Genomic DNA, 57,150 nt, shown 5'->3' with positions numbered 1-57,150 from the left:
TACATCAAGTGCGGTAGTCGGTTCATCGGCGATGAGAAGCTTAGGGTTACAAGCCAGTGCAATCGCCACCACGACACGCTGACGCTGTCCGCCAGAGAATTGATGCGGATATTGATCGACACGGTTAGCTGCATCTGGAAGGCCTACCAGTTCCATCAATTCAATCGCACGCTTTTTCGCCTGGGCCCGGCCCATCTTCTGGTGCTTGATGAGACCTTCCATAATTTGATTTCCGATCTTCATGGTTGGATTCAATGACGTCATTGGATCCTGGAAGATCATTGAAATATCCTTACCTCGGATTTTCTCCATTTGTTTTTCACTTAGTTTAGCTAAATCTTTATCTTCGAAAAGGATTTCCCCTTCTTTGATACGACCCGGAGGCTGAGGAATCAGACGCATCAATGCTTTCGTCGTCACCGACTTGCCTGAACCAGATTCTCCGACAATCGCCAGGGTTTCTCCTTTGTGTACATCAAAACTTACACCTCTGACAGCCTGGACTTCTCCTCCGTAGGTGTCAAAGGATACACTTAAGTTGTTTACCTGTAGAAGTTTTTCCATTTGGTATTCCTTCCTCCTATTCACGCATCTTCGGATCAAACGCATCCCGCAGTCCATCGGCCAATATGTTGAAGGCAACCATAATCATGGAAATGATGATTGCAGGGAATATCAGCACGTGTGGGTTGGTCTGCAATGACTTAAACCCGTCATCGATCAATGTTCCCAAGGATGCGACCGGGGTTGGAAGCCCTAACCCGATGAAGCTTAAGAATGCTTCAAAGAATATAGCACTTGGAATCGTAAACATCGTATTGATGACGATCAAACCAGTAACATTCGGTACAAGGTGTTTTTTCAATATTCTGCTGTCTGGTGATCCGAGTGTTCTGGAGGCAAGTACAAATTCCTGATTCTTCAATTTCAACACTTGTCCCCGTATGATCCGTGCCATCGATATCCACCCGGTAATAGTCAGGGCAATGGTGATTGACAGGATTCCCGGTTCTAATATCAAAATCATCAGGATTACAATGACCAGGTTAGGTATCCCAACTAAGACTTCGATAATCCGTTGCATGATGTTGTCGACACGTCCGCCATAATATGCGGAGACTCCGCCATAAATGACACCAATCACCATATCAATAGCGGCTGCTAAAAAGGCGATATATAGAGAGATCCGGGTTCCATGCCACGTACGTGTCCATAAATCACGTCCAAGGCTATCCGTTCCAAACCAGAAATTATTTTCCAGTCCCTTAGCTTCATAAACATCAAGAGATGCTTCAACTTTTGCTTTTTCTCCATTTCCACCTTCATCGAGAACTTTGTATTCTATAAAATCAGCGTTTGCTGCCCCAAGCTTCAATTTTGCGACATTTTTCGCGGCATCGACAGACTCTCCCTCTATTACGGTCGACTCCATGCCATCAACACCAAGCCAGCTGATGTTTTCAAGCACAGGAATTTTAGGGGGTATATAGGAGCGACCTAAGTCCTGTTCATAAGGAGTGAATTGGTTCATATAAGGTCCCAATATCGCCATGATCACTAAGATAATCAGTGTTACAACTCCTGCCATCGCTCCAAGGTTCTTACGAAGCCGATTAAAGGAGTCCTGCCAGAAAGACAAACTTGGGCGAGTAATTTTCTCGCTTTCCTCTCCCCTACGATCGGCAGGGACAAAAAGATCTTTTGATGGTTTTGTGTTATCCATAATTTATTTCTCTCCTTCGGCAAGTCTAATTCTAGGATCGATGAGACCATAGAGGAGGTCGATGACTAAAATGATGAAAATGAAAAAGAAAGAGAAGAATAGCGTTGTACCCATAATGATCGGAAAGTCATTAGTCGTTATTGAGGTAACGAACTGCTCACCAATTCCAGGTACTGCGAAAATCTTCTCAATAACCAAGGTCCCAGTCATTAAAGCTACTGCCAGAGGACCCATTACGGTTACCAAAGGAATCAACGCATTACGTACCCCGTGCTTAAAGACGACCCCAAATTTGTTCACACCTTTTGCACGCGCAGTCTGTATAAAATCAGATCCCAAAACTTCTAACATTTCTGTCCGCATAAAACGGGCTGCAATTGCAATCGGGAACATCGCCAAAGCTACGGTCGGCAGTACCGTGTGTTGCCATGTACCCCAAAGCGCTACCGGGAACCAGCCTAATTTAAGAGCAATGAAATATTGCAATAGACCTGCGAAAATAAATGATGGAATCGATTTTCCAATAACAGCCACAAATGTGGACGAATAATCAAGAAAGCCATTATGATAGATAGCCGCTACTAATCCAAGCAGCATACCTATGATAGTCCCAATAATCAGAGCCTGTGCTCCTAGTTGCATGGAAGGACCGATACGATCCATAATGATGTCTGTAACTTCCCTGTTATCAAACTGGAATGAAATCCCTAAATCTCCTACAGCTAAACCACCCATATATTTCAAATACTGGATTGGTACTGGGTCATTCAAACCGTACTTTTCAAGAATGATCTCTTTTTGTGCTTCAGACAATTTATCTTCCATGGTCAGTGGTGTACCAGGCAGCATTTTCATTAAGAAAAATGAAAAAGTCGCGATTATAATCAGCGTCAACAACATGTAGATTAGTCGTTTGGTGATATAACGAGCCATTCTTGCCCACCTCCTATATTTATAAGTGTTTTCTTATTATTATAAATAACTGAATATTGATTATTATCAGTTATATTTGATGGCAGGGAAAAAGAGAGCATATGCCAACAACATGGTCATATACTCTCTCCCCTCCGAGTCAGCTATATTCGATTATGAAAAGCTATTACTCTTTATCAATATAAGCATACTTGTAAGTGTAGTCAGGTCCCATTGGGTTAGTGATTACACCCTTAACGTAAGGTTTCCAAAGCTTCGCAACAGCACGTTGATATAGAGGAGCTAGTACTGCATCTTCTTTGATCAACATTTTTTCAGCTTCCAGGAATGTTTCGAAACGCTTAACCGGCTCAAGAGCAAGCTCGTTGTTAGCTTTTTCGATAAGCGCGTCATACTCTTCGTTGGAGTAACCAGTCTTGTTGTTTCCGCCATCTGTTACCCACATGTTCAGGAAGGTGTTCGGATCAATATAGTCAGGGCCCCAACCGGAGTTTTGCAATTCATATTCCATTTCAGTGTCCAGACGCAGACGCTCTTTAAATGGAACCGGCTTAACATTTACAGTCAAACCTTCAAGCTGCTCCAATTGGTTCTTCAAGTAAGCATCCATCTCTTTAGCAACTTCAGAGTCACCGCCAAGAAGTTCAAGTTCTACTTTATCTTTTCCAAGCTCTTCTAGAGCTTTCTTCCAGTGTTCCTGTGCTTTCTCTACATTATGCTCAACAAGTGGACCGTTGATTTCACGGAAGTCTTTTCCACTTTCAGGATGTTTAGCAAAGTTTTGAGGAATGTCACCTACAGCTGGAAGGGATCCGTTAGCAAGGATGACATTAACCAGGTCTTCACGGTTGATTACAGATTGAATCGCTTTACGTGCATTAACATTGCCAAGCACTTCATGTTGCTGGTTCATCTTCAGGTAGAAAAGTACTGGTTCTTCTTCTGTCTTCAATTCTTCGCTGCCAGCTTTTTGCTGTACGAATTCACCACTAAGGGCAGCAGCATCGATCTCGCCAGAATCATAAAGGTTTACACGTGTAGAAGTTTCTTTAACTACTTTTACATTAATCTTTTCAAGGTTTACATTTTCTGCATCCCAGTAGTCCTTGTTCTTTTCAAGAGTCCAGCCTTCTTCGTGCTTCCATTCAGTCATTTTGAATGGTCCGTTGGCTAGGATTGTGTCAGCTTCAAGAGCAAACTTATCGCCTTGCTTTTCAACAAAGTCCTGGTTCAACGGCAGGAAAGTACCGAAAGCAGTCAAGGACAAGAAATAAGGGATCGGCTTTTCAAGTTCTACTTTCAATGTGTAATCATCTTCTGCAGTTACACCAAGCTTATCCACTGGCATCTCGCCTTTAGAGATAGCTTCAGCGTTTTTGATAACGCCGTTCATCATGTATGGACCATACTCGGAACCAGTGTCCGGGTTAACAGCACGCTGCCATGCATATACGAAATCATGTGCTGTTACAGGGTCACCGTTTTCCCAAGTTGCATCTTCACGTAATTTGAAAGTCCAGGTCAAAGCATCTTCACTTTGTTCATGGCTTTTTGCGATAGCTGGTTCCAGTTTAGCATTTTCACCCAGGCGATAAAGCCCGTCCATTGTAGAACCTAACCATTGGAATGCAACGGCATCAGTTGCCATGGAAGGATCCATTGTTGGAATCTCGGCAGAGTCAGTGATGTTCAATACTTGTTCTCCGCTAGGCTCGCCTTCTGCACCTTCGCTTCCTTCATTACCTTCACTTTCATTTTTTTCTTCTGTATTCCCTTCGCTGTTGCCACCGTCGGCGTTATTATCGCCGCCGCCTGAGCAAGCTACCAGGAACATGCTTAGAACTAATGCTAGTCCAAGCAATAACCAATTTGTCTTTCTCATGAAAGAATGACCTCCCCAAAAATATAATTTTCTAAATATTAACGCAGATGATTAATCTACAATACGAATTATACAAGTTTTCTAACTATTTTGCATTAATATTTTTTTGATAAAATTGTAAGAACCTTGTCATTATTACATTCTTGTGGCATAAAATAGGCTAAATTGCCTATTTTATTTTACGAAGGTCCTACATGAAGACGGTGTATTTTTACATATGAAATAGTATTTTTACAATTCATGCGGCAATAATTACTTTTAATTTCATACTTGTTATATTCCTGGTTGAAATTTACTTTTTTCTCAAGTGCCTGCAGATTCAAAAAAACATGCTATAATAAAAGAAGTATTTTTAAAGAAAGGATGTGCCTACTTCTAATGGTATTAAAAAATAAGTGGGTGTTCTTATTCATTAATTTTTCAGTGGTGACACTACTATTTTTTATGCGGGCACCTGTGTACGACTTGTTCCATTATATTAACCAGACCTTCTATATCGCCTTCTTCTACCTTTTTGGCGGACTTCTTTTGTGGGTGATCCGAGGGGGCTTTTTCGATTCCATAACGTATAGTTTTCGCAGATTCTACCATAGAGTAGCAAAGACAGCAGATTATATGGAAGATTGGAAAAAGAAGCCGCTTCCTTCTCAAACCGTCGACGGTAGAGTTTTAAAGTTCTTTTTGTTTCAGGGAATTTTAATGAACCTTGGAATGTTTGGTATGCTTATTTATTACTATCAGCTTTGAACAACTGATTGTTGCAACCTGGAAAAAGTTTATTTATAATTTGTTCCATAGGAATATTTACACGCGATGAAAAAGTATAGTACCGGACTTCACTGTTTTTCAGAGAGGCTGTGGTTGGTGGAAACAGCTGACAAAGGTTACCGGGAATTGGGCTTTGGAGCTTCGTCTCAGACGACGTACCCCTGCGTTAAAGGGCAAGTGATTCCGCATAGTGCGGAGTAACAAGGGTGGTACCACGGTTCATTCGTCCCTTCTATTATAGAGGGAGAATGGCCTTTTTTTATTGGTATAACACTGCTGCTTCCAATCAATGAAATAACTTTATCAAAAACAAAGAATAAATTAAATGAGGTGTAGACAATGAAGACAATTTTTTCAGGAATTCAGCCAAGTGGAACATTGACACTCGGCAACTACCTGGGAGCGATGAAACATTTCGTCGAACTCCAGAAAGACAACCATTGTTACTTCTGTGTGGTCGATGAGCATGCCATCACTGTCCCTCAGGACCGTTTGAAGCTGCGTGACAATATCCGTTCATTGGCAGCTTTATACCTTGCGTCCGGTATCGATCCGGACAAATCCACGCTATTCATCCAGTCGGAAGTTTCTGCTCACACCCAGCTTGGCTGGATGCTCCAATGTGTCAGCTATATCGGTGAATTGGAGCGAATGACGCAATTCAAAGACAAGTCTCAAGGAAAAGAAGCAGTTTCCTCTGGACTGTTGACCTATCCGCCATTGATGGCTGCCGATATTCTTCTATATAAAACAGACATTGTGCCAGTAGGTGAAGATCAGAAACAGCATTTGGAGCTCACCCGTAATCTGGCGGAGCGCTTCAATAATAAATATAACGATATATTCACCGTCCCGGAAGTAAGCATTCCGAAGGTTGGTGCCAGAATTATGTCACTTCAGGATCCAACCAAAAAGATGAGTAAATCTGATGAAAACCAAAAAGCTTATATTTCTATGCTCGATGAGCCAAAAAAAATCGAGAAAAAGATCAAGAGTGCTGTCACTGATTCGGAAGGCATTGTAAAATATGATAAAGAAAATAAAGCGGGGATTTCCAACCTGCTTACCATCTATTCTACCTGTACCGGAGAAAGTGTGGAAGCATTGGAAGCGAAATACGAAGGTAAAGGCTATGGGGAATTCAAGCAGGACGTTGCAAATGCCGTGATTCTGACACTTTCCCCTATCCAGGAGCGTTACCATGAACTGATTGAATCTAAAGAGCTGGACGATGTACTTGATAACGGAGCAGATCGTGCTAATCATGCCGCAGAAAAAATGCTGCAAAAAGCGAAAAAAGCGATGGGACTGGGTCGCGTCAAAAAGAAGAAATAGAAAAGTAAAACCAGAATTGAAGGCGAACTTCAATTCTGGTTTTTAATTCCAGCTTCCGCTTTATGATTTTCTAATTCCCAAATTTTTTCAAAGAATGGCTGCCCCTTGATGATTTTTCCGCATAACTCCTCGTGAGCACGGCTCCACCCCGGCGTCGTTCCTTCATATAGTTTTTGCCAGGCTTGTTCGATCGTATATTCTTTTACCATCGGATAATGGCTTGGTTCCCACTCAGTGAGCCAATAACGTATTTCTTCCGGGTTATCGGTATGCTGCAATTGATCCAGCGCCATCATCAGCAATTGTTTCAATTGTCTTTCCTTCCTCGTAAGCCCAAGCATATATTCTGGAGACAAGGATAATATGTGATGTTCCTTTTTCGCCAAGGAAGAGTCCCAGTCATATTTATTCGGTTTTTGTCCTTCAATCATTTCAAGCGCTAATCTTTCCTGGCGTGGAATCAGCCTGCTCTTACGGACTGGCAGTGTATAGCCCAGCGTATCGAATGCAAGTACAGAGTGTCCATTGGTAACGATAGCGGCATAATCGAGCGACTTACGCTCCTGATTTTTTCTCAAGTAAGCTCTTCTATGGATGGATTCTAACAAACTGATCGGCAAATCCTGTAAATCATTCTCAATAAACTGGTACAAATCATTAGTTATATACAATAGCGGAGCCTGATCCAGGAGTTCTATCCCATCTTCTTTCCGCCACTCATGAAATGGAGAAACGTTGTATCCGTTCTCCTCCCCTTCGAACCAGTTCACCCAAACATCATGTAAATATAACATACCCGGTACTCACCTTCCATCCCTTAGTTTCGTTTGCCATCAGTATGACCAAATCTGGAAGTTTTATTCTCCTTTTGGAATTATTAACAAGGGGATTGTCCAATTTTCAATGTCGTAAGCAGCATAAGAATAATACCGATAGGAAATAACCAGCACTCACTGCGTGTCTGGACAAACTGAAGGTACTCAATCCAGGTGAAGCCCGCTGGAAGCAGATTCATATACGAAATCAATGATATTCCACCACTTACAGTGAAACCGAAGCCTACTAAAAAAACGAACCAATAAAAGATATCCATCCCTCCAGCCTGTCCATTTTTTGTTAAATATATGAGCCAAACGCTATTAACATGACATGAAAACGATATCATCCGTAAAAACTATTTACTATCTAGGCTATACGCGGTAAATTAATAGATAGTGGTTTTTTAAAATGAGGTGATACTTTGGTGACCACTCGTAAAGAATTTAAACAACGCAACCGGAAGAAGAGAAGGAAACGGAAAGCTTTCATTGCTGTGTTCCTGCTTTTCTTAATAATAGGAATCGGAATAAGCAGCTATGAATATATGGCAGGTAAACGGGATGCAATGGGCGAGACTGAAGGAGAACTTGAGAACAATGAATTCAAACATGAATTCCAGGGCGTTGATAATAAAGATGGAAAAACTACCGTGCTGATGCTTGGGGTCGATAAGCGCAGCAATAAAGAAACGATGCGTACAGATACCATTATGATTGCACAATATGACCCTGAAGAGAATGAAGCAAAACTGGCATCTCTGATGCGGGACACTTATGTGGATATCCCGGGTTATGGTTACAATAAGTTGAATGCCGCATTTGCTTTTGGTGGACCGGAGCTGCTTAGACAAACGATCAAAAAGAACTTTGGTATTGAAACAGAATACTATTCGATCGTCGACTTTGATGGATTTAAACAAATTGTTGATACCGTAGCTCCAGAAGGTATTGAAGTGGATGTTGAAAAGAAGATGTATCATAAGGATAATACTGGCACTATCAACCTTGAACCAGGCACTCAAAAGCTGAACGGCGAAGAACTATTAGGCTATGCCCGTTACCGTGGAGATGCTTCCAGTGACTTCGGCCGTGTCAAACGACAACAGGAAGTGATCCAGTTGATGAAAGATAAGCTTGTCTCCGCCAAGGGACTGCTTAAGGTACCAAGACTAATCGGTACGATCCAGCCCTATGTCGATACGAATATCGATTCCGGCAAAATGGTTGGACTCGCCAAAGACTTCATCTTTAATGCTCCTGATAATATCGAGACATTACGTATTCCGGTGGAGGGCTCTTACTGGAATGAAAGATACAGTCATGCCGGAGCGGTACTTGCCCACGATGAACAAAAGAACCGTGAAGCCTTACAGAAGTTTTTCGAAGTAGAAGATAGTTCTAAAGAATAGTAAAAAATGGTGCGCTCCTGTTAAGGAACGCACCATTTTTATTTATTATTCATATTTTTTGAAAACGAGGCTGGCATTATGACCGCCAAATCCAAGTGAATTACTCATTACAGCATCCACTTGCTGTTTACGGGCTTCATTCGGAACATAATCCAAATCACAATCCGGGTCTGGTGTTTCATAATTGATCGTTGGAGGCAAAATCCCATCCTCGATCGCCTTCAAGGAAATGATTGCCTCGATCGCTCCGGCCGCACCAAGCAGATGACCAGTCATCGACTTAGTGGATGACATCGCTATTTTACGGGCATGTTCGCCGAATACCTGTTTGGCTGCCATCGTTTCGAATTTGTCGTTCAATTCCGTTGATGTACCGTGGGCATTGATGTAAGAAATTGCTTCCGGACTCATACCTGCATCTTCAAGGGCCTGTTTCATCGCACGGACCGCACCTTCTCCTTCTGGTGCCGGTGCCGTAATGTGGTGAGCGTCTCCGGTCGAACCGTAGCCGACTATTTCACCATAAATATGGGCACCACGCTTCTGAGCAGATTCCAATGTTTCCATCACGAGAATTCCGGCACCTTCACCCATAACGAACCCATCGCGGTTTTTATCGAATGGACGGCTTGCTGTCTTCGGATCTTCATTAAAGGATAAGGCTTTTGCAGAAGAGAAGCCCGCAAACGACATCTTATTCATTGGTGATTCTGTACCACCAGTGATCATGATATCTGCATCCCCACGCTGGATAACTTTAAACGCATCCCCGATCGAGTTTGCACCGGATGCACATGCAGTTACGGTACAAGAGTTCATGGCTTTTGCTCCCAAAGTGATCGAAACCTGTCCGGCTGCCATATCGGGAATCATCATCGGAATGAAAAACGGGCTTACTCTCCGGTATCCTTTTTTCTGAAACTTTTCGAACTGTTCCTCATAAGTTCCCATACCACCGATACCTGAACCAATCCAGACACCTGTACGATAAGCGTTCTCTTCTGTGATTTCGAGGTCGGCGTCTTTGACAGCCATCAACGAAGCAGCTACCGCATACTGGGTAAAAGGATCCATCTTACGCGCTTCTTTTTTTTCGATGAAATCAGTCGGATCAAAATCCTTCACTTCCGCTGCCACTTTAGCAGGGTATTCATCTTTATTGATCTTGGTCATCGTATCAATTCCGGAACGGCCGGAAGTGATGCTGTCCCACATATCTTTGACATTGTTTCCTACAGGGGAAATAGCTCCGAGTCCTGTAATGACAACACGTTTATTTTCCATACCTGCTTCCTCCTTTTACTACTTGCCCCAACGCAGGGCGACTGCTCCCCAGGTCAATCCGCCGCCGAAACCGACAAGGACGACCAGGTCATCTTCTTTTATTTTACCTTCTTCTACTGCTTCAGACAAAGCGATCGGAATGGAAGCCGCTGAATTATTCCCATACTTATTTACTTTGATCGCCATTTTTTCTTCGGATATACCCAGGCGTTCCCGTGCTGCTTCCATAATGCGTATGTTTGCCTGGTGAGGGATCAGATAATCCACATCCTCTTTATTGTATCCGGCTTTTTCTACCACGTTGACCGATGCTTCCGGCATCCGTCGCACAGCAAACTTGAACACTTCACGTCCATTCATATACAGATGGTCTTCTTCATCCTGATACAAATGCTCGCCACCGGCACCATCCGCTCCCAGTTCATAAGAAAGGATGCCCTTCCCTTCACTGACAGGACCGACGACAGCCGCTCCTGCTCCGTCTCCAAATAAGACAGCTGTATTGCGGTCATCCCAATCGACGATTTTCGATAGTTTTTCCACACCTACGACTAATATATTTTTATAATCTCCAGATTCGATGAATTGCTTTGCTGTCGCTAAGCCGTACATAAAACCGGTACAAGCGGCACTGACATCCATTGCTGCAGCTCCCTTTGCTCCAAGGCGGTCCTGAATCATACAGGAAACCGAAGGGAAAGGCGTATCCGGTGTCACGGTTGCGACAAGGATCATATCCAGGTCTTCCGCCTTGACTCCGGCGTTTTCCAGCGCCCGCAAGGATGCCCGGAACGCCATATCTGATGAGTCCATATCATCGTCCGCAATCCGGCGCTCTTCTATACCTGTTCTCGTCTTGATCCATTCATCGCTCGTATCGACCATTTTCTCTAAATCTTTATTCGTGAGGACTTTTTCCGGTACAAAATGACCTGTACCTAAAATTCCAGCTTTCATATACCCATCCCCTTATGGTAGTGTCTAATACTAATTATTATGACTTGGTCCTAATTTTAATGTATAACCTATATTTTAGCAAGTATTCAAAAGTCCTGCGCCCACAAGCATCACCTCTATTTACATAGGATAATGCAGGAGGTGTCAGCTATGCCGGATAACGAAAAGAAACAGCACCCATTTGATGCTTTCATGTTTGGTAACCGCACCCGTACACGCGATACCACTACCAGTGAAAAACAAGAGGAAAGCAATTCTTTTGATTGGATGGAATTGATGAAAAACATGTCCGATACCTACCACGCCTTCAATCCCTACATCAAAAACCTATCCAAAGCGATCGATAAATTCAAAAGTGGAAGCGACAAGTAAGTGCACTTTCCAGCAGCACCTTCAACCATGGAGGTGTTGTTTTAATAGAAAAAACTGCTATTGTACGAACTCATAGACATGGATGAATGGCATCAAAAAAGAGCCGCTGCCAATTAATTAGCAGCGGCTCTTTTTTGTATTATTTCTCAGTCGGGAGCTCTCCTGTCTCGACATAATTATCTACCATGTTATTGACCTGATCCTTTACCTCTTCAGGAACATTAGGGCTGAACTTACCCATGGAAATGGCACCATCCTGAAAATCAAAAGTCAAAACCTCACCTGGAAGATTCCCTTTCATTAAACGTTCCATTGCAATCTTATATAATTTCTCCACGTGCTGGACTGTACTGGTCAACACGGTACCTTTACCGAGCGAAGACTGATCAGATACATATCCAATGGCATAATGTCCATCATTTTGTATCTGCTGGATCATTGGCGGATTGAAACCGTCGCCGGCTGGATAAAAGACATCTGTTCCTTGTTTTGCCATCCGGTCGTATAACTTCATTGCCCGTTCCGTATCATCCCAGCCACCTACAAACGAAAAGTTCACCTTCGCCTCCGGGTTGATATATTTGACACCTTCGTAAAACCCTTCCACTTCCGGCTGCCATTCATGGGCGGCAATCAACCCGACCTGATTAGATTTCGTCATACTGCCCGCTACTACTCCCCCGAAAAATCCCATCGCATCCGCGCTGAAATTCAGACTCGTGACATTTTCAGCAGAATACCCGCCATTGAAATAAACAAAATGAACTTCCGGAAAATCTTCATGTATCGATTTGAAATACTCTCCATAAATACTGCTGTGCCCGAAGATGACATTGACCCCTTTATTAACAAGCTCATCGACAGCTTTGTTTACATCGGATTGATTTTTGATGCCTTCTTTAAAGTAGACATCGACATCATACTCTTCCTTTATTTTCAACAACCCTTTATATCCTTTCTGTCCCCATGCCTGATCATGGATCGTCGTTTCCACCAGCATCCCGACAGAGCGAACTTCCCCTTCACTGAAACCAACATTGCAACCAGTCAATAGCATAATAGCAAGTAAGTTTAATACGATGGTTTTTTTCACTATAAGCACTCCTACAGCTTCACTTATCTCTTTGTTATTCTTATTTTAACTATATTTACTATTATAAGTAAATGAATTAGTAGGAATATTAACCTAATCTTCATAAATACGACGGTATTGCCGGTAATGTTCCTGTAACTGTTCTTTCAACCCTTCAATATTTTTTGTCTGCTCCGGCAAGAAAGAGCGGAAGTCACCTGCTGTTCCTTTTCTTCCTTTTTCCGAAAAGTTCTTAAAGAAAGATACAATAAAGTCTTCTATATAGATGGCATCTTCCCTATCAATCAGTTCGGAAAGCAAGAATGGGTCTGTCTGACTTATATAAATAGTCTGTTCATCCCGCGGCATCCATTCCCCGTAAAGTGGCGGAAGTTCAACCTCTGTCCCTTCCTTATTCCTGAAATCTTCCACACTATCACAAACAAACAATTCACCATAACAGCTTCTGCTGAATGCTGGCCTGACAACACTTATCACGGCTTCAATCGTTTCATTATGACAATGCCGCTCCATTTCTTCGATGGAGTGAAAATGTTGAAACCGGCTGTTACGGCCAATAAAAAAATACAAGTTCTCCTGCTTTGTATCTTCAATCGGATCAATCCCAATCACTTCATGACCTTCCGTCAGCAAATGCTGCGTTAAATGAAACCCTATCCAATGGAAGCATGCATCGATGATATACACCATGTTCGCGTCCCCCTTCGTTATTCCATATTTATTCATACCAAGGGGCAGGTTATTCAATTATTCATCGACTAAAGCGATTTCATATTTATTTTTTTTACGGGGTTTGATAAACTAATGGGAGAATGTTAAATGAGGTGAACAGATATGCGTTTCTTTTGGACTATCTTTTGGGCTTTCTTATTAAGCTCCATGATTACTTATGTAATCAGCAATATGCAAAGTTCCACTTTCAGTTTCGTCCAAGTCATTATTTTAACCGTTCTATTCTCTGGAGCTGCGATTGTGCTTGCTGAGGGGTTAATCAAGGACGAGGCTTAGTCATCCTTTTAGAAAACTAATACAAAACAGGGCTGTCTCCTGATGGTGGGAATTTCACCATTTATGGAGACAGCCTTTTGTATTCATGGTATATTAAGGTTTGCGTTTATATGTCCAAATCCGGTCCTGGTTTTTTGTTTCAGGGAAACGGTCGCCAGCCTTCAAATGGATTTGCTGCGGCTCTGTCACCATGCTCCCTGTCTCACCGATTTCCACATATACTCCATTATTCGGTGCATGATCTCCAGCGCGAAATTGGTGTCTTTGACCCATTGTGCACACTCCTTTTTATTCTATATAGTTTTATCATGTGCATCTGCCATTCTTTCATACACGTGGATAGTCATTCTCTACGTGTACAAACATAGGCTAATAATGAATTTTATCAGTAAGAAGAACATCATTGTAATTTAACCAGGAGGTTATAGATATGGAAGCAACTACGGAATTTTGGTTATTAATTAAATACATATTTTTAGGGTTGTTCCAGGGAATAACGGAGCCTATCCCAATCTCATCCAGCGGTCACTTGTCCCTATTACAGTCTGTTTTCGGGATGAACTTAGAGGGGCTACAGCTCGAAGTGCTGCTCAATTTTGGCTCATTGATCGCGGTATTGATCGTTTACCGGAAAGATATTATCCGGCTGGCACAAAACGGGATAAGCTATGCTGTCCATAAAGATGAGAAAAATAAATCGGAATTCATGTTTATTGTCTACTTGATCATCGGGACCATCCCTGCAGGAGTACTCGGACTTCTTTTAGAGGATTGGATCGGTAAAACATTCAAAGCGCCTCAATTGGTCGGGGTTACGTTGATCATTACAGGTATCGCGCTTTGGATCATCCGTAATATCCGGGGAACAAAAGGGGAAGGCGGACTTAACTGGAAAGATGCTTTAATTGTCGGGCTTGCCCAGTCCGTAGCATTGATCCCTGGGATCAGCCGCTCGGGAGCTACCATAGTGGCAGCGATGCTGCTCGGCATGAAACAGGAAACTGCCCTGCGCTTTTCTTTCTTATTATACGTGCCGGTCAGTCTGGGAACGATGGTTCTGTCAGTCGGAGATTTGCTTGAAGAAAACATTTCGCAGATGTGGGTTTTATGGACACTCGCAGTCATCGCTTCGGTCATCGCCACGTATTTCGCCTTATTATGGTTCATGAATATTATGGCAAAAGGAAATTTAAAATATTTCGCTTTCTATTGCTTTATCGTCGGTGCGATCGCGATCATGATTTTATAATGGTGTGATAAAAGTCACACCGTCACAAAAGAAAACCCTATAAGCTAAAAGAGGATGGTGGAAACCATCCTCTTTCTTTCTATCATATCTTGACGTACTTTAGGATATGATTTTAAATGAGTAATAACAACTTGCTAAAAATAACCATGCCCGACATGAATAGATAAAGGTGGGATTGTGCATATGGTAAAGCAATTGAGCAAACATTCAATATCTGAAGAGTTGAAAGAATTGCTTTCGTCCGTAGATCATGTACAAAAAATCGAAAAAAATCGATTCTTGTTCCAGGAAGGTGAAGACGCTGACCAGATGTATATTATTCAATCTGGAAGAATCCAGATCAGCAAAATTTCGCCGGATGGCAGGGAGCTCTCCCTCCGTATCTGCCAAAAAGGCGACATCATCGGGGAACTTACCCTGTTTACAGACGATGCTACTTACCTATTGAATGCAAAAGTGCTGGAAGATGCCGAAGTGGCAGTAATAAAAAAAGATTACTTAGAACGGGAATTGCTGACAAATACGGAACTAGCATTTGAATACATGAAGTGGATGAGCGAGCATTTTCGAAAGACACAAACAAAGTTCCGCGATCTTGTTTTACATGGTAAAAAAGGTGCACTATATTCCACGTTGATCCGTCTTACTAACAGCTATGGCATTAAACGCCCCGATGATATTCTTATTGATATCGCATTGACCAATCAGGAACTGGCCAATTTCTGCGGAACCTCAAGGGAAAGCGTCAACCGGATGCTCAGTGATTTGAAACGAAAAGAAGTCCTTGAGTTGGATAAAAATAAAAATAAAATCATCATCAAGGACCTTCAATATTTAAAAGATGAAATCAATTGTGAAAATTGTCCGATTGTCCTATGCAGCATCGATTAAAAGAAACCGACAGATAGAATGATAAAGAAAAACAAGGAGTTTCCTATTTCCAGAATACCGATCTGCATCGGCTTCCATTGCTTTCCATACAAATAGATGGCCCTGGCAAGGCTTGGAATGAAAGCGAACATTACCACCCATGCACCTGTAGCCAGGAACAATCCGACCACAATTACATGATAGCCCCAGGAAATCCAGCGGAATGCTGGATTTTTCTTTTCTCTGATCATGGTTTTGACAAAAAAAGCACTGCCATAGAAAAACAATATCGCAAGTAAGAATACTGACCAGGCAAGCTCGTCAATATACCCTGCCCCCAAATAGTAAGAGGCGAGCCCACTAATAGCGAAAGCGGTGATCGCTGAGAAATCATTTAAGAGGGAACGATCTTTGTTTCTCTTCCCAAACCATAAATTGATCATAAAGAAGGGGACCATCATCAATGCAATTACAAACAAGAAAGGTTCGACGATCAATACTGGTAAAGCAAAAATCACTGCGACGATAAAATATCGGAGAAACCAGCTCATGTGAAAACGGATTTTCCTTTTTTTCATCGCCAGAATCAATGGGTAAGTTGCTAAATACAAAGCAACCCATCCGATGAGCAAAGGTAGCTGAAGCCAGTTGAAGCCCCCTGCCACCATCCCTAATAAGAATGGTACTGTCAACATAGCCCAGGCACCGTGCTGTTTAGGCAAAAACAACTTCATCCCAGTCACCTCGTTCTAATTGGAATAACCTTCATCCATCATCAGATAGTTCCGGCTTTCTTTTTACCACGCAATGCTTTCGGAATGTAAACACAATATGGCTCACTTTCCATATAGTCCCCTGTCATCGCATAAGCACGGGACCTTGACCCGCCGCATACATGCCGGAATTCACATACACCGCATTTCCCTTTATAGGCATCCGGATTACGGAGGTTTTTGAATACTTCAGACTCCCGATAAATCTTTGGAAGTGGTGTCTCTTTCACATTTCCCGCCTTGATTGGCAGCAGCCCGCTTGGATAGACATCACCAATATGCGAGATGAAAACAAAACCATTCCCATCATTCACCCCTTTAGGAGCCCGTCCGAGTCCATCAATCTGCCCGGTCGTCCCATTCATCAGGGCATCCTGATAATTGATTTCCTTATCTGCTGCCGTTTGACTGTTTTCTCTCATCTTGTTCTGGATGACAACTCTGCGGTAATGCTGAGCCGCTGTCGTTTTAATATCGAATGGAACACGCTTAGAGAGTTCATATAACCACTTGAATGTTTTTTCATGTTCTACTGGTGTAATCATATCTTTTTCCTGCCCCCGTCCAGTAGGTACCAGGAAAAACACACTCCACAATACACAGTCCAGTTCTTCGATTAATGCTGCCATATCATCCAGATGGTCGTAGTTATATCGGGAAATCACGGTATTGATTTGGATTGGCATATCCAGTTCATGGAGATATTTTATTGCATTCATCGTCAGGTCAAACGATCCTGAGGTCCCACGAAAATGGTCATGGATTGCTGCATTCGGTCCATCGAGACTGAACGCCCACCGTGACAAGCCTACCTCCTTTGCTTTTTCCATCGCTTCTTTCGTGACATTAGGAGTAGCGGAAGGTGTCATGGAAACACGAACTCCCTTTTGGACGGCATATTCCGCAATCTCGAATACGTCCGGACGCATCAATGGATCTCCTCCAGTGAAGACCAGCATGGGGTTTTCCATTTCATATATGTCATCTATCAGTTTTTTACCATCTTCAAAAGATAACTCTCGGGGATCTCTCCTATATTGAGCTTCTGCCCGGCAATGGAGACATTTCAATTCACATGCCCTTGTGAGTTCCCAAATCACAATAAAAGGATTTTCATTATAGTCACGGTTGAACATGACGTTCCCTCCTTCGTGCTACCCTATACTCGGTTAACACTATTTTCATGGTTCAATTGTAGCGAAGAATGTGACGTATAGTTGTGATTTACATCACATTTCAGAGACTCTCCTCTTCTTTATTCAAAAAGTTTTCATAAAGAAGCTGATAGGCGGCCAGATAACTGCAGGAAGGACAGGCTACGTACAGTAAAAGGCTGCGGCATGAAAGGTTCACGCCGCAGTCTCTCTCCTAATTATTTTTTAGAGATGGCCACTCTCCATTGCTCCGGGCCTTCTTCTAGATATTCCCATTCGAACTGATTTTCCCGCTCTACCATGAACTGGTATCGCAATGGACGAGGGTCATGATCATTAATCAGTTCCATCACTTGTCCGCTCGCGAGCTCATCGAAGGTATCCAAAATCCTTGGATGACGTATTTTCGGCTCAATTTCCGGGGCATAAATTTTGGCAGCAAATTCTTGATTTTTCATTTGAATCTCCTCCTATAAATGATTATTAATCTTCTTCTGACTCATCAATTGGCAGCGCTTCTCCTTCTTTATGGGTAGCGGGACGCAAGTGGAACATGGACTTAACTGCGAAGACCGCTAAAATCACAACACCGATGATGAAAATTACGTCTGGAATCGCACGGATGGTCAATAGTTCCTGGATGATATCCTGTTGCAGGAAGGATGCATCCCGGGATGCCCAGTAGCCATTGTTGAATGCTTCTTTTAATTGCAGGAATCCGACAGGCAGTAAAGAAATCAGAATCATTCCCGCAAGCCCGATGTTCAATGTCCAACAGGATATTTTCAGCCACTTGTCATTCCATTTATCCGGCCGGACGATATTACGCAGGGAGTAAAGCAATACGGCAATGGCAAACATTCCATAAACCCCCATCATCGCTCCGTGTCCATGAGCAGGTGTGAGGAACTGCCCATGCTCAAAGTAGCTTACAGCTGGCAGGTTGATAAGGAATCCTAACACACCAGCTCCGACCAGGTTCCAGATCGCTGTGGAAATAAGGAACCAGAATGTGGCTTTGTAAGGGAAATCGACTCCCCCCGCACGCATCATCTTATATTGGTCATATGCTTCCAGTACCAGCAAAGTCAACGGAATAACTTCCAGTGCACTGAATACAGATCCGAGTGCAATCCAGGCTTCAGCTGAACCATTATAGTAGTAATGATGACCGATACCGATAACACCGCTTCCCAGCAGGATGATCAGCTGGAAGTACAGTGCTTTTACCGTAGAACTCTTGGTAACCAGTTTCATCCGTACTAACAGGAACCCGATGACGACTACCGCAAATACTTCAAAAATACCTTCTACCCAGAGATGGATGATCCACCAGCGCCAGTAGTCAGACATCGTGAAATTAGCACCTGGGTTAATGAAGAATGCAAAGATATAAAATGCTGGAACTGCTATCGATGCATAGAACAGTAAGTGGACAAGACCACCTTTATCACGTTCTTTTTTCAAACCGTTCCGGATACCCCGATAAACGATGAACAGCCAAATCAGCATTCCGACAACAAGAATCACTTGCCAGATCCGTCCAAGCTCTAAATATTCCCAGCCCTGGTGGCCAAGCAGGAACCACAGGTTGCCAAGATAGCCGTTGACCCCAAGCCATTGACCGATCATTGAGCCACCTACTAAGACTACTAATGCCCAGAATAAAATATCGACAAGCAGACCTTGACGTTTTGGCTCATGTCCACCTACAACCGGCGCAATAAAGATTCCCATTCCGAGCCATGCAGTCGCTATCCAGAAGATTGCAAGCTGCAGATGATAGCCTTTGGCGATACCGAATGGTAAAAGTTCAAAGATCCAATCCATTCCGAAGAACGAATCCGGTTCGACGTAATAGTGTGCCATCAAGGCCCCGAACATGACCTGCACCAGGAATAGTAAGGCGACAACCATAAAGTACTTGGCTGATTTTACCTGGGAGGAAGTAAGACTCTGCCTGGCAAGATTGAAGGTTGGATAGTTATCCTTCGTGTAAGCCTCCTGCATGCCAAGATGATAACGATAGAATACGAACAAAATCAGTCCGACGAACAAAATCAGGACAGTGACACTGGCACCGCTCCACCAGACCGCTGAGAAAGCCATCGTATTGCCGGCATCTTCAAAATAAGGCCAGTTGTTTGTATAAGTTATATCATCATTCGGCCGCTCTGTACTGGAAAGCCATGCGGTCCAGAAAAAGAAATGGGAAATCTGCTTGATCTGGTCGCTATCCGCAACGTATAGACGCTCTCCTTCCCCCGGCACGTGAGATTCCTGGATTAACCCGGCTTTTAACCCCCAGCCATCACCGTTTTTAAATATTTCTTCGTAGTAAGCCTCCACCCGCTCCAGACCAAATACCTGGGCATCGGTCAACGGCAATTCATTGGTTTCTTCATTAAAGCGATTGACCCGCATTTCTGCAATGACTTTTTCTTTGATTACCGTCTGCTGCTCTTGAGTCAAGTCAGCATAGGGCTGATCATGTTCTTGCAAAGCGTAATAATCCTGCATCCCGACGGTGTAGACTTTGAGTGCTTCCGCCGTATAGTCAGGACCCATATAGGATCCGTGTCCTAAGACTGTTCCATAATCCATCAGGCCATATTTTTGGAACACAGCCTGACCGCCAATGATGGAATCCTGCGTCATGACGACTTCACCGTCTGAGCTGGTCGCTTCCATCGGACGAGGGGCCATATTTTCGAATATCCAAAATCCCCCGACGATTAAAACTGTGAAACTTGCTAATAGTGTAACGATTAAAACAGATTTAAGTAATCCGTTTTTAGTGGTAGGTTTGGCTTCTTTATGCTTCCATTCCTCCAGCTTGCGAACACCCATCACGTTCACACCCTTTCGTTTGTATGCCTTCATGTTACTCCTGTTTTTTTTATCCGGGTGTGAGAAGAAGCAACAGGCCCCTATGATTTTCATCACAGCCAACGTACAAAGATAGTTATAAATTGTTCAAAAAGAAGTATCAAAAATACCACTTTTAAATGCTACACTATATAGTAGAAATTGGATAAGAAAGGATGTTTAATGTGAAATTCCATTCCACACAGCAATTGTTACAGAATGTTCCTATATTCAAAGATTTGACCGATATAGAAATGGAACCCGTCCTTGAACTGGCTAAATCCCGCCGCTACCGGGCCGGTACCCATGTATTCATGCAGGGGGATCCCCTGCAGAATGTCTACTTCATCAATCAAGGAAGGGTGAAGATATATAAAACAGATTTTCATGGAAAAGAACAGATCGTCAATGTCCTTCAGCCGGGTGACATGTTCCCCCACCAGGGTTTCTTCCGGAAAGATGAATGCCCGGCTCATGCAGAAATATTAGATGAGGCAATACTGGTTCACATTCCGATACCTTCTTTTGAACAAACGCTGATCAACCATCCCGAAATTTCCGTCAAGCTGTTCAAAGTGCTCGGAGATAAAATCGTTGACCTGCAAAACCGGCTGGAAGAACAGATACTTCATAATACTTATGAGCAGATTATCATGCTGCTGATCCGGCTTGGCAAATTATACGGCAAAGATGATAAAGATGGCTGGGTAAAACTACATTCCCATTTTACTAACCGGGAACTTGCGAACATGATTGGATCGAGCAGGGAAACGGTCAGCCGCACGTTGACTCAGCTCAAGAAAAATAATCTCGTGTTCACGGACTTTGACGGCTATTTCAAATTACATCCGGAATCTTTGGAGGAAGAACTCTTTTAAGCCTGTGATAAGCATCACTACCTGATTAATTGAAAATGATTATCATAAGGGTATAAACCGATGATGAGGTGATGAATATGGCAGAACAAGCTGCTATCGTAGAGTTGGATGTCAGGGAAGATTTGAAACTGAAGAATGATCCGTTCCATAAAATCATGAATGCTGTTAAAAGTTTAAAGGAGGACGAAGCTCTCCTGCTGCATGCCCCATTCAAACCAATCCCCCTGCTGAAGGTGTTGGACAAAAAAGGGTTTGACCATCAATTGGAACATGTGGAGCCAAAACACTGGAAGGTTACTTTTTATAAACGGGGCGGTGAAGTGCAATGATCCTTGATAACCGTGGATTAGAACCGCCACAGCCGATGATGCGGACACTGACAGCACTTGAAGAAATGACCGATAAGGAAGCACTTGTCATCATCAATGACCGGCGCCCGATGTTTTTATTCGCTGAACTTGATGAACTTGGCCATCATTATGAAACGGAGGAACAAGAAGACGGGAGCTTCCGCATAACGATAACGAAATCTGGTGATTAATATGATACCGCAGTTGCAGACAAAAACAGAAACAAATATCAAACTTCCGCTCGCCTTCATCCTTTTTGGCCTAATATCCTTTGTCACTGCCCAGTCACTTTTATGGATGAACACTGCTGCTTTGAGCAACGGCACATTCCGTATGCCCGACTTATGGATGGCCGCCCACTTTCTTTTACTCGGTTGGGCAGTAATGGTTGTCATGGGAGCGATGTACCAGCTTGTTCCTGTCGCTTTTTTGACACCGATTTGGAATGAAAGATTCGGCTTCATACAATTTTTTATAACCGCTGCCGGGGTTGCTGGTTTATCGATTGCGCTTTCCTTGAAACCGGACGCAGCAATCTTTGCAGGGAGCCTGGCAGTTATCGGTATTTTAATGTTCCTGTTCCAAATCGCAATGACATTGCTGAAGCAGAAAAAAGCAAATATCATGAGCTGGTTTGTCGGTGGAGCACTCGTGTTCTTACTGCTTACAATCATGGCTGGAATTTTCTTGACCTGGAACCTGGCGTTTGGAGCAATTGTCGATTATGATGCTTTGTTCAAGTCTCATTTGATTTTCGGACTTACCGGCTGGTTTACCTTATTGATTTTCGGCTTTTCTTATAAAATGGTGCCCATGTTCAGTCTTTCACACGGTTTTGCTATGAAATGGGCTAAGGGTGCGTTTATCAGTTATATTGCAGGACTCATTTTGATGATTGCTGCTGTATGGAGTAGTGCTTCCTGGCTGCTGACAATCGGGTGGGGTTTCCTATGGATCGGGTTTACAGGTTACGTTATCGACATGAGAGAAATAGTTAAGAAGCGGATCAAAAAAAAGCTCGATCAGCCGTTTGTTTTCTCCTTAATCTCTATTATTTTCGGATGGATGATTCATACATCTGCCCTGCTGATGAGTATCGTTGGTGTCACAGCTGTTACAGCCTGGAGCTGGATGATCTATCTTTACATCATGATGTGGATTATCTTCAGCATCATGGGATACCTTTACAAGATAGTTCCATTTTTATGGTGGACTCATAAGTATTCCGGGAGTGTGGGTAAAAAGAATGTACCAACACTGAAAGAAATGATACAGGAAAAATGGGGAACCATCCTTTTTGCGGCCATGACTGCAGGAGTGGTGATGCTGGCTGTAACCGCCATGCTGGAAATGCCGGGATTAGTTTTTACAGCACAGGCGTTTTTAACGATTACATCGTCGTTATATGTAAGCTCAATCGTGCGTGTTTTAACCAGATAACTAAGGAGTGGATTATCATGGAATTAACGAAACAAGTCGAAGAAGCACTATATCAAGTGATTGACCCGGAACTCGGAATTAATATTGTCGATCTCGGACTTGTCTATAAAATTGATGTCAACGAAACCAATGATGTCCATGTGCAGATGACATTGACCACCCCTGGCTGTCCACTTCATGACAGTATCGTCAGTGGTGCCGAAACTATGATCTATGGAGTCGATGATGTTAATGATGTCCATGTTGAGCTCGTCTGGCACCCTGCCTGGTCACCAGAAAAAATGAGCAGCCGCGCCAAAGAAATGTTGATGTAGAGAAAATGCTCAGCTCCCTGACATGGATGCTGAGCATTTTTGTATGGGGAGTATCTCCTAAGAAATATCTTACTTTCTGTCATCTGATCAGCCACCGCTGACCGGCGGGATGAAGGCGATTGTATCTCCTTCTTTCACGACCACATCACTATTGGCGTATTCTTCATTGACTGCCACCATGGATGTATCGATTTCCTCCATCTGGTAGTTTTCTTTCAACAGGGCTTTTACTTCTGCGATACTTTTATTAACGGCATCGAGTTCCACTTCCGCCTGCCCTGCTTTTTCCTGCAGTCTGGCAAATAATAAGATTTTATTCATGTCAGATCCTCCTCTTCCGGATGTCCAGTCGGGTAAGCTTTTTGTTCCTTTTGGTCACCAATCCACTCTTCCCCATTTTCCCAATGTTCCTTTTTCCAGATAGGAACAATTTCTTTGATACGTTCGATGGCATAACGGCTTGCATCATAGGAATCGGCCCGGTGTGGGGTAGATACAGCAATCACAACCGCTATATCGGTAATATCCAGACGCCCGATCCGGTGGGCGATCGCTGTCTCGGCGTCAGGCCATTTTTCATTGATTTCTTCCCCTATTTGGGCAAGTTTTTTTTCAGCCATCGGTACATAAGACTGGTATTCCAAATATAGCGTCCGTTTTCCTTTAGTGAACTCACGGACCGTACCGATGAACGTATTGATGGCACCTGCTTCCCTACGGGTAACGAGATCGACAACTTCCTGTATGTTCAAAGGTTGTTCAGAAATCCAAAATTTATCATTCATTGCTTACACCTCTTTACACAAATATATCAATTCCGCCAAATGATCATCAATATTTTCCAGTTCAAACACCGGAATACCTTCGTAAGGGCACTCCAATTGGGCATCCCATCGGATGATCGCTTTAACATTAGAGACCGTCGTAAGCAACTCGAGACCCTCTTGTTCCCGGACCATGACAATTTTGGGGTGTATTTCCTGTTTATATCCTTCCACGACCAGCAACCCTGGTGAAAAGCCAGCATAAATTTGGATGAGCTGATCGAGGGAAACCTCGACATCCTCGCCGAATTCCAGCTGCAGTGAACCGCCGCCTTCTACTCCGGTCAGAAAAGCCCCTGATTGTTTATGCCTATAACTATCTGTTCCCGCGTGAATCGGTGTCAAACTATCCTGGTGGCCATGATGCTTCAGCGAAGCAGTTTTAATGTTATGTTGCGAAGCGTAACGGATCAGGCGATTCACCATCGTTGTTTTTCCGCTGTTTTTATACCCTATCACCTGAATGATCGGAAAAGAGCCGGCTTTCGGCATGTGCGCTCCCCCCTCTATGCTCTATGTACAGTCTATAGCTATTTCATAAAAAAAGCTGTGACAATTCCAGTAAAGATTCCAGGTAAGATCAAAAGCACAAGCATCCTGGATAATCAAAAGGCTCTGCCGCTGCGGGCAGAGCCTCTCTTTAAAATCAATCTGGAATTCCTAGCGCGATTTTCGCATAGCGACTCATCTTGTCCTTTGTCCAAGGCGGGTTCCATACAATATTCACGACTACATCATCTACTTCCGGAATGTCAGCAAGCGCACGTTTTACATCCTGTTCAATCACACCTGCCAGTGGGCAACCCATTGCAGTCAAGGTCATTGTCACCGTGCAGGTTTTGTTTTCGTCCACCTCTACACCGTAAACAAGTCCCAGGTTAACAATATCTATCCCAAGTTCAGGGTCAATGACGTTTTCTAGTGCGCCCATTAGATTTTCTTCCAATGCTTTATCTTCCACGAATCGTTCCCCCTTCCTGAATGTTCATTCTTATTATAAACAAAATTTCTCCATGATTAAAATGATTACCATCACTTAATAAGTATTAAATTGATTGTCCATCCAATTGACCATTTCAAGAATAGCGAACCTGGTCACTTTGTGGTCTTTTCCAATTTCCCGTAAAAAACGGATATTTTCGGGATTTTTATAATGGTGGATCGCTTCATTATAAAAATCGTAGGAATGCTCAAATGGAACGACAGGATCTGCATCCCCGTGCCAGAAGAAAATAGGACGGCCATGAAGCTTTTCCACCTGACGGGACAGGTCGATTTCATCCAAAGCTTTCATCAATCCATCCAGTTGCTCTTCTGTGATCGGCATTTCTACGCCCATATTTCGAATATCTCCAATCATCTTTTGCGCAAACTCCACTGGTTTAGGAGATCCCATCATAACCGCGGCACCATCTACCCATGGATATTGCGTAAGAGCCGCTGATGTGGTAACGCCTCCCATACTGGTCCCGGCCACAATAAACCGCTGCCCCTGGGTCCAGCCTCTATCATCGATTGCTGCCTTAATTTTTTTCAGCTCTTCTAAGTTGGCCAGGACTATGTCCCAGAACTTGAACTGCAGTTCCTCCTGAGTCTGGTCCACTTCCCTTTCTCCGTGATCCATACTGTCCGGCAGCAGTACCCGGAAACCTTTCTGTGCTAAAAGGTAGGCCTGTGCCAGATTATGTTCCTTTGCTGAGGTGAACCCATGAAAATATGTAACGACAGGGAGCGGCTGATCATAATTTTCTGCTTTTACAATTACTAAAACTGGAATTCCTTCGATTATTTCCCGATTGACCGTTACCATAATAGCTATTTCCCTTCTTTTCAAAAACTTTACTTACCGTTAAATTCATCCTAATATTGACATTATATAATCAAATCGTAACATGGGCATACACATAATTAAAGCAGAATCACTTTGCAAACAGATGTAAAACCGCTACACTATAGAGCAACGAGGTGAAAAATATGAATAGAAAACAGCATTTAATCGCATTAGATTTAGATGGCACATTATTGACAGATGAAAAGACAATCAGTGAGCGTACGAAACATACCGTATTGAAAGCGAAAGAGGAAGGTCATATAGTTGTCATCGCCACCGGACGTCCTCACCGGGCCAGCATCGACTATTACCATGAACTCGGACTCGACACACCGATGGTGAATTTCAACGGCGCCTTAATTCATCACCCGACTGACCATAAATGGGATGCACTTCATTCTCCGCTTCCGATCCGGACTGCGAAAAGCATCATTCATGACTGCTATGAGATGGAAGTAAAAAACCTGTTAGCTGAAATTAAAGATGATGTCTTTCTGGATCAGCACGATGAGGAAGTAATGGAACTCTTTCATGCAACCGGAGATACGAACCCAGTGACTGTAGGAAACTTGAAACATCAACTGAAAGAAGATCCTACTTCATTACTTATTTATCCCCATGAACACCAAATTCCATCCTTAAGGCAAAGGCTGGAAGAGAATCATGCCGAACTCATTGAGCATCGAAAATGGGGAGCACCTTATCACGTAATTGAAATTGTCCGTAAAGGCTTGAATAAAGCTGTTGGATTAGATAAAATATCCCGTTATTACCACATTCCTAAAGAGCGTATCATCGCATTCGGTGATGAAGATAATGACCTGGAAATGATCGATTACGCAGGTGTTGGCGTGGCCATGAAAAATGGCATCAATGAATTGAAAGGAATTGCAAAACATATCACACATTCGAACATGGAAGATGGCATCGGACGCTTCCTCGAAGAGTATTTGCATTTGAATAGAAAAGTTATTTAACCCAAATTTTGATAACGAATAAGATAATGGTTCCGAGTCATAATAAGCTTGAGCGTTTTGAAAAAAACGTTCAGGCTTTTTTTAATTCGGGAGGGTCTTGTTATGGCTAAGAACAACAAATCCAAACGTTTCGTACAACAGGGTTCAGACGCAGTCAAAAAGCATGATGAACGGTTCCCCTACCGGGAGCGCTTTTCAGACGTCGAGCGAAAACGTGAAGAAGCTGACCGTCATACTGTAGGAGGTTTTTAGGATGGACAACAAGCAAAATAACAATAACATGATGCAAAATGCCATGAATACTGCCAATCAAGGCGGCAACAACCTAATGCAGACTGCCAGAAATGCCGTCAACCGTATCACCAACGCAGGTCGTGGACAGTTCAACGAACAGGAAAAACAAGCGGCTCAACAGGCCATTCAGTCCGCTTATGCCAATAGCTCTCCTGAAGAAAAGCAGCAGCTACAGCAGCTGGAACAGCAATTAAAGCGCCATAACGAAATGTAAATTATCACCCGCAAAAAAAGGCTGGTTCAGAAATTCTGAACCAGCCTTTGTCTTTGTTCAATTTATTACTCTAATGATTTCAAGGCGTCTTCGATTTGTGTATCGCCTTCTACCATTTCGAAAGTTTTTCTATAGGCATTCGGTTCTTCAAGCGCCGCAATCATAGTTTTGGCTACATCTGACCGGGATATAGAGCCGCGATCCACCGATTTTCCCACTTTAATTTTACTTGTACCTTCTTCATGGGTCAGTGCACCAGGTCGTACAATGGTATAATCAAGCTCCGAATTTCGAAGGTATTCATCAGCTTCGCCTTTCATTTCTAAATAGTATTTCAATTTATCAGGACCTTCCTCCGGGTTATCTGCTTTCATGGCGCTTAACATGATAAATTTAGGTGCTCTGCCCAATTTTTCTGTCTCCTTAATCAAATTGATGGCACCGTCCCTGTCAACATCCTTCGTTTTTTCTGGTGGTGTGCTGGAACCGGAACCAGCTGCAAAAATGACTGCGTCCATGCCCTTAACTGCATGCCCGAGGTCGCTTTCCAAGTCAGCCAGTACTGGAATACCTCCTAAGCCCTCCATGTCTTCTTTCTGCTCTTCTTTACGAACCATAGCATAGGCTTCATGTCCTGCCGCATCTAAATTTTGCACTAATAATCGACCTGTATGACCGTTTGCTCCAGCTACTAGTACTTTCATTATATCCGCTCCTTAACAACAAAATTTTCTCCATAATTCCTGTAACCTGTGCCGGGCTGGTTCAAACCTGTATTTCAATTTAGTCGATAAGTAAGCTTCATGACCACTGCGTATAATCCATGTCCTGCTGACCAGATGGCTAGAGCTGCAATATTATCAATAGCCGGGGTTTCCTTGATAGCCAACGCGGTCAGCGGAAAGTACGTCAGACCAGCCAGTGTAGCAAGCGTTAACGCAAGTGACCATTGATGGATCGGGGCATCACTCACCGAATTATGCAATAAAAAGACATAAATCACGCCTATTCCCCAGGAAATAATCATATGGAAAAACCACTCCATATAAACAGGCCAGTCGATCTGTCCTATACCTGGGATGAAATCCAAATTCATTAAAAGGGTATATACTTTGATTCCAGTTACCGCTTCGGCAGACCAGAGAATTACCGCCAGTGCCAGCCCGGCAATCGTCCCCACCAATAAACCAGTCCGGTACATCGGCCTCTTCCTTTCCTGCTCATTTTGATATGTAAAACATTTTACCATCGAAGTAATTCGGTAAACCCCCGAAAAAAGTAATCTTTTGTGAATCCGTAAATGTTTGGTAAAATGATAACAGATGTATGGAGGAGGTTTTAAAAGATGAGTGTAAAAGTAGAAGCAACACCAAACCCGAATGCAATGAAATTCACTACGGATTCCATGATTTTCAGCGGTGACGGAAGTGTATCGGTCATGGCGGGTCAGACGAGTGAACATGAAATATTGAACGACTTGATGTCAGTAGAAGGCGTGGATAATGTTTTCGGTTTCCAGAACTTCATCACTGTCAATAAAAAATTCGATGCGGAGTGGGACAACCTCACACCAAAAATTGAAGATGTATTTGAAAAACATAATTATTGATTCTCATTAGACTTTACGAAGTAGTCCAATTGCAGATAAAAGCTTTATACTCATAATTGGACTGCTTTTATTCATGCTCTTAATAGGTACTTCAGCAACAGGGCCAGGTCATTCGTAAAGAGTGTAATTTCCCTATTATTATAATGGAGCATCAGATCAGCCTCTGATGCTCCATTGTTTTACCCTTGGAATTGTTCTAATGGAATATAGTTGACGTTAGTCGGGTTACCTGTTTTCGGATCGATCTCGAACAAAGTCAACGTCAGTGAACCAGACTCGGGAATTTCGTCTTTATTGAGCTCTATTTCTAGTTTGAACGAAGACCAGGATGGAGCACCTTCCTCCACTTGGTGGGTTGTATTTTCAATCAGCATATTATGCCCATCTTCCACATTATAAACGAAAGAGCCCTCAAAAACTCTTGCTTCTCCTGTCACAACATAGGATCCGTTTTCTCCTGAGACCTCCAGGTTACGGAACGCTTCTCCATCCATAATGAAATCTTCAGGATTTTTACCCTGTTGTTCGGTGGTCTGTTTACCTTCCACGGTAAATGCTTTGGTCACTTTGAATGGCTTTGCTTCCAATGATTTCCCGTTGATTGAATGCACTTCGATGGAAATAGCCACATCATAATCACCTGGTTTAACGCCCTTGGACCAGACTTCTTCAAAGCTGATACTTTCTCCTGGTGCGATAGTTTTTGTTTCTAACGCCTGTGTGAACATTTGTCCCTTGGAGTAGCGGTATACTTCCTCTCCCTCACCATTCTTTACAACGATTTCGTATTTTTGACCGGAAGAAAATCCAAGATCATACCTTTTGTCCCCTTGATTTTCCATAGAGAAACTGAATGTGACCTTATCACTTTCAGGTGTGACCGTAGCATCTACAGCCAACTTACCAACTGCCTCCTGTACAGCGTCTTGACCTTCGTTACTGCTTGTCTCTTCCTCATTCATCACCTTTTCTGCTCCTTCATCTCCAGAGTTCCCTTGACTTTCTTCGGCTCCACAGGCTGCTACAAATAACATGACTATCAGCCCAGTCAGAAGTATCCATCCCCTTTTCATTGTGTCCGTCACTTCCTTCTTCTTTTTATATGGTTTCATTGATATAGACGTATGAACTTTCCAAAGGTTACATTATTTGTCGTCTTTTCGGAAAAATCCGAAGATTCCTGTCGTTTGTACAATATTGGTGAACGCCTGTGGATCGACTTCATTGATGATCCCTTGCAGGTCATAAAGTTCGTACCTGGTGATGACCATAACAAGCATGTTTTTATCCTGCTGTGTAAACGCGCCACGGGCGGGCAAGGTAGTGATTCCACGTACCATTTTGGAATGGATGGCCTTTTCCAGCTCTGCTGCCTTTGTGGTGATGATCATAGCAGTCAGTTTCTCGTGACGGGTATGGATAGCGTCAATGACACGGGTCGTAACATATAAAGTCAATAAAGTGTATAACGCGTTTTCCGGTTCATATAATAGCCCAGCAAGGGCAATAATTCCACTGTTTAAAATTAAAAAATAGATGCCAATCGGACGGTCTTTCATCCGTGATAATACCATTGCTACGATATCGAGCCCCCCGGTCGAAGCACCCCACTTAAGTGTCAGGCCGACACCAGCTCCACCGAGCACTCCACCAAATACAGCATTAAGTATGATATCCTCAGAGAGCTGTTTTACCGGAATGAATCCCAGAAATATAGTTGTAAAAGCTACGGATAGTGCACTGTAGACTGTGAATCCTTTCCCGACTTTATACCAGCCTAATATGGCAACCGGAATATTCAATACGAATAAGAGCAAACCTGTACTGATGCCAGGAACCCCTAAGAAATCCTTGAAAATACTTGCTGTCAGCTGAGCGACACCTGTAAAACCGCTCGCATATACATTCGCTTCAATTAAAAACATATTTAGAGCAAGCGCATTTAAGATGGCGCCGAATATGACAACGACAATTCGTTTGGCTTCAAATGAAAACATAATTGCCTCCTTTAAAAAGAACTTATACTAGCGAAAAGCACTATTCTTTTTTATCACCCCGGCGAACGAAAATCAAGCATCATTTCCCCATTCCCCTCCCTAGGAAAAAATAATCACTGACACCCTGTTTAAGTCGGGAAATGTTTTGACAGTTTCCTTTTATAGGCATAAACTTGAATCAAACCAGTTTGACTTATTCCTTATTAATAAGAAGGTGAACGATAATGGAAGTTAAAATCATTTGTGACTCTGCAAGCGATTTATCGCAAGAGCATTTCGATCGGCATAACATCGATATGGTACCTTTGAAAGTCACACTGAACGAAGAAGAATACCTTGATGGTAAAACCATTACACCCAAAAAGGTTTACGAGGCGATGCGCGGGGGGGCTGCTCCAAAAACCTCGCAAGTATCTCCGCAATCGTTCAAGGAAGTATTTACCCGCTATGCGGAAGCGGGACAACCCTGTATTTACTTCGCCCTCTCTTCCGAACTATCCGGTACATATCAGACAGCGAAAATGATGGAAGATGAAGTGAAAACAAAGTACCCTGATTTTAACCTGCAGGTAGTCGATACTAAATGCGCATCGTTAGGATACGGACTCGTCGTCCTTCGTGCAGCAGAATTGGCTGCTGGCGGTGCATCCGTTCAGGAAATTCTCGATGTAGGAACCTATCACGCAGAACATATGGAACATATTTTCACCGTCGATGACCTGGAATACTTGTACCGCGGAGGACGGGTAAGTAAAACAGCAGCATTTGTAGGTACCTTATTGAAAATCAAGCCACTCTTACATGTCGAAGATGGCAAATTGATTCCGCTGGAAAAAGTACGCGGTGCCAAAAAAGTATTGAAACGTATGCTCGACATTATGAAGGAACGCGGCGAAGATCTTTCCAATCAACCCATCGCAATCAGCCATGCAGACGACTTAGAAACCGCAGAACAGCTCGCCAGCATGATAAGAGACGAATTCGGCACCCGACAAATCCACATAGAAATGGTAGGCTCCGCTATCGGTGCGCATGCCGGCCCGGGTACCATCGCCCTTTTCTTCCTCAATAAGCCTTATAAATAATGTCCTGGTTGCCGGTTTGTGTACGGTAACTCCTGTAATCACAATCAAAATAAGAGCTGATCAATAAAACTATTTATTTACAAGCTATTCAGGCTGCCTTTTCACCTAAAAGAGGCAGCTTTTTTCATCTCTCCTTAGTCATGCCCAAGTTTTTCAATATTACCAAAAACTTTCCAATGTTCACCCATTCACAATTTTGTAACATAAGCTGCTTGTTTACCTGTTGTAATTACCCCCTCCCCCGTTATATCATACGGTTAGGGGTATTAATACATTGGTTAGGGAGGAAAACAACATGTCTAAAAAGATTGTGATTGTTGGAGGAGTTGCCGGTGGTGCCACAGCCGCTGCCAGATTGAGAAGATTAGATGAAGAAAGCCAAATCATACTGATTGAGCGTGGAGAATACATTTCATTCGCAAACTGTGGGCTGCCTTACTATATTGGAGGTACAATCGAAGACCGAAGCAAACTGCTTGTTCAGACAGTCGATCGAATGGAAGCCCGTTTCAATATGGATATCCGCACTTCTGCGGAAGTGGTAAAAATCAACCGGGAAGACAAACAAATTGAAATCAAAGATTTGAAGACCGGGGAAGTTTACCATCAAAGCTATGATGACTTAATTCTTTCACCAGGAGCTAAACCTATCGTACCTCCACTTCCTGGTTTGAAAGAAAGCACATACTTCACACTAAGAAACATTCCGGATACCGATCAGATTAAAGCTTATGTCGATGAAAAACAGCCGAAGCACGTAACAGTCATCGGCGGAGGATTCATCGGTCTGGAAATGGCTGAGAACCTAGCTGATCGCGGTGCTAAAGTAACTGTCGTGGAAAAAGGACCACAAGTCATGGCGCCAATCGATCCTGAAATGGCAGCAATCGTCCATGAGCATCTTCGGGCAAAAGGCGTAGAACTGATTCTTGGAGATGGCATTGCTTCTGTCAACGAAGGAGATATCGTAGCATTAGAAAGCGGAAAGATGATCGATACGGATATGATCGTCCTTTCTATCGGGGTGCAGCCGGAAAGCACGCTCGCCTATGAAGCAGGTTTAGAACTTGGTGCCCGAAGGGGTATCGTTGTCAACCAATATATGCAAACAAGTGATCCATCTATCTATGCAATTGGAGATGCAATTGAGGTCCAGGACTATATTACAAAAGAACCTGTCATGGTACCACTTGCATGGCCTGCGAACCGCCAGGGGCGAATCGTAGCAAACAACATCTATGGCAGAAATGAAGCTTATCCTGGTACATTGGGTACTTCCATTGTGAAAGTATTCGATTATATAGTTGCTGCCACCGGTGTCAACGAGAAGCGTCTGAAGAATCTTGGCTGGAAGTATGAAGCGATCCATATCCACCCTGTTTCCCATGCCGGCTACTATCCTGGCGCTGAATCATTAGCAATGAAAATGCTGTTTAATCCGGAAAACGGAAAAATCTATGGGGCCCAAATCGTTGGAAAAGATGGAGTAGACAAACGGATCGATGTCCTTGCAACAGCGATTAAAGGCGATTTAAAAGTCCATGACCTGCCTGACTTAGAGCTTGCTTATGCACCACCTTTCTCTTCTGCAAAAGATCCGGTCAACATGCTGGGATATGTCGCAGAAAACATTATCGATGGGGCGGTCGAAATCACCCACTGGGATGAAATCGACGAAAAAGTAAGTCAGGGTGCTCTCGTTCTTGACGTCCGTGATGAAAAAGAATTGGAACAGGGCTATATCCCTGGAGCAATCAACATTCCGCTTCACGACCTGCGTCATCGTATGGATGAGCTGCCAAAAGGTAAACCAATCCATGTAAACTGCCAGGTTGGCCTGCGCGGCTATCTTGCCACTAAGCTGCTCCGTCTTAACGGTTATGATGCTCGTAATCTGGATGGCGGCTGGACAACATACTCCATCGCTAATAGGGTCAAAAAAACACAGTTGGTATAACAGTAAACCTGCAGCAGGCTTTCTTAAAAGAGAGCCTGTTTTTTTGTAACATTTTTGTTACATAGAACGACTAACTTATTATAAGGGGGCCGTAAAGATGAAAAAGATAATTGGTTTCACCCTGCTGCTTTCTCTGCTTTTGTTAGGAGCCTGCAGCAGTAATGATGAAGCTGGCGAATCCAGCGAAAGTATGGACATGGCGACTGAACAGGAAATGTCTGAATCGAAGATTGCGAAGGAGGGCGACAGCCTTTCAGAAGACAAAACAAATTCCAATACGGGGAACATGATGGACAATGTACAAAACCAAATGATGATATACAACGCGGATATCTCCCTCCGCACAAATGATTATGATAAGTTTTACCAGCAGTTGGAGCAGCATATGGAGGAAAAGAAAGCGTACATCGTCGAAGCAAACGTCAACCGACAGGAACATGGACAACGGAATGCCCATATCCGCCTACGGGTTCCGCAAAAGAATTTCCAAGCATTCATCGATGAGCTTGGCAGTTACAGCGATAATATTGATTCCAGGAACATTTCAGGTCGGGATGTCACTGAAGAATATGTCGATTTAGAATCCCGTCTGGCCGCTAAAGAAAAAATTGAAGAACGGCTCCTGGCCTTCATGGATGAAGCAGAAAAAACCGAGGATCTGATTAAGATTTCTCAGGATCTCGAACGTGTTCAGGAAGAAATCGAAGTTATCCAGGGAAAAATGAAATACTTAGAAAATCAAAGTGACTTTTCTACGATAACCTTGAATATTACTGAGACTAAGGTAAACGTACCTGGCTTGAATGAAGAAGAACTGAATACATGGGAAAAAACGAAGCAGGCATTTGTGCAATCGTTGAATGGGCTGACTCAGTTTGCCTCGTGGATCATGGTCGTTTTGCTCGGTTACTCTCCAGTTATTCTTTTGGTTGCAATCCCTGTGGTTTGGTTACTGATCCGCCAGAAAAGCAAACGTAAACGTGAAAACAACTAAACAAAACAGGTGCAGCCCCTTAGGACTGCACCTGTTTCAATATTGTAAGGTTTTATAAATCGTTTACTCAAGTATATGGCCGTATTATGGAAGACTCAATTTCGAGATGTTTGGTAGAGTTTAGGAGCGTTGGGGAAGGATTCGCTTTCCGCGGGGAAGCCGGCAAGCCTCCTCGAGCTAAAGCTCTGCGGGGTCTTGCCAGTCTATCCTTTCCCGCAGGAGTCTCAACCTTCCCCCACGCCCCTTGCCATATAAGATACTCGAAATCCTGCTTGGAAAGTCCAACCCTAATTTGTAAAGAAAACCCTATTATAGTGCTGATTTGAATGTGTTTTCTGTGCTATAAGCACGCTATTCCTGATAAAGTTTCGAGACACTAATAAATGTATGGCGGCCGGGAAAACGGTGAGACTCCTGTGGGATGAACATGAGCGGTAAGATCCCGCAAGGCGGAGCCTGAGGAAGCTCACCACATGCCCACGGAAAGCGATCCGTTTTCCCAGCCGCCATAATCGCTACCAATAATCTCGAAACTGAGTCTTCAATTATGGGAGCTTATCTGTAAAATCAACAACGGGATTTAACAGAGACTATTGCTGAAGTGCTTTTTGATAGTAACCGGTCGATTTCGTTGCCACAAACCCAAGCTTCCTGTACATCTGATAAGCCCGCTCGTTCTTACTATCTACTTCAAGCGTAACTTTTTTATTAGACAGGCGTGTTGCTTCCTTAATCAAATGCACCATTATTTCTTTTCCATACCCAAACCCTTGATGTTCAGGTAACACGCATACGCCATAAATAGAGGAAGCTTCCTCATCAACGGCAATCGCGCCCATGCCAATTGGACTGCCCTGGTAATAGGAAAGGAACATATGGTGATTGGACTTTTTTAAAGCAGCCGAGATGAATGTACGGGCATCTTCTCCTGGCAGACCGAATGCCCGCTCCTGAATGTTTGCCAAAGTATCCACCTGATCTGCTTTTGCCTTCATGATTTCTAGTTTTCCATTGACCTCCAGGAAATTTTGTCCACGAAGCTCCATCAGGTATTCGGTATATTGATAGGATGCTCCCCTTCTCTGTGCTACTGCCTTACCTGTCTCAGAATCTTCATTCAGGACATAAAGCAGAGAAGGGATTTTGTGCTTCTCCCATGTTTCACATAACCGATTTTCCAACATAGAAAAATATCCTTTTCGCCGGTAGTCCGGATGGGTGACGGCCATCAATTCAATTTCTTTTTTTGCAGGTATGAAGGACACAACAGCAGCAATCAACTCCTCATCCTTATGCATTGTGAACACCCATGGCAAAGTGGTATCAAAATTCAAATTGTCGGCGATATACATCTCACTGTCGATGCCATCATGGGTTTTCAGTTTACTCTCTAACGCACGTATATCCTTGGCTAATCGTGGTTCTACTTGGGTATGGGACGTAATTTTCAATGGGCACTCCTCCACCTGATAGGATTCTTTCTTATTATAACTGATGGAAATGCTGGAAGGCCGCGCATAGAAAAATTATTTTTCCTGGTTGATTGTTTTTTCCAAATCCTGTTCCTGCCTGCCAAATATGTTTCAATCATAAGATGCAAGCTTTTCTTCTAAGCTACGATTTCGCTGCGGAATTGGAGCAAAAAATTTTCAGCTATTTTACAAATCAAAAAGGCCGGTCCATTTTGGAACAGCCTTCTTGATTCGACTATTTATATAGTAATTTCCCCTTCAGCTGGCAGCTGTTTTTCTTCGCCATTGATAAAAATTGCGAAGTCACTACCTTCTTCCTGTGTAATCACGACTTGCTGATGATCGACGCTTACTTTGATCAAGTGGCCGCGGAAGTTAATTTTAAAGGAATAATCTTCCCAGGCTTTTGGAATGAACGGTTTGAAGTGTAATCCCCCTTTTTCTACCCGCATGCCAGCGAAGCCATGAACGATAGACAACCAGGATCCAGCCATACTTGTGATATGGAGGCCGTCTTCCGTATCGTTATTATAGTTGTCGAGATCGAGTCTTGCTGTCCGCAGGTACATTTCATATGCTTTTTCTTCGTAACCGATTTCTGCTGCAATGATCGAGTGGACACATGGTGATAAGGATGATTCATGAACCGTCATCGGCTCATAGAAGTCGAAGTTGCGTTTCTTCTCCTCCAATGAGAAGCGATGGTTCAGGAAGTACATGCTTTGCAAAACATCCGCCTGTTTGATGAAGCAGGAACGCAGGATCCGATCCCACGACCAGTTTTGATTAAGCGGCAAATGTTGTTCATCAAGATCTGCTACACGGATCAAATCCTTATCGAGGAAACCGTCCTGTTGTAAATAGACACCAAGCTGCTCATCCACTGGATAGTACATGTGTTGAATGATGTCTTTCCAGTGGTCGAAGTCGTCCTCAGTCAAGCCTAATTGATTTTTTAATTCTACGAATCGCTTTTGATGGTTCCGTTCCAGGAACAAGGTGACAGACAACGTGTATTCCAATGTCCATGAAGCCATACGGTTCGTATGCCAGTTGTTATTTACGTTGTTTTCGTATTCATTCGGCCCGGTGACGCCAAGAATCATATATTTGCCTTTACGTGGATTGTAGTTGACCCGGCTTGCCCAATAACGGCTGATTTCTGCCAGCACTTCAAAACCGTATTCCGGAAGATAGGAGGTATCACCGGTATAGTTCACGTAATTCCAAATCGCATGTGCGATCGCACCGTTGCGGTGTATTTCTTCAAAAGTTATTTCCCATTCGTTATGTGATTCTTCTCCATTCATCGTCACCATCGGATAAAGGGCGCCTTCCATGCCGAGCTTCGTCGCATTTTCTTTCGCTTTTTCTAAATGTCGATAACGATAGATTAATAGATTGCGGGCGATGGATGAATCAGCTGTACCAAGGTAAAATGGCAGGCAGTAAGCTTCGGTATCCCAGTAGGTGCTTCCCCCATACTTCTCGCCCGTAAAGCCTTTAGGACCGATATTCAAAAGCGCGTCCTCACCTGTATACGTGTTATAAAGCTGGAAAATATTATAGCGGATCCCCTGCTGGGCTGACGTATCTCCCCCGATAGTCACATCAGCATGATTCCAACGGCGTTCCCATGCTTCCATTTGCTGCTTGAACAGGGAAGTGAAACCTGTATCCGCTGCTTTTGTTACCTGCTTTTTTGCTTTATCCGCAAGCTCGTCTTTATGGAAATGCCTGCTTGTTGTAACAGCTACATATTTATAAAAGCTTACCTTTCCCCCAGGTTTGATGCTGGCTGTATGTTTTTGATCCACATATTCTTTTTCATTCGCAACATCTTCTACTTTCGTCTCCTGACCGACAAGCTGATTTGCCATCGCTGCAGAAACATCGAATTCCGTCTTGCGGGTACGCATCGTCAAAACGGCCTGTTCCTTGTCAGCTTCATGATGGACAGGCATCCAGAAGTCTTCATCATAATTGGCATCTTCATTTCTGACGTCGCCATCCATATAGGGCTGGAAGGTGATTTCCCCTTCAAAGTCTTCGGAAGTAACCTCGTACTTGATAGCAATAATCGATGCATTGACGATAGAAAAGAAACGGGTGACCTTTCCCTTGATATGTTTCCCTTCTGGGCTTGTCACATCAAATTCACGGTAGAGGTATCCGTGTTTCATATTCAATTCCCTTTTGAAATCGTGCACTTTCCATGTATGAAGATCCAATTCCTCGTCATCAGCAAACACACGGATGCCGGTTACATTCGGAGCATTCAATACTTTAGCGAAATATTCCGGGTAGCCGTTTTTCCACCAGCCGACCCTGGTCTTATCCGGATAATAGATTCCTCCTATATAAGTGCCTTGATGAGTATCGCCGGAATAGGTTTCTTCAAAAATTCCACGCATCCCCATCTGGCCATTTCCGATACTCATCAAGCTTTCGGCCAGGCGGTTGTCTTCAGGATGCAAATGGTCTTCAATGACTTTCCATTCATCAATTTTGCAAATCTGTTTCATCTTTATCACCTCTTATTTAGAATAGGCAAACGTTTGCATCTTTGCAGGAAAAAGAGAGAACCGCATCAGGCTCTCTTACTTGTTTCCTCCTTCAAATGTTGCGTAGACATACGGTGTTTGATTTCAAACGGCACGATGATCCGCTTGGCAGGTTCATTTTTATTCTGTATTTTTTCAACCAGACATTTGCATGCCTGGGCGCCAAGTTCGTAAATATTAATATCCACGGTAGTCAATGGCGGACGGGTGACCTCAGCCATATAAACATTGTTAAAGCTGACGATCGACACGTCCTCCGGTACATACAGACCGAACTCCTCCAGCATATTGATGACTCCGATGCTCATCAGATCATCAGAAATCACAAGGCCGGTCGGTGGTTCCTTTAAAGAAAATAATTGATGGACCGCTTTTCTTCCCCCGGATTTCAAAAATTCGGTGTGGACGCGGTATTCTTTTTTGATTGGAAGGCCAGCCTGCTGAAGAGCTTGCTCATAGCCTGTAATACGGTCGACGGTGACAGCCAGGTCTTTGGACCCTCCAATAAAGCCGATGCAGCGGTGACCAAGCCCGATCAGGTGCTGTGTGATTTCTTTGGAGGCCCCGATGTTGTCGTTATCTACATGACTGATCGTATCGATGTTCTCATTCGGTTTCCCGACGATGACAAATGGAAAGTTTTGTTCATGGAGAAACTCCATGACTTTATCTCTTAACCGCGAATACAATAGAATGACACCATCCACGCGATTCCCGTGGACCATACGCTGGACTCCCTCCAATATTTCCTCTTCCGTTTCTCCCGTTGAAAGCAGTAAAGAATATTCGAGGTCATGGGCTACGGCACTGATTCCACGCAAAACCTCAGGGAAAAATGGATTTTGCAAGGCTTTGTCTGCACTGGAAGGCATTACGACACCAATCGCTTGTGTCGAACTTCTAACCAGGCTCCTTGCGTTTACATTCGGGTGGTAACCAAGATCTTTCATCGCTTTCCTTACCCTTTTTTTTGTGGCGGGACTGATCCTCGGATTATCGGCTATGACGCGCGATACCGTAGAAGGAGCCACCCCTGCCGCTTTGGCAACTTCTTTAATCGTAACTCCCATGACACTCACCTTCTATTCCTTCTGATTTCAATGGCAGATCCTATACTGATGAGCGGTTGCTGCTTGCTCTTTCGATCATTGTACCTTATTATAAATGGCTAAAAGTCAATTCTTGCTGCTTTTTCTACTTAATATGATGACCCCGATGACAAAGGCTGCAAAAATACCTCCGACAAACAACAGGAAGGACCAGTTCAGACCAGTGTTCTCTTCGATCAAGTACACTTCTGACTGTTCTCGTTCCATGGCGATTTTGTAGGTACCTTCGTCCACTTCCCTGGCGATATCATCGGTCAGCATTCCGCGCAGCTGTTTATCCGGAGGAAGGTTTTCCAGCTCGATGGTACGTGTTTCCACATCATTATTGAGGACAACTACTAACGTCTGATCTTCATAGGTACGTTTATATGCTGCAAGCCCGCCTTCGTTGTAGAGCTCTTCATAATCCCCTTTTGTCAGCGCCGGGAATTCTTTTCTCATCGCTGTCAGCTGCTCGATTCTTTGTTTCAACTCTTCATCTGCGGCTTTGAAGTTCATCATCCGGCGATTATCCGGGTCTTCTCCGCCATCCAGCGGTACCTCTGTCCCATAATAGGTGATCGGGATTTCAGGCATCGTGAATTGATAGGTCAATGCCAGCTTCCAGCGGGTTATCGGATTTTGTTTATTCTCAATCGCCTTTCTGGTAAACCTGACATTATCATGATTATCAACGAAGGAACTTAACATACCAGGCTCTTCATATAATTGTTCATTCGCCTTCCACACACTCATCGGACCATTCAAAGAATTGCCCGCCTTCTGAAATGACTTGTTGATCGCATTGAATAATGGATAATCGACAAAGGAGTCAATCCCTGTTTCTTCATATGCCGCAATTTCACGCGGGCTATCGTGCCAAACTTCCCCAAGCAGGAAGAAATCCGGATCAATACTTTTCACATGGTCATTGAAGTCCTTCCAAAAGTCTTTCGGTACATGCTTGACCGTATCCAACCGGAAACCGTCCACTCCCGTTTCCTTGATCCAGAATTCGGCTGCATCAAATAAGTACTGTTTCACTTCCGGATTTTCTGTATTCAAATCCGGCAGTCCGGCAAGCCAGGCATTTTCTAATACGGATTGGCTTTCACCCATCATCCGTTTTTCTTCATGGAACCAGTCTTCTTTATTCGGATCGTCCAGCCATGCGTGCTGGTACCCTGTATGATTGACGACAAAATCGAACAACACTTTCATGTCACGTTTATGAGCTTCTTCTACCAGGCGCTTGGCATCTTCCATGGTGCCAAAATGCTCTTCCACTTCCATGAAATCTTCAATCCAGTAGCCGTGATAGCCTTTCGGTTCGTTATTCATAATCGGCGTCATCCAGATCGCTGTGTAGCCAAGGCTTTTAATATAATCCAGCTTCTGGATGATCCCTTCTATGTCTCCACCGTGGTATGCCTTCGGATCGTCTGTATCCACCTCATAGTCATTTTCGTAATTTCCATTAAAAAAACGATCGACCATGATGAAATAGATCATTTCATCGTTCCAGTCATTTTCTTCTTTTTCATCAGCTCCTAAAGCAGTCATAGGAAAAGAACAAAAAAGAAGAAACGGAATGATGCACAAAGATAACAGTGCTTTCGTCCTCATTTCCGCTCCCCCTTATCATTAAAATTAAATGTCCATTTCCTATTATCCTTTGGTAGCTCCAGATGTCAATCCTGAAATCAAATAACGCTGCAGTAATAAGAATACAAGTGCAATCGGCACAGCGATCAGAATTGCTCCTGCAGAGAAACGAGTAAAGTTATTAGAAAACTGATCATTGATGAAATTAAATAAACCGAGAGCGAGTGTATACTTCTCCGGACTGGTCAACACAATCCGCGGCAGCAGGAAGTCCATGAACGGAGCCATGAAGTTAAAAAGCGCTACAACGGCAAGAATCGGTTTAGCCAAAGGAAGCATGATGGTCCAGAAAATTTTCAAGTGGCCGGCTCCATCCATTTTCGCGGCTTCATCCAGCTCTTTCGGAATGGTATCAAAGTACCCTTTCACCAGCCAGGCGTTGAATGGAATCTGTCCTCCAAGATAAATCAGGGTCAGACCTGCTAAGGAATCGATCAATCCAATTGTACTTAGCAGGATGTATAATGCAACCATCCCCATTAAAGCCGGGAACATTTGCAGTAACAGGAACATATACAACCCATACTTTTTACCGATGAACTTATAACGGGAAAATGCATAAGCGACTAATGATGTCAGAATCACGGAACCGATCGCATTGGCGAATGCTACCAGCAGACTATTCTTATACCAGATGACATAGTCACTTCCCGGGTCAGTGAACAACCATTTATAATGCTCCAGTGTCGGGTTTTCCGGTAGCAATTTCGTAACCAGCATATTCGTGCCAGGGTTTATACTCATCATTACTGTCCACAGCAATGGGTAAGCAATCAATACAAACATCACTGCTAAAAATAAATATATGAACGTTACCTCAATCCTTGACTTCGTTTTTTTATTCATCGCCATCAGTAACGTCCCTCCTCTTTAAATGCAGCCGTTTTACGGAATTGATAGAATGCAAAAATTGAGATTACCAATCCCATTATGATCGTGATAGCTGCAGCCATATTATAGTTATTAGTTTCAAATGTCAGTTTATATACCCAGGAAATCAGGATATCTGTACCGCCAGCAGACTGGCCCCGGACAGCGGGGTTCCCTTCGTTGAAGAGATAAATAATATTGAAGTTATTGAAATTCTGAGCATATTGCATGATCAGAAGTGGTGCTGTGGCAAATAGGATGTGCGGCAGTGTGATGAAGCGGAACTTCTGGAATCGTGTTCCTCCATCAACATCCGCCGCTTCGTACATATCCGCCGGCACACTTTGCAATACACCTGTGAACAAAGCGAATACGAACGGGAAGCCAAGCCATGTCTGAATCATGATCAGGGCGACCTTAGCCCAAAATGGATCTGACAGCCAAGGGATCATCATCCCGAATTGGCTGAGGATATCACGGTTGATCGCACCGAACGTTGGATTGAATAATGCTGAGAAAATCAAAATTGATACAAAAGCCGGTACCGCCCATGGCAAAATAAGTACGGTGCGGATCGTACGCTTGAACTTGATACGTTTGTCGTTGACGAGCAAAGCCAGAAACAGACCAAGAACAATCTGCAATGTGGTCGCTACTACTGTCCAAACAATCGTCCAAGTGAAGACATTCAGGAATGTATCCTGCCAAATATCCACGTTCACCAGGTTGACGAAATTCTCAAACCCGACCCAGTCCAACAGTTTTCGTGGAGGTGAATTATATTGATTGTAGTTGGTGAAGGCCAGCGAGACCATGAACGCCAGTGGCAGTACTACTACGAAAATCAACATGATAAAGCCCGGCAGGATCATGAAATATGGAAATCCACGATCGTAGAAATCCTGCATCGCTTTGAAAAATGTCGGATTCGGTCTTCCGGCTTCTCTAGCAATTGCATCATTACGAGCATCTTTAACATTGAAAATATATATAGCGATTCCAAAGAAAAGCACCACTACCGATATAAAGCCCTGTATCAATAACTGGATGGAATGATGTTCCCTGGGAATCGTACCTAATGTGAAGAGTCCCCAGATTCCGATATCGATATAATCCCAAAATGCCATTAAAAAAGAGACAGCAATGACGAATAAAAGTATGCCTTTAAAGAATCGGCGGTTAAACATTTGTCCCAGTCCTGGAACGAAAACAGATAATAAAGTAGCAATATTGCGGGGTTGTTTGATGTCAAATGCTGCTTTTTTATCATCCTTTGCCATAATAATGTCCTCCCCGGTGATGATTAGAAAAACCTGGCTTTTCGAAGTACATATGGTGAAAGCCCAAGTCTTTTCTTATTCTCTAATCATTTAACAAAGTTAAACTTTCTTAGTGTATAAAAATGGCAGATGGAAGGCGGTCCGCCTTCCATCCCCCATTTCGCTCTTAATTGCATGAGCTTTTTTCTCTATTTATTGTCCGGCACCTGAAGCTGCGATGTTATCCTTGATGATTTGAACCGCTTCATCAAGTACTTCGTCTACAGGCTCACCTTTTGAGATAAATGTAAGTGCATTGTTGATTGGTTCCCAAACTTGCTGCATTGCAGGGATACCAGGCATTGGCTCGCCATAAGTCGCCTGTTCAGCGAAAGCGGACATGATTTCATCATCCGCGATTGCCGGGTCTTCGATAGAATCTTTACGCGCAGGCATTTCACCAGCCATGTCATAGTATGTCATCGCGTTTTCACTATTTGTGATGAATGCCATCAAGTCTTCCGCCCACTCTTTGTTTTCAGAGTAATAGGAAAGCATGTAAGATTTCACACCTACAAAAGATTTAGGGTTTTTGCCATTTTCAAGCTTTGGAAGCGGAGCAGCTGCCAGGTCGTCACCAAGGGCCTCCTGGTATTCACGCACCATCCAAGGTCCATTGATTACTGTAGAAACCTTTCCTTCTTTGACTAACCCGTTCATGATGTCCGGCGTCAAGTCCTGCGGAATATATCCGTTTTCAAACCAGGATTGGATCAACTTGCCACCTTTGACAGCGCCTTCGTTGTTCAATCCGATGTCATCAATGTCATAATTACCATTTTCATTACCGAAAACATAAGCACCATATCCGGAGAAGAATGGGTAAGTGAAGTAGAAGTTAGCACCTTCCATCAGGAATCCATACTTGTCTTCTCCTTTTTTGGTATCTCTTTCAGCAATAGCCATCAAGTCTTCCATTGTTTTAGGAGCTTCTTCCACTAAAGACTTGTTGTAAAATAATGCATAGGTTTCTGTAACTGCAGGGTAGCCCCACACGTCACCTTCATATGTGACAGCATCGATAGCAGTTTCTGTGTATTCGTCTTTTTTATCTCCAAGATTCACAGGGTCTACAAGACCTTTAAGTACAAGATCACCGATACGGTCATGCGGCTGGAAAATGATATCCGGGCCATTCCCGGCAGGTCCTTCTACATCCAGCTTTTCAATTTGGTCCAACATAGAGATTGGAATGATCTCCACCTCAATGCCTTTTTCTTCTGTGTATTTATCTGTGATCGTTTTTAACGCTTCTTCCTGTTTCTCTTCTGCGTTCATCCAGACAGTAAGTTTTTCAGGCTTCTCCGGCATTTCACCTTCTGTATTGCCTTCAGTTTCTGTAGTATCTCCGCTATCTGCGTTCCCTTCTGATTCTTGTCCACTTTCATCAGGACCACAGGCAGCAAGTGCACCGATCATTAATAGTGCGGCGAACAACATACCTAACCATTTCTTCATTGTATTGACCTCCCAAAGGTATATTAGTGCAAGATCATGTAATCGATTTCAACGCAATTTAATGAAAACGATTGCACATATCTTGATTTCTATTATACAAAAGCTGAATTAATTTGCAAGACAAATTTACTACTTTTAACAAATTACATAGATTTCTTTTATTTAGGTTAAGATAGCGCTTACATGATAACGTATGAACCCTGTATGTTTCCATTGACTTTCTGATTACTTTTGTCTACTTTTAGTCTATAAGTAATATTTTATAGCACTTTTTGTGCAAACGATTGTGTTGAAAGGATGAGATACTTGTTAAAAGAAGCGATTTACCACCGTTCAAAAAACCATTTCGCTTATGCATATGATGACGAAACCTTGCATATCATGCTGCAGACCAAGAAAGACGACCTTACTTCCGTTGCACTTATCCATGGAGATCCTTATCATTGGGAAAATGAGCAATGGATATCGGAAACACTTCCTATGGAGAAAACAGGTTCTTCGGAACTTCACGATTACTGGAAAGCTGCTATCAAGCCTCCTTATCGACGACTGCGTTATGGATTTGAAGTTTCGGATGGGTCCGAAACAAGCATCTATACAGAGCGGGGATTCTATGATAAAGCGCCTGGTGACACCGCTGATTATTTTGCTTTTCCATTCCTTAATCCCGCAGATGTGTTCACGGCTCCAGAATGGGTCCGGCAGACAACCTGGTATCAGATTTTTCCAGAACGATTCGGTAATGGCGATCCATCCTTGAATCCGGAGGGTACGCTTGCTTGGGGCAGCGCCGACCCGACACCGACTAACTTTTTCGGAGGCGATTTCCAGGGTGTGATCGACCACCTGGATTATCTTGTTAAACTCGGCATTAACGGAATTTACTTTACGCCGATTTTCAAAGCGTATTCGAACCATAAATATGACACCATCGACTACATGGAAATCGATCCGCAATTCGGAGATAAAGAGACATTTCGCAAATTAGTACAGGAATGCCATGAGCGGGGTATTAAAGTGATGCTCGATGCTGTCTTCAATCACAGCGGTTACTACTTCCCTCCTTTCCAGGATGTGTTGGAAAAAGAACAAGCATCCAAGTATAGCGATTGGTTCCATTTACGTGAGTTACCGATAAAAACAGAGCCAGTGCCGAATTATGATACATTCGCCTTCGTCCATACAATGCCGAAGCTGAATACGGAGCACCCGGAAGTGAAACGATATCTTCTCGATGTCGCCCGCTACTGGATAGAAGAGTTCGATATCGACGGCTGGCGCCTCGACGTCGCCAATGAAATCGACCATGCCTTCTGGAGGGAATTCCGCAGGGTGGTAAAATCAGCAAAACCCGATGCTTATATTCTTGGTGAAATTTGGCATGATTCCATGCCTTGGCTGCAGGGCGATCAGTTTGATGCGGTCATGAACTATCCTTTCACCAATGGAGCCGTGGAATTTTTCGCAAAAGATTCCATGAAGGCTAGTGAATTTGCTGATACAATCACAAAGGTACTTCACATGTATCCTGACAATGTGAATGAAGTCGCGTTTAACCTACTCGACAGCCATGATACACCAAGAATCCTGACGCTCGCGGGCGAGGAAAAAGCACGCGTCAAACTTTTATATTTGTTCCAACTATCATTTATCGGCACGCCGTGCATTTATTATGGCGACGAGATTGGAATGAGTGGCGGCCAGGATCCAGGCTGCCGGGAATGTATGATATGGGATGAAGAAGAACAGGACCGTGATTTGTTTACCTTTGTCCAGCAACTTCTTAAATACAGAAAGGATGTTCCTGCATTTGGGAATGATGGTTCCTTCCGTTTTCTTGAAACGAGCGATGACACAAGTGTCATTGTCTATGAAAAATTCAACCAAGAAAACAGGCTGATTTTTGTCGTAAATAATAGTACTCACCAACAAACGTTCACAGTGGATGCTTTAACAGATAAACAAGCGACAGCGTTATTTACGGATGAAAGCATTAGCTTTAATCATGAAGCAAAAGTGACACTTCCTGCTTTCGGCTTTCATATTTTCCAACTGTAGAAATAGAAGGCTCCTCCCCCCATACAAAAAGGACCGGATATCACCGGTCCTTTTTGTTATTTTATCGAAACTTGATAGTGTTCGAGCCAATAGTTGATCTGGCAAAGATGGGCAAGTAACTGCGGCCCTGTCATCAGCTGGCCGAACCAGGGAGCATCAATCGCCTGCCCTTTCGTATCAGCGAGATTACGCAGCTCGTTCCGGTCAAACAAATCGAAAATCGGTGCCTGCTTATCAACGAGTATTTCATTCATCCAGGCCACTACCGCATTGGTGTATACCGGGTTATGGGTTTTCGGATAGGGGTTTTTCTTCCGGTACAACACCTCATCAGGCAGTATCCCTTCCAATGCCTTCCGAAGCAGTCCTTTTTCTTTCCCATCCAAGTGCTTCATCTCCCATGGGACATTCCAGACATACTCGACTAGATGATGATCACTGAATGGAACACGAACCTCCAGACTCGCTCCCATGGTCATCCGGTCTTTGCGGTCAAGCAGTGTCTGCATGAACCAGTGCATATTCAAATAAAACATCTGCCTGCGCTTTTCCTCTACCGCCGACTCGCCTGAAAGCTTCGGCATTTCATCGACTGTCTCCTGATAGCGGGCCAGCATATACCCTTTCACATCCAGTTTTTGCTGCCACTCCTTATTGAGCAGCCCGTTTCTAAGGTTCAGCGAGCGGATCCATGGGAAGCCTTCCCGTTCCAATTCCTCTTGCCTGTAAAACCACGGATATCCACCGAAAATTTCATCAGCGCATTCTCCTGATAAACCAACGGTCACTTTTTTCTTCACTTCTTCGCTGAACCAAAGCAGTGACGAATCGACATCCGCCATCCCGGGCAGGTCCCGTAATACGGTCGCTTTTTTCAGAAGGCGCACTAATTCTTCATTATCGGCAATACAACTTTGATGGTTTGTGCCATGCTCCTTTTGAATTAAGGCAATAAAGTCTTTATCGCTTGCGGGTTGAAAGGCATTGGCTTTGAAATGTTTGTCATTACCTTCAAAATCGATTGAAAACGTATCAAGCGCTCCTTTTCCCTGTTTGCGATATTGCTCTGCTGCAATCGCGGTGATGGCACTGGAATCGACCCCTCCTGATAAAAATGTTCCAAGCGGGACATCGGAAACCAATTGCCGATCCACTGCATCAAGAAAAAGTTCCCGCACCTTTTCCACGGTTACATCTAGGCTGTCTTCATGAGGTTTACTTTCCACATTCCAGTAACGCTTTATTTTCAGCCCTTGTTCCCTGGTAAAAGTAGCAAAATGACCTGCACGTAAATCATGGACGCCCCTGAAAACACCGCATCCTGGTGTCCGGGACGGTCCTAATGCCAGCAGTTCATGGAGTCCAGTAGTATCCATTTCCGCAGCAACTTTCGGATGGGCGAGCAGTGCTTTGATTTCAGAGCCGAATAGCAATCCTCCATCTGACTCCATATAAAACAACGGTTTGACCCCAAGCCGGTCCCGTGCCAGAAATAACTTTTGTTCCGCATCATCCCAAACAGCAAATGCGAATATCCCATTCAAATGGTTGACGCATGACTCGCCCCATTCCATATAACTGGTCAATAACACTTCCGTGTCAGAATGGGATCGGAACGTCCAGCCTTTTTGATGCAATACCGTTCTTAAATCTTCTGTATTATATAATTCTCCGTTATAGCATAGCGTAAAGCACTTGTCCCCGACTTTTCGCGTCATTGGCTGACGGCCGCCGGCAGGGTCAATGACAATCAGCCGTTGATGCCCGAACGCTGTGTGCCGGCCCAGCCATTGGGTCCCTTCATCAGGCCCGCGGTGCTCCAATGTCGCTGCCATGGCAGCTATCGTATCATAAGCACAACTCAAGTCTTTCCGAAAATCCGTCCAACCGACAATTCCGCACATATATCGAGCCACTCCTTCTTTGTAGCTGAAAAAAGATAAACTAGTATATGTACGAGTACCTGGCCATATGAATAAAAAAATGCCCGGTCATAATGACCGGACATTCCATCTGTAATTATGCTGGGAGAATGCCTAATGGCATAATCCCAAAACCTAGAATCAATGCTATTGCAAAAGCAATCAAGAGCTGTGTCCACCAACTGGAAGCAGGCTGGGCCTTAGAGACCTTGATTGCCACCATTTCAATCGCTGCAATCGCCCAAAGACCGACCAGCATTTTTACGATGACCAGTATCCCGATGTCAGCATAGGAAGCGAACAGACTGCCACCAGAGTATAAAATAAGTAAATAGAGCAACCGCATAATCATGTGTGTAATTTTAGCAGCTTTCGCATTCCCCGCACGGGAAAATGTCAAGACCAGAATCAATAACGCTAATGTTATCACCCATGAGGTGATATGTAAGTGTGCCACTAAACTTCCTCCTTTTGCTATCAATCTACCGTTATAGTACCATGTTTACACAAATTTATCCTAATAAAACCTTTCAGGGGAATTTTTAGACTAGAGAGAAAATTAGTCTGAAACCTGTTATAATGGATGAAGATTTTTGAATTGATATGGAGGGATAGAATGACAAGAACTAGTCAAGAAATCATCGACCAAACGCAGGAATTCGGCGCAAAAAACTATCACCCGCTTCCGATTGTGGTAGAAAAAGCGGAGGGTGTTTGGGTAGAAGATCCTGAAGGTAACCGCTACATGGACATGCTCAGCGCTTACTCGGCTGTCAACCAGGGCCATCGCCATCCACGAATCATTGAAGCATTAAAAAACCAAGCAGACCGTGTGACCCTGACGTCACGCGCCTTCCACAATGATCAACTCGGACCATGGTATGAAAAGATTTGCAAGCTCACCAATAAAGAAATGGCACTCCCGATGAATACGGGAGCTGAAGCGGTCGAGACAGCGATTAAGGCAGCACGTCGCTGGGCTTATGATGTCAAAGGGGTCGCCGATAACCAGGCAGAAATCATCGCCTGTACCGGTAACTTCCATGGCCGTACGATGACTGCTGTTTCCTTATCTTCTGAAGAAGAATATCAGCGTGGCTTTGGTCCAATGCTGCCAGGCATCAAATTAGTTCCATACGGGGATATCGATGCGCTCAAAGAGGCCATCACTGAGAATACAGCAGGATTCTTAATTGAACCGATCCAGGGAGAGGCTGGAATCGTCATCCCTCCAGAAGGTTTCTTGAAAGAAGCATCCGAAGTTTGTAAAGAAAACAATGTTTTGTTCATCGCTGATGAAATCCAGGCAGGACTGGCCCGGACCGGCAAAATGTTCGCCTGCGACTGGGAAGACGTAACACCTGACATGTTGATTTTAGGTAAAGCACTTGGCGGCGGTGTGTTCCCGATTTCCACTGTAGTAGCTAACCGTGAAATCCTGGGTGTCTTCAACCCTGGATCCCATGGCTCTACATTCGGAGGAAACCCACTGGCTTGCGCAGTATCTCTCGCTTCCCTGGAAGTGCTGGAAGATGAAAAACTGGCAGACCGCTCTCTTGAATTAGGCAACTTGATGATGGGAGAATTGAAAAAAATCAATAATCCGATCATCAAGGAAGTACGCGGAAAAGGTTTATTCATCGGAGTCGAACTTACCGAACCTGCACGAAGCTATTGTGAAAAACTGAAGGAGAAAGGCCTCCTTTGCAAAGAGACACATGAAAACGTCATCCGTTTCGCCCCTCCTCTGATTATTAATCGTAAGGATTTAGAATGGGCGATCGATCAAATCAAGGAAGTATTATCTTAATGAAAATGAGCCTGGCGAATATTCGCCAGGCTCATTTTTACTTATAAGTAACTTATTCAATTATATGGCCGAATTGTGGAAGACTCAGCTTCAAAGTAATTTGGGTTCGTTACCGAGACAGGCGAAAGGGTGGCTGGAAAACGATTCGCTTTCCAGCTTCATCGCCTAGACACTCGCGACATAAGCAGTCCATCAACGGGAAGAAAGAACACTTCCCTTTTGCTGTTCTGCTTATGCGTGTCGTGTCTCCCAAGGCGATTACGCATTCGTTTTTTTCCTGTGGGGGAGGCTGGCAAGCCTCCTCGGCCGTTTCACGACCTGTGGGGTCTCGCCTAGCCCCTTCTCCCACGGGAGTCTCACCGTTTCCCCGCCACCTTATCCATATTTTGACGAACGAACCCTACGTTGTGAGAAGATATCTTCCACATTTTCTGCATGAAAAGCTCAATGATTCAGGACATAAGCTCTTTTCAGCTGTTAAGATGGTGGTTCCGCATATCGATGTTTCCGTTAGTCTTACAAATGCAAGGAGGGCCGGGAAATTGCGAGACTCCTATGGGAGGATAGGACATGGTGAGATCCCGCAAGGCGGAGCCTGAGGAAGCTCACCGTACCCCCATGGAAAGCGAGTGATTTCCCGGCCCTCCAGAGATTATCTACCGTAACGGAAACAGTTTCTCTCGAAACTGAGTCTTCCATTAAAGGGAGCGTTAACTGCAAGAGATTTAATGAGAGTGCATTAAAAAAGGAGTGTATCTTTGACAGATAAACTCCCTTCGACTTGGCTTATTAAAATGTCAAAGGCTCTCGCAAAATGAATTTATTCCCGAAAAATGGCAAAGAGCTTTCCAAAAATTCCTTGAGGTTTTTGTTGAACAGTTTGTTCTAACCGTTTATTAAAATCATTTTGCATCTGCCATTCTTTTTTTTGCTCTGCACGCATGTTTTGTAATTCCTGCTGCAGCATTTCACTTCTTTGCCTTTCTTGTTCAAGCAAGGTTTCATAATGATTCTCTTGCTGTTCCTTCAATTTTTCCAGTTTGGCCTGTGTCTTCTGGGCAGAGTTTCCAACTCCTGAACTTATCACGTGGTGATCTTGCTGGAGGCGGGAAACCGTGGTTTTCAGCTGAGCCATATCGTTAGATAACTGGACGTTCATTTCTCGGGCAGCTGCAAGTTCACTGGCTAAAGCCCTCATAAAATCCTTCAACTGCTCGGGGTCCTGGAGTGAATGGTCATATGTACCGGGTGCCGCCACCTCTGTTTCAGGAGGGGTTTCTAAACGCTCTTTCTGCAACTGTACCAGTTCTTTTGTTATTTCGTTCAGAGGTTTGTCCGTATCGCGTATCGCTATAAGCGCATCAACATCAGTTTTCACGAAAATACGCCGATCGCCATCCTTGAAAAACTCATATCCATTACGTTCTAATATTTGGCCGTACTTTCGGACAGTGGGGGTAGCTATACCTACTTCCTCGGCCACTTCTTTCGTTGTATAAGCTCGTTCATTCGGTTGTATATCGTGTCGCATATCGGCCCTCCTTATCTAATTAATAATATGAAGGTTTTTTGTCGAATTTGCAAGACAAATTAATAAACGATATGACTTGTAAGAAAATTGAGTCTATTAGATTATTATTTGTTAACAAAGCTTTCCAACTGTCCTCTACCTTATACCTATCTAAGCTTTCATATCGCTTATAACCATAAACGATATATCTGCGTATCGCTCAGTTTAAGTATCGCCTGCCAATATGGTGCTTTTCTCATGTCTGAATATATAGCAAAGCTTTCATTTGATTTTATACCCTTTCAAATAGTCTGATTATCCCAGCCTCACGTTATCAAGAGCGTTAATGCACATACGATCAAACCCCATCTATCAATAAAAAATCGAGTATAAAACCATGGAGATTTCATCCTCGATTTATCCTGCCATTTATATAAATTCTTGACGTTATTGGAACTACTTTCTTTGAGTTACCAGGAAAGCTACTGGTTTCCTGGCAGAAGTTACTGCCAGGGCTATTATACAAAAACCTATATATTTTCTGCTAAGTCTGTAATATAACTGTAAGCCAGATAAATAATCATACAAACCGCAGTCAATAGAAATCCCCAGCCTAATGTAATTTGGTCAATCAGCAGATAATTGTTGCATAATTGGTTCGGAGACCAAATATATAACCATCCCATCACTATAAATAAAAGTGTAAAAAAGATAATAAGGCCATTTTTCCAGGATGATTTAAGCTTTTTCCAGCTGTCACGCAGCGGGACCCCTGCCAGGAAAGGCAAAGAAATGAACTTGAACAATTCTATATACCATAGGTTCAACGCTTCATCCATCGACCTTGGCAGTGTCCAATAGACAATAACCAGAACGAAAAGCAGTAACCCTGGAATACCATTAGGATTCCACTCTTCAAAAAAGCGCGGGAATTTTCTTATCATACCGGGGGCGAGTAAGAAGCCGATTGCCGCAAACAAAGTCATTTGCATATGCATGTGGATAATCATCACCGACTCCATCAAATTGGCAACAGGGGGCAGCATGAGAAAAATATAAAGTATTACTACATAATAGATGCCCTTCATTTCTCTTCGCCCTCCTCCATAATTTCCATTACAGTAGCCGCCGCTTCTCTTGTTTCCTGATAATCCATCACTTCCACCAGCCGTCCGTCGGGATCAACAAGATAAAAAGCAGAGTTATGGGCAAAGTTGCCGTATTCATCAGGTATGACGATGACACCGAAGCGATCGAGCAGCTCATCCAGTTCCTTCTGGTCCGGAATTCGAGCCATCCGCCACGTCTCTCCATCACTTCCGAGCCACTCCCGGTACGTGTCCAGCACCTCCGGAGTGTCACGTTCCGGGTCGAAGCTGATACTTAAGAACTGAATGCCTTCTTCAACCACGTCCTCCGGCAGCATCTCATAGACTTCAGCCATATTTTTCTCAAGCTCCGGGCACACTGTGCCGCACATGGAATAAAAAAATGTGATGAATACATATTTCCCTTCAAACTCGGAAAAAGGATAAACCCGGCCCGCATGATCTTCCAATGTCACCTCAGGGAACATTGGTGTTTCTTCTTTCAGCTGGTTGACCCTTGCCTTTTCCGATGTATATGCTGTGAAACCATCGGTTCCGAGATAAAGCAGGACCAGTCCGAAGACAGCAATCACAAAATAAGATAGAAGGGTTTTATTTTTGTTGACCATCATGATCACTTCCTAGTTATCAATTAAAAAGAAAGAGAGCAATGCTTCCCCAAAGCCTGCTCCCTTCTTTTGTCATTTACCAGGTTTTGAATGGGGGGGAACCTGGCGGCGCGTTGACGATAAAGTCGACTAATGGAATCACATAGGCCATGCTAACTAAGGTAAGCATGAGGACGATCCAGAGACCCCAACGTTCTGTCCACATAGGTGTCGGTGTAGCATCTTCTTCCTCTTCCGCCATTGGAAACTCGGTTTCGCCTTTCGGTGCAAAGAACATCATATAGAATACAGCATAAACTTGAAGCAGCACACCGATCATCAACAAAGTCCCACCGATCGCGAGGAAAAACAAGTACGGATCCCAGCTTAAGGCAGTAGCATTATCAAAATAGGTGGAATAAGAAGTTCTTCTAGGTGACCCTAACAGTCCCACCCAGTGCATTGCTCCTGACATCAACACCATTCCTACCGTCCAGACGATGGTTTGGATAATGCCGAGTTTATTGATTTTCGGGGTCAAAACTCGCCCGGACACATAAGGTACAAGCCAGTAGCTGACTCCAAAAAATGTCATCACGACTGTCATCCCCAAGGTCAAATGGAAATGACCGACTACCCACATCGAGTTATGGACAACCTGGTTCAATTGATTTGTGCTTTGGACGATCCCGCCCGCACCGGCCGGGATGAAAGCAGCCATTGCGATGAACGGTGCAAGGAAACGGACGTCTCCCCAAGGCATCTTTTTATACCACCCTACCAGTCCTTTTCCGCCTTTTTTCCGTGCTGTCTTTTCGAAAACTGCGAACATCGCATAGGCGGTCATCAAGGAAGGGAAACCGATCGCGAGACTCATAAACACGTGCATATATTTAACAGATTCTGAAATGCCAGGGTCAACAATCTGGTGATGGAAACCGCCTGTAATATTCATGATGACTAAGGCAATAACAACCACACGTGTCAATAAATCGCTCCAGCGTTTCCCGCCGATGATTTTCGGAATGAATACATACCAGGCAGAAATCGCGGTCAAATACCAGATGTTTACTAAAGTGTGGCCGAATGCCCAGAACAGCGTTCTTGAAACCATCACATTGATCGTTTCGATCCAGCCGAACGCCCACGGAATAATGTAAAATACTTCAATCGCAACCGGTAGGCTGCCGAAGAATAATAACACGAATACACCGGTAGCAAAAAAGGAAAAAATCGGAATGTGCTGTCCTTTGTGATTTTTCCTCCAATTAGCCACGTTGATGAACGCACCGAACGCAAGCATCCAGACACCCAATACAATAAAGACGAGGCCAATGTAGAACATCGGGGCTGCCGCCATCGGTGGATAGAAGGTATACATGACAGAGGCGTCACCTTGTAAAACCGGGATGACAGCGAGTACGAATCCGAAGATTTTCATCCAGAACCCGATCCATGCCATTTTCCGTACTTTTGGAAGCAGCCCTCCCAACGTATGAGATAACCCTGCATAAAAGTAACCAATCGTGAAGAATGCTGATAAGACGACAACTAATAATAGCCCGTGGGCTGTCAATACTTTATAGTAGTTTGCCCATACAGGCAATTCGAGAATTCCGGCTCTGTTCATCCCTTGCAGCAGTCCGAGAAGACCTCCAAATAAAATGGCGATGAATGCGACAGACAAATATGATTTAGTTATTCTGGCATCTTCCTGGCTGATTCCAAGCGCTTTGTTGGCTTTATCTTTCCAATCATAACTTTTTAATGCTTCCATCTCGTTCCCCCCTTTACTTAACTGTAATTGTTGTACTCATCATCTGGTGGCCGGCACCGCAATATTCGTTGCAAAGAACAAGGTACTCACCAGGCTTATCAAATTTTTGTGTTATTTTCGAAATGTAACCGGGCATCACCATCGCGTTGATATTGGTACCAGCTACCTGGAACCCGTGCGTCACATCCTTCGAAGTCATCGTGAAATGAACGGTAGATCCAGCCGGAATTTCAATTTTATTTGGGGTAAAACTGAAAACCTGCAGCGTCATGACCACTTCATATTCATTTTCACCAATTTGTGTTACGCCAGGGTTATCGAATGGAGCGGTCTCATCCACTTTTTGCGGATCGATCCGTTCCCCGTAGCTCGGCGGCCCCATATCTTTCGCGAACGCCTGGTAGCCAGTAATCAGCATGAACCCGATAATCATTCCAAAACTCAACGTCAGCCAAACTTTTTCTGCTTTATGCATGTTCTTCCCTCCTATATTCTGGTCATATACAATCCGTAAATCAGAAGATACGTAACAAGTATGACTCCCCCTACCACAGCCACCGAGAATATCGTTCCTTTAATCGTAGAACTCTCTTCCACCACTTCCTCGTTCTGCTTCACATTTGATTCCGCCATTTTGAATCCCCCCTAACTTTTTGTTAATTCCATAATAATTGAGAATGG

The 57,150-nt window shown here is 43.6% G+C and carries 60 protein-coding genes and 1 other annotated feature (1 of these 61 running past the window's edge); of the genes, 21 read left to right on the top strand and 39 right to left on the bottom strand.

Annotation, left to right across the window (positions count from 1 at the left end; translation table 11 throughout):
• The 4 genes from P855_RS0102175 to P855_RS0102160 all read right to left on the bottom strand — a co-directional run.
• Positions 1-564, bottom strand: the 5' portion of a protein-coding gene (locus P855_RS0102175; RefSeq protein WP_028782055.1) for an ABC transporter ATP-binding protein. The gene continues 498 nt to the left of window position 1, outside the view; only the first 564 of its 1,062 coding nucleotides appear in the window; the start codon lies at positions 562-564; its stop codon lies beyond the left edge, outside the window.
• Between the two features lie 16 nt (positions 565-580).
• Positions 581-1,723, bottom strand: coding sequence for an oligopeptide ABC transporter permease (opp3C, locus tag P855_RS0102170; RefSeq protein ID WP_028782054.1), 1,143 nt, complete (start codon positions 1,721-1,723; stop codon positions 581-583).
• A gap of 3 nt (positions 1,724-1,726) precedes the next feature.
• The gene (gene opp3b / locus P855_RS0102165; RefSeq protein WP_028782053.1) at positions 1,727-2,656 is read right to left on the bottom strand and encodes an oligopeptide ABC transporter permease; all 930 of its coding nucleotides are present in this window, start codon (positions 2,654-2,656) and stop codon (positions 1,727-1,729) included.
• A gap of 166 nt (positions 2,657-2,822) precedes the next feature.
• Positions 2,823-4,538 (bottom strand): peptide ABC transporter substrate-binding protein, encoded by a 1,716-nt coding sequence (locus P855_RS0102160; RefSeq protein WP_028782052.1) that lies wholly within the window; start codon positions 4,536-4,538, stop codon positions 2,823-2,825.
• Positions 4,539-4,916: 378 nt separating this feature from the next.
• On the opposite strand from P855_RS0102160, the gene P855_RS0102155 reads away from it, so the two are divergent.
• Together P855_RS0102155 and trpS are read left to right on the top strand one after the other, a co-directional pair.
• Positions 4,917-5,285, top strand: a complete 369-nt coding sequence (locus P855_RS0102155; protein WP_235062598.1) for a DUF3899 domain-containing protein — start codon at positions 4,917-4,919, stop codon at positions 5,283-5,285.
• 57 nt (positions 5,286-5,342) lie between these two features.
• Positions 5,343-5,540, top strand: a binding site (T-box leader).
• Between the two features lie 105 nt (positions 5,541-5,645).
• Entirely contained in the window at positions 5,646-6,641 is a 996-nt protein-coding gene (gene trpS / locus P855_RS0102150; protein ID WP_028782050.1) for a tryptophan--tRNA ligase, read from the top strand.
• Between the two features lie 29 nt (positions 6,642-6,670).
• Here trpS and P855_RS0102145 read toward each other — a convergent pair whose 3' ends face one another.
• Positions 6,671-7,435, bottom strand: a complete 765-nt coding sequence (locus tag P855_RS0102145; RefSeq protein ID WP_028782049.1) for a YjbA family protein — start codon at positions 7,433-7,435, stop codon at positions 6,671-6,673.
• An 83-nt stretch (positions 7,436-7,518) separates the two neighbouring features.
• Positions 7,519-7,734, bottom strand: a complete 216-nt coding sequence (locus P855_RS0102140; RefSeq protein ID WP_327084768.1) for a hypothetical protein — start codon at positions 7,732-7,734, stop codon at positions 7,519-7,521.
• Between the two features lie 150 nt (positions 7,735-7,884).
• Here P855_RS0102140 and P855_RS0102135 point away from each other — a divergent pair, with 150 nt between their 5' ends.
• The gene (locus P855_RS0102135; protein WP_037985573.1) at positions 7,885-8,868 is read left to right on the top strand and encodes an LCP family protein; all 984 of its coding nucleotides are present in this window, start codon (positions 7,885-7,887) and stop codon (positions 8,866-8,868) included.
• A gap of 45 nt (positions 8,869-8,913) precedes the next feature.
• Here the strand turns inward: P855_RS0102135 and fabF are convergent, their stop codons facing one another.
• Both fabF and P855_RS0102125 read right to left on the bottom strand, forming a co-directional pair.
• Positions 8,914-10,152, bottom strand: a complete 1,239-nt coding sequence (gene fabF / locus P855_RS0102130; protein ID WP_028782046.1) for a beta-ketoacyl-ACP synthase II — start codon at positions 10,150-10,152, stop codon at positions 8,914-8,916.
• A gap of 18 nt (positions 10,153-10,170) precedes the next feature.
• Complete coding sequence (locus tag P855_RS0102125; protein ID WP_028782045.1) at positions 10,171-11,109, bottom strand: beta-ketoacyl-ACP synthase III; 939 nt, start codon at positions 11,107-11,109, stop codon at positions 10,171-10,173.
• A 150-nt stretch (positions 11,110-11,259) separates the two neighbouring features.
• Between P855_RS0102125 and P855_RS0102120 the strand changes: the two genes are divergently transcribed.
• A complete protein-coding gene (locus P855_RS0102120; protein WP_028782044.1) occupies positions 11,260-11,481 on the top strand; it encodes a hypothetical protein in 222 nt (73 codons plus the stop codon).
• Positions 11,482-11,620: 139 nt separating this feature from the next.
• Here the strand turns inward: P855_RS0102120 and P855_RS0102115 are convergent, their stop codons facing one another.
• Positions 11,621-12,574 carry a BMP family ABC transporter substrate-binding protein gene (locus P855_RS0102115; RefSeq protein ID WP_028782043.1) on the bottom strand — a complete coding sequence of 318 codons (954 nt, stop codon included), beginning with the start codon at positions 12,572-12,574 and terminating at the stop codon, positions 11,621-11,623.
• A gap of 93 nt (positions 12,575-12,667) precedes the next feature.
• The gene (locus tag P855_RS0102110) at positions 12,668-13,264 is read right to left on the bottom strand and encodes a hypothetical protein (protein ID WP_028782042.1); all 597 of its coding nucleotides are present in this window, start codon (positions 13,262-13,264) and stop codon (positions 12,668-12,670) included.
• A gap of 144 nt (positions 13,265-13,408) precedes the next feature.
• Here P855_RS0102110 and P855_RS21675 point away from each other — a divergent pair, with 144 nt between their 5' ends.
• Positions 13,409-13,582, top strand: coding sequence for a YjzD family protein (locus P855_RS21675; protein ID WP_084315601.1), 174 nt, complete (start codon positions 13,409-13,411; stop codon positions 13,580-13,582).
• Positions 13,583-13,675: 93 nt separating this feature from the next.
• Here P855_RS21675 and P855_RS0102100 read toward each other — a convergent pair whose 3' ends face one another.
• The gene (locus P855_RS0102100; RefSeq protein ID WP_028782041.1) at positions 13,676-13,855 is read right to left on the bottom strand and encodes a YjzC family protein; all 180 of its coding nucleotides are present in this window, start codon (positions 13,853-13,855) and stop codon (positions 13,676-13,678) included.
• Between the two features lie 157 nt (positions 13,856-14,012).
• Between P855_RS0102100 and P855_RS0102095 the strand changes: the two genes are divergently transcribed.
• Positions 14,013-14,831, top strand: a complete 819-nt coding sequence (locus P855_RS0102095) for an undecaprenyl-diphosphate phosphatase (protein ID WP_028782040.1) — start codon at positions 14,013-14,015, stop codon at positions 14,829-14,831.
• A 183-nt stretch (positions 14,832-15,014) separates the two neighbouring features.
• A complete protein-coding gene (locus tag P855_RS0102090) occupies positions 15,015-15,722 on the top strand; it encodes a Crp/Fnr family transcriptional regulator (RefSeq protein ID WP_028782039.1) in 708 nt (235 codons plus the stop codon).
• Here the strand turns inward: P855_RS0102090 and P855_RS0102085 are convergent.
• From P855_RS0102085 to P855_RS0102070, 4 genes are all read right to left on the bottom strand, one after another.
• Entirely contained in the window at positions 15,719-16,435 is a 717-nt protein-coding gene (locus tag P855_RS0102085) for a YwiC-like family protein (RefSeq protein WP_028782038.1), read from the bottom strand. The genes P855_RS0102090 and P855_RS0102085 overlap by 4 nt on opposite strands.
• 41 nt (positions 16,436-16,476) lie before the next feature.
• Positions 16,477-17,610, bottom strand: a complete 1,134-nt coding sequence (locus tag P855_RS0102080) for a TIGR04053 family radical SAM/SPASM domain-containing protein (protein WP_028782037.1) — start codon at positions 17,608-17,610, stop codon at positions 16,477-16,479.
• A 236-nt stretch (positions 17,611-17,846) separates the two neighbouring features.
• Positions 17,847-18,086, bottom strand: a complete 240-nt coding sequence (locus tag P855_RS0102075) for a DUF2249 domain-containing protein (protein WP_028782036.1) — start codon at positions 18,084-18,086, stop codon at positions 17,847-17,849.
• A 25-nt stretch (positions 18,087-18,111) separates the two neighbouring features.
• Positions 18,112-20,478: a nitric-oxide reductase large subunit gene (locus tag P855_RS0102070; RefSeq protein WP_028782035.1), complete on the bottom strand. Its 2,367-nt coding sequence runs from the start codon at positions 20,476-20,478 to the stop codon at positions 18,112-18,114.
• A gap of 194 nt (positions 20,479-20,672) precedes the next feature.
• Between P855_RS0102070 and P855_RS0102065 the strand changes: the two genes are divergently transcribed.
• From P855_RS0102065 to P855_RS0102045, 5 genes are all read left to right on the top strand, one after another.
• Positions 20,673-21,374 (top strand): Crp/Fnr family transcriptional regulator, encoded by a 702-nt coding sequence (locus P855_RS0102065; RefSeq protein ID WP_037985571.1) that lies wholly within the window; start codon positions 20,673-20,675, stop codon positions 21,372-21,374.
• A gap of 77 nt (positions 21,375-21,451) precedes the next feature.
• Positions 21,452-21,703 (top strand): DUF2249 domain-containing protein, encoded by a 252-nt coding sequence (locus P855_RS0102060; protein ID WP_028782033.1) that lies wholly within the window; start codon positions 21,452-21,454, stop codon positions 21,701-21,703.
• Positions 21,700-21,915 (top strand): DUF2249 domain-containing protein, encoded by a 216-nt coding sequence (locus tag P855_RS0102055; RefSeq protein ID WP_028782032.1) that lies wholly within the window; start codon positions 21,700-21,702, stop codon positions 21,913-21,915. Before P855_RS0102060 ends, P855_RS0102055 begins: the two co-directional genes overlap by 4 nt.
• A gap of 1 nt (position 21,916) precedes the next feature.
• Positions 21,917-23,164: a hypothetical protein gene (locus tag P855_RS0102050; RefSeq protein ID WP_028782031.1), complete on the top strand. Its 1,248-nt coding sequence runs from the start codon at positions 21,917-21,919 to the stop codon at positions 23,162-23,164.
• 17 nt (positions 23,165-23,181) lie between these two features.
• On the top strand, positions 23,182-23,478 hold the full coding sequence (locus P855_RS0102045; protein WP_028782030.1) for a metal-sulfur cluster assembly factor: 297 nt from the start codon (positions 23,182-23,184) through the stop codon (positions 23,476-23,478).
• Positions 23,479-23,565: 87 nt separating this feature from the next.
• Here the strand turns inward: P855_RS0102045 and moaD are convergent, their stop codons facing one another.
• From moaD to P855_RS0102020, 5 genes are all read right to left on the bottom strand, one after another.
• On the bottom strand, positions 23,566-23,799 hold the full coding sequence (gene moaD, locus P855_RS0102040) for a molybdopterin converting factor subunit 1 (RefSeq protein ID WP_028782029.1): 234 nt from the start codon (positions 23,797-23,799) through the stop codon (positions 23,566-23,568).
• A complete protein-coding gene (locus P855_RS0102035; protein WP_028782028.1) occupies positions 23,796-24,263 on the bottom strand; it encodes a molybdenum cofactor biosynthesis protein MoaE in 468 nt (155 codons plus the stop codon). The genes moaD and P855_RS0102035 overlap by 4 nt, the downstream gene beginning before the upstream one ends.
• 3 nt (positions 24,264-24,266) lie before the next feature.
• Positions 24,267-24,794: a molybdopterin-guanine dinucleotide biosynthesis protein B gene (mobB, locus tag P855_RS0102030; RefSeq protein WP_028782027.1), complete on the bottom strand. Its 528-nt coding sequence runs from the start codon at positions 24,792-24,794 to the stop codon at positions 24,267-24,269.
• Between the two features lie 154 nt (positions 24,795-24,948).
• Positions 24,949-25,233, bottom strand: a complete 285-nt coding sequence (locus P855_RS0102025) for a metal-sulfur cluster assembly factor (RefSeq protein ID WP_037985793.1) — start codon at positions 25,231-25,233, stop codon at positions 24,949-24,951.
• A gap of 105 nt (positions 25,234-25,338) precedes the next feature.
• On the bottom strand, positions 25,339-26,112 hold the full coding sequence (locus P855_RS0102020) for a serine aminopeptidase domain-containing protein (protein ID WP_028782025.1): 774 nt from the start codon (positions 26,110-26,112) through the stop codon (positions 25,339-25,341).
• Between the two features lie 164 nt (positions 26,113-26,276).
• On the opposite strand from P855_RS0102020, the gene P855_RS0102015 reads away from it, so the two are divergent.
• The 3 genes from P855_RS0102015 to P855_RS0102005 all read left to right on the top strand — a co-directional run bounded on the left by P855_RS0102015 (position 26,277) and on the right by P855_RS0102005 (position 27,618).
• Complete coding sequence (locus tag P855_RS0102015; RefSeq protein WP_028782024.1) at positions 26,277-27,110, top strand: Cof-type HAD-IIB family hydrolase; 834 nt, start codon at positions 26,277-26,279, stop codon at positions 27,108-27,110.
• A gap of 102 nt (positions 27,111-27,212) precedes the next feature.
• Positions 27,213-27,362 carry a hypothetical protein gene (locus P855_RS22350; RefSeq protein ID WP_166761337.1) on the top strand — a complete coding sequence of 50 codons (150 nt, stop codon included), beginning with the start codon at positions 27,213-27,215 and terminating at the stop codon, positions 27,360-27,362.
• 1 nt (position 27,363) lies between these two features.
• The gene (locus tag P855_RS0102005; protein ID WP_327084767.1) at positions 27,364-27,618 is read left to right on the top strand and encodes a DUF3813 family protein; all 255 of its coding nucleotides are present in this window, start codon (positions 27,364-27,366) and stop codon (positions 27,616-27,618) included.
• A 65-nt stretch (positions 27,619-27,683) separates the two neighbouring features.
• Here the strand turns inward: P855_RS0102005 and P855_RS0102000 are convergent, their stop codons facing one another.
• Complete coding sequence (locus tag P855_RS0102000) at positions 27,684-28,322, bottom strand: SDR family oxidoreductase (protein WP_028782022.1); 639 nt, start codon at positions 28,320-28,322, stop codon at positions 27,684-27,686.
• Positions 28,323-28,396: 74 nt separating this feature from the next.
• Positions 28,397-28,819, bottom strand: a complete 423-nt coding sequence (locus tag P855_RS0101995) for a hypothetical protein (RefSeq protein ID WP_028782021.1) — start codon at positions 28,817-28,819, stop codon at positions 28,397-28,399.
• Between the two features lie 144 nt (positions 28,820-28,963).
• Between P855_RS0101995 and P855_RS0101990 the strand changes: the two genes are divergently transcribed.
• Entirely contained in the window at positions 28,964-29,227 is a 264-nt protein-coding gene (locus P855_RS0101990; RefSeq protein ID WP_028782020.1) for a NifU N-terminal domain-containing protein, read from the top strand.
• A gap of 179 nt (positions 29,228-29,406) precedes the next feature.
• Here P855_RS0101990 and P855_RS21455 read toward each other — a convergent pair whose 3' ends face one another.
• Together P855_RS21455 and P855_RS0101980 are read right to left on the bottom strand one after the other, a co-directional pair.
• Positions 29,407-30,300, bottom strand: a complete 894-nt coding sequence (locus P855_RS21455; protein WP_051353045.1) for a BsuPI-related putative proteinase inhibitor — start codon at positions 30,298-30,300, stop codon at positions 29,407-29,409.
• A 72-nt stretch (positions 30,301-30,372) separates the two neighbouring features.
• On the bottom strand, positions 30,373-31,224 hold the full coding sequence (locus P855_RS0101980) for a YitT family protein (RefSeq protein ID WP_028782019.1): 852 nt from the start codon (positions 31,222-31,224) through the stop codon (positions 30,373-30,375).
• Between the two features lie 224 nt (positions 31,225-31,448).
• Between P855_RS0101980 and P855_RS0101975 the strand changes: the two genes are divergently transcribed.
• The 3 genes from P855_RS0101975 to P855_RS0101965 all read left to right on the top strand — a co-directional run bounded on the left by P855_RS0101975 (position 31,449) and on the right by P855_RS0101965 (position 35,260).
• Entirely contained in the window at positions 31,449-32,309 is an 861-nt protein-coding gene (locus P855_RS0101975) for a DegV family protein (RefSeq protein WP_028782018.1), read from the top strand.
• 295 nt (positions 32,310-32,604) lie between these two features.
• On the top strand, positions 32,605-34,266 hold the full coding sequence (locus P855_RS20250) for a CoA-disulfide reductase (RefSeq protein ID WP_037985569.1): 1,662 nt from the start codon (positions 32,605-32,607) through the stop codon (positions 34,264-34,266).
• Positions 34,267-34,363: 97 nt separating this feature from the next.
• Positions 34,364-35,260 carry a DUF4349 domain-containing protein gene (locus P855_RS0101965; RefSeq protein ID WP_028782017.1) on the top strand — a complete coding sequence of 299 codons (897 nt, stop codon included), beginning with the start codon at positions 34,364-34,366 and terminating at the stop codon, positions 35,258-35,260.
• A gap of 590 nt (positions 35,261-35,850) precedes the next feature.
• Here the strand turns inward: P855_RS0101965 and P855_RS0101960 are convergent.
• The 7 genes from P855_RS0101960 to P855_RS0101930 form a co-directional block, all read right to left on the bottom strand.
• Entirely contained in the window at positions 35,851-36,711 is an 861-nt protein-coding gene (locus tag P855_RS0101960; protein WP_028782016.1) for a GNAT family N-acetyltransferase, read from the bottom strand.
• Between the two features lie 260 nt (positions 36,712-36,971).
• Positions 36,972-39,257: a glycoside hydrolase family 65 protein gene (locus tag P855_RS0101955; RefSeq protein WP_028782015.1), complete on the bottom strand. Its 2,286-nt coding sequence runs from the start codon at positions 39,255-39,257 to the stop codon at positions 36,972-36,974.
• Between the two features lie 65 nt (positions 39,258-39,322).
• The gene (locus tag P855_RS0101950) at positions 39,323-40,366 is read right to left on the bottom strand and encodes a LacI family DNA-binding transcriptional regulator (protein WP_028782014.1); all 1,044 of its coding nucleotides are present in this window, start codon (positions 40,364-40,366) and stop codon (positions 39,323-39,325) included.
• 105 nt (positions 40,367-40,471) lie between these two features.
• Entirely contained in the window at positions 40,472-42,010 is a 1,539-nt protein-coding gene (locus tag P855_RS0101945; RefSeq protein WP_028782013.1) for an alpha-amylase family glycosyl hydrolase, read from the bottom strand.
• Positions 42,011-42,052: 42 nt separating this feature from the next.
• Entirely contained in the window at positions 42,053-42,895 is an 843-nt protein-coding gene (locus P855_RS0101940; RefSeq protein ID WP_028782012.1) for a sugar ABC transporter permease, read from the bottom strand.
• A gap of 5 nt (positions 42,896-42,900) precedes the next feature.
• The gene (locus P855_RS0101935) at positions 42,901-44,199 is read right to left on the bottom strand and encodes a carbohydrate ABC transporter permease (RefSeq protein WP_051353044.1); all 1,299 of its coding nucleotides are present in this window, start codon (positions 44,197-44,199) and stop codon (positions 42,901-42,903) included.
• Positions 44,200-44,391: 192 nt separating this feature from the next.
• A complete protein-coding gene (locus P855_RS0101930) occupies positions 44,392-45,696 on the bottom strand; it encodes a sugar ABC transporter substrate-binding protein (RefSeq protein ID WP_028782010.1) in 1,305 nt (434 codons plus the stop codon).
• A gap of 306 nt (positions 45,697-46,002) precedes the next feature.
• On the opposite strand from P855_RS0101930, the gene P855_RS0101925 reads away from it, so the two are divergent.
• Positions 46,003-47,754 carry an alpha-glycosidase gene (locus tag P855_RS0101925; protein ID WP_028782009.1) on the top strand — a complete coding sequence of 584 codons (1,752 nt, stop codon included), beginning with the start codon at positions 46,003-46,005 and terminating at the stop codon, positions 47,752-47,754.
• Positions 47,755-47,810: 56 nt separating this feature from the next.
• Here P855_RS0101925 and asnB read toward each other — a convergent pair whose 3' ends face one another.
• Positions 47,811-49,658 (bottom strand): asparagine synthase (glutamine-hydrolyzing), encoded by a 1,848-nt coding sequence (asnB, locus tag P855_RS0101920; protein ID WP_028782008.1) that lies wholly within the window; start codon positions 49,656-49,658, stop codon positions 47,811-47,813.
• Positions 49,659-49,773: 115 nt separating this feature from the next.
• A complete protein-coding gene (locus P855_RS0101915; protein ID WP_028782007.1) occupies positions 49,774-50,133 on the bottom strand; it encodes a YisL family protein in 360 nt (119 codons plus the stop codon).
• Between the two features lie 159 nt (positions 50,134-50,292).
• Here P855_RS0101915 and P855_RS0101910 point away from each other — a divergent pair, with 159 nt between their 5' ends.
• Positions 50,293-51,486 (top strand): ornithine--oxo-acid transaminase, encoded by a 1,194-nt coding sequence (locus P855_RS0101910; RefSeq protein ID WP_028782006.1) that lies wholly within the window; start codon positions 50,293-50,295, stop codon positions 51,484-51,486.
• A gap of 820 nt (positions 51,487-52,306) precedes the next feature.
• Here P855_RS0101910 and P855_RS0101905 read toward each other — a convergent pair.
• The 6 genes from P855_RS0101905 to P855_RS21990 all read right to left on the bottom strand — a co-directional run bounded on the left by P855_RS0101905 (position 52,307) and on the right by P855_RS21990 (position 57,102).
• Positions 52,307-53,017, bottom strand: a complete 711-nt coding sequence (locus tag P855_RS0101905; protein WP_028782005.1) for a hypothetical protein — start codon at positions 53,015-53,017, stop codon at positions 52,307-52,309.
• A 509-nt stretch (positions 53,018-53,526) separates the two neighbouring features.
• Positions 53,527-54,084 carry a hypothetical protein gene (locus tag P855_RS0101900; protein WP_028782004.1) on the bottom strand — a complete coding sequence of 186 codons (558 nt, stop codon included), beginning with the start codon at positions 54,082-54,084 and terminating at the stop codon, positions 53,527-53,529.
• Positions 54,081-54,713: an SCO family protein gene (locus P855_RS0101895; protein WP_028782003.1), complete on the bottom strand. Its 633-nt coding sequence runs from the start codon at positions 54,711-54,713 to the stop codon at positions 54,081-54,083. The genes P855_RS0101900 and P855_RS0101895 overlap by 4 nt, the downstream gene beginning before the upstream one ends.
• Before the next feature lie 76 nt (positions 54,714-54,789).
• Positions 54,790-56,469: a cbb3-type cytochrome c oxidase subunit I gene (locus P855_RS0101890; protein ID WP_028782002.1), complete on the bottom strand. Its 1,680-nt coding sequence runs from the start codon at positions 56,467-56,469 to the stop codon at positions 54,790-54,792.
• 13 nt (positions 56,470-56,482) lie between these two features.
• Positions 56,483-56,944: a cytochrome c oxidase subunit II gene (locus P855_RS0101885; protein WP_028782001.1), complete on the bottom strand. Its 462-nt coding sequence runs from the start codon at positions 56,942-56,944 to the stop codon at positions 56,483-56,485.
• A gap of 11 nt (positions 56,945-56,955) precedes the next feature.
• Entirely contained in the window at positions 56,956-57,102 is a 147-nt protein-coding gene (locus P855_RS21990; protein ID WP_152526165.1) for a cytochrome c oxidase subunit 2A, read from the bottom strand.
• Positions 57,103-57,150 lie beyond the last annotated feature (48 nt).

The organism is Thalassobacillus devorans MSP14 (assembly GCF_000496835.1).
GTDB lineage: Bacteria > Bacillota > Bacilli > Bacillales > Halobacillaceae > Thalassobacillus > Thalassobacillus devorans_B.
Note: the sequence above shows the minus strand (reverse complement) of the source record. Positions and strands in the feature narration are given on the sequence as shown.

Excerpts from the sequence above, each read along its gene's own strand:
- P855_RS0102065 (WP_037985571.1), top strand. The coding sequence starts at position 20,673 with ATGTTTAATGTGAAATTCCATTCCACACAGCAATTGTTACAGAATGTT.
- P855_RS0101885 (WP_028782001.1), bottom strand. The coding sequence starts at position 56,944 with ATGCATAAAGCAGAAAAAGTTTGGCTGACGTTGAGTTTTGGAATGATT.
- P855_RS0101910 (WP_028782006.1), top strand. The coding sequence starts at position 50,293 with ATGACAAGAACTAGTCAAGAAATCATCGACCAAACGCAGGAATTCGGC.
- P855_RS22350 (WP_166761337.1), top strand. The coding sequence starts at position 27,213 with ATGGCTAAGAACAACAAATCCAAACGTTTCGTACAACAGGGTTCAGAC.
- P855_RS0101940 (WP_028782012.1), bottom strand. The coding sequence starts at position 42,895 with ATGAATAAAAAAACGAAGTCAAGGATTGAGGTAACGTTCATATATTTA.
- P855_RS21990 (WP_152526165.1), bottom strand. The coding sequence starts at position 57,102 with ATGGCGGAATCAAATGTGAAGCAGAACGAGGAAGTGGTGGAAGAGAGT.
- opp3C (WP_028782054.1), bottom strand. The coding sequence starts at position 1,723 with ATGGATAACACAAAACCATCAAAAGATCTTTTTGTCCCTGCCGATCGT.
- P855_RS0101930 (WP_028782010.1), bottom strand. The coding sequence starts at position 45,696 with ATGAAGAAATGGTTAGGTATGTTGTTCGCCGCACTATTAATGATCGGT.
- mobB (WP_028782027.1), bottom strand. The coding sequence starts at position 24,794 with ATGCCGAAAGCCGGCTCTTTTCCGATCATTCAGGTGATAGGGTATAAA.
- P855_RS0102125 (WP_028782045.1), bottom strand. The coding sequence starts at position 11,109 with ATGAAAGCTGGAATTTTAGGTACAGGTCATTTTGTACCGGAAAAAGTC.
- moaD (WP_028782029.1), bottom strand. The coding sequence starts at position 23,799 with ATGAATAAAATCTTATTATTTGCCAGACTGCAGGAAAAAGCAGGGCAG.
- P855_RS0102090 (WP_028782039.1), top strand. The coding sequence starts at position 15,015 with ATGGTAAAGCAATTGAGCAAACATTCAATATCTGAAGAGTTGAAAGAA.
- P855_RS0101990 (WP_028782020.1), top strand. The coding sequence starts at position 28,964 with ATGAGTGTAAAAGTAGAAGCAACACCAAACCCGAATGCAATGAAATTC.
- P855_RS0102110 (WP_028782042.1), bottom strand. The coding sequence starts at position 13,264 with ATGGTGTATATCATCGATGCATGCTTCCATTGGATAGGGTTTCATTTA.
- P855_RS0102095 (WP_028782040.1), top strand. The coding sequence starts at position 14,013 with ATGGAAGCAACTACGGAATTTTGGTTATTAATTAAATACATATTTTTA.
- P855_RS0102070 (WP_028782035.1), bottom strand. The coding sequence starts at position 20,478 with ATGGGTGTTCGCAAGCTGGAGGAATGGAAGCATAAAGAAGCCAAACCT.
- P855_RS0101965 (WP_028782017.1), top strand. The coding sequence starts at position 34,364 with ATGAAAAAGATAATTGGTTTCACCCTGCTGCTTTCTCTGCTTTTGTTA.
- trpS (WP_028782050.1), top strand. The coding sequence starts at position 5,646 with ATGAAGACAATTTTTTCAGGAATTCAGCCAAGTGGAACATTGACACTC.
- P855_RS0101950 (WP_028782014.1), bottom strand. The coding sequence starts at position 40,366 with ATGGGAGTTACGATTAAAGAAGTTGCCAAAGCGGCAGGGGTGGCTCCT.
- P855_RS0102075 (WP_028782036.1), bottom strand. The coding sequence starts at position 18,086 with ATGAAAAATCAAGAATTTGCTGCCAAAATTTATGCCCCGGAAATTGAG.
- P855_RS0102100 (WP_028782041.1), bottom strand. The coding sequence starts at position 13,855 with ATGGGTCAAAGACACCAATTTCGCGCTGGAGATCATGCACCGAATAAT.
- P855_RS0102020 (WP_028782025.1), bottom strand. The coding sequence starts at position 26,112 with ATGGTAACGGTCAATCGGGAAATAATCGAAGGAATTCCAGTTTTAGTA.
- P855_RS0102015 (WP_028782024.1), top strand. The coding sequence starts at position 26,277 with ATGAATAGAAAACAGCATTTAATCGCATTAGATTTAGATGGCACATTA.
- P855_RS0102035 (WP_028782028.1), bottom strand. The coding sequence starts at position 24,263 with ATGAATGATAAATTTTGGATTTCTGAACAACCTTTGAACATACAGGAA.
- P855_RS0101945 (WP_028782013.1), bottom strand. The coding sequence starts at position 42,010 with ATGAGGACGAAAGCACTGTTATCTTTGTGCATCATTCCGTTTCTTCTT.
- P855_RS0101935 (WP_051353044.1), bottom strand. The coding sequence starts at position 44,199 with ATGGCAAAGGATGATAAAAAAGCAGCATTTGACATCAAACAACCCCGC.
- P855_RS21455 (WP_051353045.1), bottom strand. The coding sequence starts at position 30,300 with ATGAAAAGGGGATGGATACTTCTGACTGGGCTGATAGTCATGTTATTT.
- fabF (WP_028782046.1), bottom strand. The coding sequence starts at position 10,152 with ATGGAAAATAAACGTGTTGTCATTACAGGACTCGGAGCTATTTCCCCT.
- P855_RS0101955 (WP_028782015.1), bottom strand. The coding sequence starts at position 39,257 with ATGAAACAGATTTGCAAAATTGATGAATGGAAAGTCATTGAAGACCAT.
- asnB (WP_028782008.1), bottom strand. The coding sequence starts at position 49,658 with ATGTGCGGAATTGTCGGTTGGACGGATTTTCGGAAAGACTTGAGTTGT.
- P855_RS0101900 (WP_028782004.1), bottom strand. The coding sequence starts at position 54,084 with ATGAAGGGCATCTATTATGTAGTAATACTTTATATTTTTCTCATGCTG.
- P855_RS0101975 (WP_028782018.1), top strand. The coding sequence starts at position 31,449 with ATGGAAGTTAAAATCATTTGTGACTCTGCAAGCGATTTATCGCAAGAG.
- P855_RS0101905 (WP_028782005.1), bottom strand. The coding sequence starts at position 53,017 with ATGCGACACGATATACAACCGAATGAACGAGCTTATACAACGAAAGAA.
- P855_RS0102155 (WP_235062598.1), top strand. The coding sequence starts at position 4,917 with ATGGTATTAAAAAATAAGTGGGTGTTCTTATTCATTAATTTTTCAGTG.
- P855_RS0102160 (WP_028782052.1), bottom strand. The coding sequence starts at position 4,538 with ATGAGAAAGACAAATTGGTTATTGCTTGGACTAGCATTAGTTCTAAGC.
- P855_RS0102005 (WP_327084767.1), top strand. The coding sequence starts at position 27,364 with ATGGACAACAAGCAAAATAACAATAACATGATGCAAAATGCCATGAAT.
- P855_RS0101890 (WP_028782002.1), bottom strand. The coding sequence starts at position 56,469 with ATGGAAGCATTAAAAAGTTATGATTGGAAAGATAAAGCCAACAAAGCG.
- P855_RS0102140 (WP_327084768.1), bottom strand. The coding sequence starts at position 7,734 with ATGGATATCTTTTATTGGTTCGTTTTTTTAGTAGGCTTCGGTTTCACT.
- P855_RS0102085 (WP_028782038.1), bottom strand. The coding sequence starts at position 16,435 with ATGAAGTTGTTTTTGCCTAAACAGCACGGTGCCTGGGCTATGTTGACA.
- P855_RS0102025 (WP_037985793.1), bottom strand. The coding sequence starts at position 25,233 with ATGGGCGCACTAGAAAACGTCATTGACCCTGAACTTGGGATAGATATT.
- P855_RS21675 (WP_084315601.1), top strand. The coding sequence starts at position 13,409 with ATGCGTTTCTTTTGGACTATCTTTTGGGCTTTCTTATTAAGCTCCATG.
- P855_RS0101980 (WP_028782019.1), bottom strand. The coding sequence starts at position 31,224 with ATGTTTTCATTTGAAGCCAAACGAATTGTCGTTGTCATATTCGGCGCC.
- P855_RS0101895 (WP_028782003.1), bottom strand. The coding sequence starts at position 54,713 with ATGGTCAACAAAAATAAAACCCTTCTATCTTATTTTGTGATTGCTGTC.
- P855_RS0102055 (WP_028782032.1), top strand. The coding sequence starts at position 21,700 with ATGATCCTTGATAACCGTGGATTAGAACCGCCACAGCCGATGATGCGG.
- P855_RS20250 (WP_037985569.1), top strand. The coding sequence starts at position 32,605 with ATGTCTAAAAAGATTGTGATTGTTGGAGGAGTTGCCGGTGGTGCCACA.
- P855_RS0102045 (WP_028782030.1), top strand. The coding sequence starts at position 23,182 with ATGGAATTAACGAAACAAGTCGAAGAAGCACTATATCAAGTGATTGAC.
- P855_RS0102080 (WP_028782037.1), bottom strand. The coding sequence starts at position 17,610 with ATGTTCAACCGTGACTATAATGAAAATCCTTTTATTGTGATTTGGGAA.
- P855_RS0101995 (WP_028782021.1), bottom strand. The coding sequence starts at position 28,819 with ATGTACCGGACTGGTTTATTGGTGGGGACGATTGCCGGGCTGGCACTG.
- opp3b (WP_028782053.1), bottom strand. The coding sequence starts at position 2,656 with ATGGCTCGTTATATCACCAAACGACTAATCTACATGTTGTTGACGCTG.
- P855_RS0102000 (WP_028782022.1), bottom strand. The coding sequence starts at position 28,322 with ATGAAAGTACTAGTAGCTGGAGCAAACGGTCATACAGGTCGATTATTA.
- P855_RS0102060 (WP_028782033.1), top strand. The coding sequence starts at position 21,452 with ATGGCAGAACAAGCTGCTATCGTAGAGTTGGATGTCAGGGAAGATTTG.
- P855_RS0102145 (WP_028782049.1), bottom strand. The coding sequence starts at position 7,435 with ATGTTATATTTACATGATGTTTGGGTGAACTGGTTCGAAGGGGAGGAG.
- P855_RS0102120 (WP_028782044.1), top strand. The coding sequence starts at position 11,260 with ATGCCGGATAACGAAAAGAAACAGCACCCATTTGATGCTTTCATGTTT.
- P855_RS0102050 (WP_028782031.1), top strand. The coding sequence starts at position 21,917 with ATGATACCGCAGTTGCAGACAAAAACAGAAACAAATATCAAACTTCCG.